The 57,186-nt window shown below is 66.8% G+C and carries 48 protein-coding genes, 1 tRNA gene and 1 pseudogene (2 of these 50 running past the window's edge); 30 read left to right on the forward strand and 20 right to left on the reverse strand.

Features of this window, described 5'->3' with window-relative positions; genetic code table 11:
* The 3 genes from V5G24_RS01425 to V5G24_RS01435 all read left to right on the forward strand — a co-directional run.
* Positions 1-708, forward strand: the 3' portion of a protein-coding gene (locus V5G24_RS01425) for a F0F1 ATP synthase subunit gamma (protein WP_394078844.1). The gene continues 162 nt to the left of window position 1, outside the view; only the last 708 of its 870 coding nucleotides appear in the window; its start codon lies beyond the left edge, outside the window; its stop codon occupies positions 706-708.
* 34 nt (positions 709-742) lie between these two features.
* Positions 743-2,179 carry a F0F1 ATP synthase subunit beta gene (atpD, locus tag V5G24_RS01430; protein WP_394078846.1) on the forward strand — a complete coding sequence of 479 codons (1,437 nt, stop codon included), beginning with the start codon at positions 743-745 and terminating at the stop codon, positions 2,177-2,179.
* A 118-nt stretch (positions 2,180-2,297) separates the two neighbouring features.
* Positions 2,298-2,717 (forward strand): F0F1 ATP synthase subunit epsilon, encoded by a 420-nt coding sequence (locus V5G24_RS01435; RefSeq protein WP_394078848.1) that lies wholly within the window; start codon positions 2,298-2,300, stop codon positions 2,715-2,717.
* A gap of 241 nt (positions 2,718-2,958) precedes the next feature.
* On the opposite strand, the gene V5G24_RS01440 is transcribed toward V5G24_RS01435, so the two are convergent.
* The 4 genes from V5G24_RS01440 to rplU all read right to left on the reverse strand — a co-directional run bounded on the left by V5G24_RS01440 (position 2,959) and on the right by rplU (position 5,035).
* Positions 2,959-3,465, reverse strand: coding sequence for an RNA pyrophosphohydrolase (locus tag V5G24_RS01440; protein WP_394078850.1), 507 nt, complete (start codon positions 3,463-3,465; stop codon positions 2,959-2,961).
* A gap of 131 nt (positions 3,466-3,596) precedes the next feature.
* On the reverse strand, positions 3,597-4,226 hold the full coding sequence (locus tag V5G24_RS01445; RefSeq protein WP_394078852.1) for a GNAT family N-acetyltransferase: 630 nt from the start codon (positions 4,224-4,226) through the stop codon (positions 3,597-3,599).
* A 138-nt stretch (positions 4,227-4,364) separates the two neighbouring features.
* Complete coding sequence (gene rpmA, locus V5G24_RS01450) at positions 4,365-4,640, reverse strand: 50S ribosomal protein L27 (RefSeq protein WP_394044032.1); 276 nt, start codon at positions 4,638-4,640, stop codon at positions 4,365-4,367.
* A 20-nt stretch (positions 4,641-4,660) separates the two neighbouring features.
* Complete coding sequence (gene rplU, locus V5G24_RS01455) at positions 4,661-5,035, reverse strand: 50S ribosomal protein L21 (RefSeq protein WP_394078854.1); 375 nt, start codon at positions 5,033-5,035, stop codon at positions 4,661-4,663.
* A gap of 270 nt (positions 5,036-5,305) precedes the next feature.
* On the opposite strand from rplU, the gene V5G24_RS01460 reads away from it, so the two are divergent.
* Both V5G24_RS01460 and V5G24_RS01465 read left to right on the forward strand, forming a co-directional pair.
* The gene (locus tag V5G24_RS01460) at positions 5,306-5,701 is read left to right on the forward strand and encodes an acyl-CoA thioesterase (protein ID WP_394078856.1); all 396 of its coding nucleotides are present in this window, start codon (positions 5,306-5,308) and stop codon (positions 5,699-5,701) included.
* A gap of 153 nt (positions 5,702-5,854) precedes the next feature.
* Positions 5,855-5,944: transfer RNA gene (locus V5G24_RS01465), tRNA-Ser, on the forward strand.
* Between the two features lie 131 nt (positions 5,945-6,075).
* Here V5G24_RS01465 and V5G24_RS01470 read toward each other — a convergent pair.
* A pseudogene (locus V5G24_RS01470) lies at positions 6,076-6,198 on the reverse strand (IS481 family transposase); the annotation flags it as partial.
* A gap of 89 nt (positions 6,199-6,287) precedes the next feature.
* On the opposite strand from V5G24_RS01470, the gene V5G24_RS01475 reads away from it, so the two are divergent.
* From V5G24_RS01475 to V5G24_RS01490, 4 genes are all read left to right on the forward strand, one after another.
* Complete coding sequence (locus V5G24_RS01475) at positions 6,288-6,488, forward strand: site-specific integrase (protein WP_394078858.1); 201 nt, start codon at positions 6,288-6,290, stop codon at positions 6,486-6,488.
* Positions 6,489-6,695: 207 nt separating this feature from the next.
* Positions 6,696-6,881 carry a hypothetical protein gene (locus V5G24_RS01480; RefSeq protein ID WP_394078860.1) on the forward strand — a complete coding sequence of 62 codons (186 nt, stop codon included), beginning with the start codon at positions 6,696-6,698 and terminating at the stop codon, positions 6,879-6,881.
* 135 nt (positions 6,882-7,016) lie between these two features.
* Positions 7,017-7,439, forward strand: a complete 423-nt coding sequence (locus V5G24_RS01485; RefSeq protein ID WP_394078862.1) for an SRPBCC family protein — start codon at positions 7,017-7,019, stop codon at positions 7,437-7,439.
* A 24-nt stretch (positions 7,440-7,463) separates the two neighbouring features.
* Complete coding sequence (locus V5G24_RS01490; protein ID WP_394078864.1) at positions 7,464-9,101, forward strand: UbiD family decarboxylase; 1,638 nt, start codon at positions 7,464-7,466, stop codon at positions 9,099-9,101.
* A gap of 161 nt (positions 9,102-9,262) precedes the next feature.
* On the opposite strand, the gene dapD is transcribed toward V5G24_RS01490, so the two are convergent.
* Positions 9,263-10,129: a 2,3,4,5-tetrahydropyridine-2,6-dicarboxylate N-succinyltransferase gene (gene dapD, locus V5G24_RS01495; RefSeq protein WP_394078866.1), complete on the reverse strand. Its 867-nt coding sequence runs from the start codon at positions 10,127-10,129 to the stop codon at positions 9,263-9,265.
* Between the two features lie 61 nt (positions 10,130-10,190).
* On the reverse strand, positions 10,191-11,801 hold the full coding sequence (locus tag V5G24_RS01500; protein WP_394078868.1) for a peptide chain release factor 3: 1,611 nt from the start codon (positions 11,799-11,801) through the stop codon (positions 10,191-10,193).
* Positions 11,802-12,324: 523 nt separating this feature from the next.
* Here V5G24_RS01500 and V5G24_RS01505 point away from each other — a divergent pair.
* Positions 12,325-12,447 carry a hypothetical protein gene (locus V5G24_RS01505; RefSeq protein ID WP_394078870.1) on the forward strand — a complete coding sequence of 41 codons (123 nt, stop codon included), beginning with the start codon at positions 12,325-12,327 and terminating at the stop codon, positions 12,445-12,447.
* A gap of 45 nt (positions 12,448-12,492) precedes the next feature.
* Here V5G24_RS01505 and fdxA read toward each other — a convergent pair whose 3' ends face one another.
* The 3 genes from fdxA to V5G24_RS01520 form a co-directional block, all read right to left on the reverse strand.
* Positions 12,493-12,828 (reverse strand): ferredoxin FdxA, encoded by a 336-nt coding sequence (gene fdxA, locus V5G24_RS01510; protein WP_394015662.1) that lies wholly within the window; start codon positions 12,826-12,828, stop codon positions 12,493-12,495.
* 85 nt (positions 12,829-12,913) lie between these two features.
* Positions 12,914-13,159, reverse strand: coding sequence for a S4 domain-containing protein (locus V5G24_RS01515; RefSeq protein WP_394080313.1), 246 nt, complete (start codon positions 13,157-13,159; stop codon positions 12,914-12,916).
* Between the two features lie 78 nt (positions 13,160-13,237).
* Positions 13,238-16,648: a helicase-related protein gene (locus tag V5G24_RS01520; RefSeq protein WP_394078872.1), complete on the reverse strand. Its 3,411-nt coding sequence runs from the start codon at positions 16,646-16,648 to the stop codon at positions 13,238-13,240.
* A 362-nt stretch (positions 16,649-17,010) separates the two neighbouring features.
* On the opposite strand from V5G24_RS01520, the gene V5G24_RS01525 reads away from it, so the two are divergent.
* The 3 genes from V5G24_RS01525 (at position 17,011) to metW (ending at position 19,329) form a co-directional block, all read left to right on the forward strand.
* Positions 17,011-17,337, forward strand: a complete 327-nt coding sequence (locus V5G24_RS01525; RefSeq protein ID WP_394078874.1) for a hypothetical protein — start codon at positions 17,011-17,013, stop codon at positions 17,335-17,337.
* 102 nt (positions 17,338-17,439) lie between these two features.
* Positions 17,440-18,651, forward strand: a complete 1,212-nt coding sequence (metX, locus tag V5G24_RS01530; RefSeq protein ID WP_394078876.1) for a homoserine O-acetyltransferase MetX — start codon at positions 17,440-17,442, stop codon at positions 18,649-18,651.
* Positions 18,652-18,675: 24 nt separating this feature from the next.
* Positions 18,676-19,329, forward strand: a complete 654-nt coding sequence (metW, locus tag V5G24_RS01535; protein ID WP_394078878.1) for a methionine biosynthesis protein MetW — start codon at positions 18,676-18,678, stop codon at positions 19,327-19,329.
* Here the strand turns inward: metW and V5G24_RS01540 are convergent.
* Entirely contained in the window at positions 19,259-20,065 is an 807-nt protein-coding gene (locus tag V5G24_RS01540) for a class I SAM-dependent methyltransferase (RefSeq protein WP_394078880.1), read from the reverse strand. The two genes, metW and V5G24_RS01540, sit on opposite strands and share 71 nt — an antisense overlap.
* Before the next feature lie 178 nt (positions 20,066-20,243).
* Between V5G24_RS01540 and gloB the strand changes: the two genes are divergently transcribed.
* Together gloB and V5G24_RS01550 are read left to right on the forward strand one after the other, a co-directional pair.
* Positions 20,244-21,017: a hydroxyacylglutathione hydrolase gene (gloB, locus tag V5G24_RS01545; protein ID WP_394078882.1), complete on the forward strand. Its 774-nt coding sequence runs from the start codon at positions 20,244-20,246 to the stop codon at positions 21,015-21,017.
* Complete coding sequence (locus V5G24_RS01550) at positions 21,014-21,451, forward strand: cupin domain-containing protein (protein WP_394078884.1); 438 nt, start codon at positions 21,014-21,016, stop codon at positions 21,449-21,451. Before gloB ends, V5G24_RS01550 begins: the two co-directional genes overlap by 4 nt.
* A gap of 128 nt (positions 21,452-21,579) precedes the next feature.
* On the opposite strand, the gene V5G24_RS01555 is transcribed toward V5G24_RS01550, so the two are convergent.
* Positions 21,580-21,834 (reverse strand): hypothetical protein, encoded by a 255-nt coding sequence (locus tag V5G24_RS01555; protein ID WP_394078886.1) that lies wholly within the window; start codon positions 21,832-21,834, stop codon positions 21,580-21,582.
* A gap of 273 nt (positions 21,835-22,107) precedes the next feature.
* On the opposite strand from V5G24_RS01555, the gene V5G24_RS01560 reads away from it, so the two are divergent.
* Entirely contained in the window at positions 22,108-23,028 is a 921-nt protein-coding gene (locus V5G24_RS01560; protein ID WP_394078888.1) for a sulfotransferase domain-containing protein, read from the forward strand.
* Between the two features lie 154 nt (positions 23,029-23,182).
* Here V5G24_RS01560 and V5G24_RS01565 read toward each other — a convergent pair whose 3' ends face one another.
* A complete protein-coding gene (locus V5G24_RS01565) occupies positions 23,183-28,018 on the reverse strand; it encodes an NAD-glutamate dehydrogenase (protein ID WP_394078890.1) in 4,836 nt (1,611 codons plus the stop codon).
* A 373-nt stretch (positions 28,019-28,391) separates the two neighbouring features.
* Here V5G24_RS01565 and V5G24_RS01570 point away from each other — a divergent pair, with 373 nt between their 5' ends.
* The 7 genes from V5G24_RS01570 (at position 28,392) to V5G24_RS01600 (ending at position 35,991) form a co-directional block, all read left to right on the forward strand.
* A complete protein-coding gene (locus V5G24_RS01570) occupies positions 28,392-28,925 on the forward strand; it encodes a peroxidase-related enzyme (RefSeq protein WP_394080315.1) in 534 nt (177 codons plus the stop codon).
* A 373-nt stretch (positions 28,926-29,298) separates the two neighbouring features.
* A complete protein-coding gene (locus V5G24_RS01575) occupies positions 29,299-30,075 on the forward strand; it encodes an ABC transporter ATP-binding protein (protein ID WP_394078892.1) in 777 nt (258 codons plus the stop codon).
* Positions 30,062-30,787, forward strand: coding sequence for an ABC transporter ATP-binding protein (locus V5G24_RS01580; RefSeq protein ID WP_394078894.1), 726 nt, complete (start codon positions 30,062-30,064; stop codon positions 30,785-30,787). Before V5G24_RS01575 ends, V5G24_RS01580 begins: the two co-directional genes overlap by 14 nt.
* A 54-nt stretch (positions 30,788-30,841) precedes the next feature.
* A complete protein-coding gene (locus V5G24_RS01585) occupies positions 30,842-32,056 on the forward strand; it encodes an ABC transporter substrate-binding protein (protein ID WP_394078896.1) in 1,215 nt (404 codons plus the stop codon).
* A gap of 58 nt (positions 32,057-32,114) precedes the next feature.
* Positions 32,115-32,996, forward strand: a complete 882-nt coding sequence (locus tag V5G24_RS01590) for a branched-chain amino acid ABC transporter permease (protein WP_394067691.1) — start codon at positions 32,115-32,117, stop codon at positions 32,994-32,996.
* Between the two features lie 7 nt (positions 32,997-33,003).
* Positions 33,004-33,996, forward strand: a complete 993-nt coding sequence (locus V5G24_RS01595) for a branched-chain amino acid ABC transporter permease (protein ID WP_394078898.1) — start codon at positions 33,004-33,006, stop codon at positions 33,994-33,996.
* Between the two features lie 213 nt (positions 33,997-34,209).
* Complete coding sequence (locus V5G24_RS01600; RefSeq protein ID WP_394078900.1) at positions 34,210-35,991, forward strand: gamma-glutamyltransferase family protein; 1,782 nt, start codon at positions 34,210-34,212, stop codon at positions 35,989-35,991.
* Positions 35,992-36,274: 283 nt separating this feature from the next.
* On the opposite strand, the gene V5G24_RS01605 is transcribed toward V5G24_RS01600, so the two are convergent.
* The 7 genes from V5G24_RS01605 to V5G24_RS01635 form a co-directional block, all read right to left on the reverse strand.
* Entirely contained in the window at positions 36,275-37,900 is a 1,626-nt protein-coding gene (locus tag V5G24_RS01605) for an ABC transporter substrate-binding protein (RefSeq protein WP_394078902.1), read from the reverse strand.
* Between the two features lie 133 nt (positions 37,901-38,033).
* The gene (locus V5G24_RS01610) at positions 38,034-38,939 is read right to left on the reverse strand and encodes an ABC transporter permease (RefSeq protein ID WP_394078904.1); all 906 of its coding nucleotides are present in this window, start codon (positions 38,937-38,939) and stop codon (positions 38,034-38,036) included.
* Positions 38,939-39,883, reverse strand: a complete 945-nt coding sequence (locus V5G24_RS01615; RefSeq protein WP_394078906.1) for an ABC transporter permease — start codon at positions 39,881-39,883, stop codon at positions 38,939-38,941. Before V5G24_RS01615 ends, V5G24_RS01610 begins: the two co-directional genes overlap by 1 nt.
* Entirely contained in the window at positions 39,880-40,926 is a 1,047-nt protein-coding gene (locus tag V5G24_RS01620) for an ABC transporter ATP-binding protein (RefSeq protein ID WP_394078908.1), read from the reverse strand. The genes V5G24_RS01615 and V5G24_RS01620 overlap by 4 nt, the downstream gene beginning before the upstream one ends.
* Before the next feature lies 1 nt (position 40,927).
* Positions 40,928-42,007 (reverse strand): ABC transporter ATP-binding protein, encoded by a 1,080-nt coding sequence (locus tag V5G24_RS01625; RefSeq protein WP_394080317.1) that lies wholly within the window; start codon positions 42,005-42,007, stop codon positions 40,928-40,930.
* A 468-nt stretch (positions 42,008-42,475) separates the two neighbouring features.
* A complete protein-coding gene (locus V5G24_RS01630) occupies positions 42,476-45,643 on the reverse strand; it encodes a multidrug efflux RND transporter permease subunit (RefSeq protein WP_394078910.1) in 3,168 nt (1,055 codons plus the stop codon).
* A complete protein-coding gene (locus tag V5G24_RS01635; RefSeq protein ID WP_394078912.1) occupies positions 45,640-46,818 on the reverse strand; it encodes an efflux RND transporter periplasmic adaptor subunit in 1,179 nt (392 codons plus the stop codon). The genes V5G24_RS01630 and V5G24_RS01635 overlap by 4 nt, the downstream gene beginning before the upstream one ends.
* Positions 46,819-47,074: 256 nt before the next feature.
* On the opposite strand from V5G24_RS01635, the gene V5G24_RS01640 reads away from it, so the two are divergent.
* The 7 genes from V5G24_RS01640 to V5G24_RS01670 all read left to right on the forward strand — a co-directional run.
* Positions 47,075-47,656, forward strand: coding sequence for an RNA polymerase sigma factor (locus V5G24_RS01640; RefSeq protein ID WP_394080319.1), 582 nt, complete (start codon positions 47,075-47,077; stop codon positions 47,654-47,656).
* 3 nt (positions 47,657-47,659) lie between these two features.
* Entirely contained in the window at positions 47,660-48,148 is a 489-nt protein-coding gene (locus tag V5G24_RS01645) for a hypothetical protein (protein ID WP_394078914.1), read from the forward strand.
* A complete protein-coding gene (locus tag V5G24_RS01650; protein WP_394078916.1) occupies positions 48,145-48,660 on the forward strand; it encodes a periplasmic heavy metal sensor in 516 nt (171 codons plus the stop codon). The genes V5G24_RS01645 and V5G24_RS01650 overlap by 4 nt, the downstream gene beginning before the upstream one ends.
* 48 nt (positions 48,661-48,708) lie before the next feature.
* Positions 48,709-50,277, forward strand: a complete 1,569-nt coding sequence (locus V5G24_RS01655; RefSeq protein ID WP_394078918.1) for an MdtA/MuxA family multidrug efflux RND transporter periplasmic adaptor subunit — start codon at positions 48,709-48,711, stop codon at positions 50,275-50,277.
* A 73-nt stretch (positions 50,278-50,350) separates the two neighbouring features.
* Entirely contained in the window at positions 50,351-53,434 is a 3,084-nt protein-coding gene (locus tag V5G24_RS01660) for an MdtB/MuxB family multidrug efflux RND transporter permease subunit (RefSeq protein WP_394078920.1), read from the forward strand.
* A complete protein-coding gene (locus V5G24_RS01665; protein WP_394078922.1) occupies positions 53,431-56,706 on the forward strand; it encodes an efflux RND transporter permease subunit in 3,276 nt (1,091 codons plus the stop codon). The genes V5G24_RS01660 and V5G24_RS01665 overlap by 4 nt, the downstream gene beginning before the upstream one ends.
* Before the next feature lie 447 nt (positions 56,707-57,153).
* Positions 57,154-57,186, forward strand: partial view of an O-linked N-acetylglucosamine transferase, SPINDLY family protein gene (locus V5G24_RS01670; RefSeq protein ID WP_394078924.1) — the 5' portion only. The gene runs 1,941 nt beyond the window's last position; the window shows 33 of its 1,974 coding nt (coding positions 1-33); the start codon lies at positions 57,154-57,156; its stop codon lies beyond the right edge, outside the window.

Raw genomic sequence — 57,186 nt, forward strand, 5'->3', positions numbered from 1 at the left:
AACCTCGCCTCCGGCGTCACGGTCAGCGCCGATACGCCCCTTCTTCTCGCGGGCACCGGCAAGGACGACAAGCATCTGCTGCTCGTCTGCACCTCCGAGCGCGGCCTGTGCGGCGCCTTCAACACCCAGATCGTGCGCTTTGCGCGCGAGCGGGCCTATGCCCTGATGGCCCAGGGGAAGGACGTGAAGTTCTTCTGCGTCGGCCGCAAGGGCTACGACCAGCTGCGCCGCACCTTCCCGAACCAGATCGTCGAACTGGTGGATTTGCGGGCGGTGCGCACGCTCGGCTTCGTGAATGCCCAGGACATCGCGGAAAAGATCATCGCCCGTTTCAATGCGGGCGAGTTCGATGTCTGCACCCTGTTCTTCTCGCACTTCAAGTCGGTGATCTCGCAGATCCCGACCGCGCAGCAGCTCATCCCCGCCACCTTCGAGGAGAAGGCCGGCGAGGCGAGCACCTATGATTACGAGCCGGACGAGGGCGAGATCCTCGCCGACCTGCTGCCGCGCAACCTCGCGGTTCAGGTGTTCCGCGCCCTGCTGGAAAATCAGGCGTCCTTCTATGGCTCGCAGATGAGCGCCATGGACAACGCCACCCGCAACGCGGGCGAGATGATCAAGAAGCAGACCCTCATCTACAACCGCACGCGCCAGGCCATGATCACGAAGGAACTCATCGAGATCATCTCCGGCGCAGAAGCGCTCTGACGGCAGCGCGGTCGAGACACAAGGACGACGAACTATGGCCAAACCCACCGGACGCATCTCTCAGGTCATCGGCGCCGTCGTCGACGTGCAGTTCGACGGCCACCTGCCGGCAATCCTCAACGCCCTGGAAACCACCAACCAGGGCAACCGCCTGGTGCTCGAAGTGGCCCAGCATCTCGGCGAGAGCACCGTGCGCACCATCGCCATGGACTCCACCGAAGGCCTGGTGCGCGGCCAGCCGGTGACCGATACCGGCGCCCCGATCCAGGTGCCGGTGGGCGAAGCCACCCTCGGCCGCATCATGAACGTCATCGGCGAGCCGGTGGACGAGCTGGGCCCGATCGTCGGCGAAATGGTCCGCGCCATCCACCAGGAAGCCCCGAGCTACGCCGAGCAATCCACGGAAGCTGAGATCCTGGTGACGGGCATCAAGGTGGTGGACCTGCTGGCACCTTACTCCAAGGGCGGCAAGATCGGCCTGTTCGGCGGCGCCGGCGTCGGCAAGACCGTGCTCATCATGGAACTGATCAACAATATCGCGAAGGCGCACGGCGGCTATTCCGTGTTCGCCGGCGTGGGCGAGCGCACCCGCGAGGGCAACGATCTCTATTACGAGATGATCGAATCCAAGGTGAACGTGGACCCGCACGAGCATGACGGCTCGGCCGCCGGCTCCAAGTGCGCCCTGGTCTATGGCCAGATGAACGAGCCCCCGGGCGCCCGCGCCCGCGTCGCGCTCACCGGCCTGACCGTCGCCGAGCATTTCCGCGACCAGGGCCAGGACGTGCTGTTCTTCGTGGACAACATCTTCCGCTTCACCCAGGCCGGCTCGGAAGTGTCGGCTCTGCTCGGCCGCATTCCCTCGGCGGTGGGCTATCAGCCGACGCTCGCCACCGACATGGGCGCGCTGCAGGAGCGCATCACCACCACCACCAAGGGCTCGATCACCTCGGTGCAGGCCATTTACGTGCCCGCCGACGATCTGACCGACCCGGCGCCGGCCGCCTCGTTCGCCCATCTGGACGCGACCACCGTTCTGTCGCGCTCGATCGCGGAAAAGGGCATCTATCCGGCGGTGGATCCGCTGGATAGCACCTCGCGCATTCTCTCCCCGCTGGTGATCGGCGACGAGCATTACAACGTCGCCCGTCAGGTTCAGCAGACCCTTCAGCGCTACAAGTCGCTCCAGGACATCATCGCCATTCTCGGCATGGACGAGCTGAGCGAAGAGGACAAGACGGTGGTGTCGCGCGCCCGCAAGATCGAGCGCTTCCTCAGCCAGCCGTTCCACGTGGCCGAAGTGTTCACCGGCTCGCCCGGCAAGCTGGTCGACCTCGCCGACACCATCAAGGGCTTCAAGGGCTTGGTGGAAGGCAAGTATGACCACCTGCCGGAAGGCGCCTTCTACATGGTGGGCACCATCGAGGAAGCCGTCGAGAAGGGTAAGAAGATGGCGGCCGCCGCCGCCTGATTTTAACTGCCGGAGCCTGCGGGCCTGAAGGTTGAGAGAGGCCGATCCCACCTCCGCACACGCGGATACGGGGTCGGCATCGCACGCATCAAAGGCCCGCGCGGTCGGAGACACACAGATGGCCACCTTCCCCTTTGAGCTTGTCTCGCCCGAGAAGCTGCTCTTTTCCGGCCAGGTGCAGGAAGTGGGCGTGCCCGGTAGCGAAGGCGATTTCGGCGTCATGGCCGGCCACGCGCCGTTCATCGCCACGTTGCGCCCCGGCATCCTTACCATTCACGCCGACGGCGGCGCCAAGCGCCTGTTCGTGCGCGGCGGCTTGGCCGAGGTGAACCCCACCGGCCTCACCGTGCTCGCCGAGCGCGCGGTTCCGGTGGAAGAGATCAAGCCGGAGATGCTGCGCCAGCTGATCAAGGACGCGCAGGAAGACATCGCCGACGCCCGCACCGACGAAGCGCGCCAGCGTGCCGAAGCGCAGGTCACCGATCTGAAGCAGGTGCTGGATATTTTGGTGCCCGGCGAAGCGCCGCTGCCGCACTGAGACACGGCGTCCGGTATCGTCAATTATGATCCGTAAAATAGACAAAGGCCGGGCAAATGCCCGGCCTTTTCTTTTTCAGCCAGCCCTTCTTGGATTTGCACGGTTCATCCTGGCGCCTTTGCCCCGGCGCGCAACGCGCGCGCTGGGGGCCATGTGGTGCGCGGGGCGGCGTGCGAGCGAAGCGCATCCCGTCGAACCGCGCCTGCGGAACCGCTTCAAGACACCCGCGCCTTGCCGTCGATCAGTGCGCCGCGAAACGGCGGAAATCGTGGATGACGCGCTCATAGACGGGGCGCTTGAAGGGAACCACCAGCTCGGCGGTGCGCTCCAGGCTTTCCCAGCGCCAATGGACGAACTCGGGTTTGTGCTGGCCGCCGCCGGGCTTGAGGATGTCAATCTCGCCGTCCACCCCGGTGAAGCGCAAGGCGAACCAGCGCTGCGTCTGCCCGCGATATTTGCCCCTCCAGGCCTGGCCGGCGATGCGGCCGGGAAGATCATAATTCAGCCAGTCCTCGACCTCGCCGAGCCGGACGACGGAGCGGATGGAGGTTTCCTCGTACAATTCCCGCAGCGCCGCGTCGAACGGCTCTTCGCCCGCATCGATGCCGCCCTGCGGCATCTGCCAGGAATGCTCCATGTCCACATGTTCGGGGCCACCGGAGCGCTGGCCCATGAATACCTGACCGGCCGCATTGAACACGGCGAGGCCCACGCATCGACGATAGGGCAGGTCTTCCTGGCGTTTCATGGTGCACCTCATGTGGCCGCTGTGTGGGCATGTTTGCGCCCTGCTTAGCAAATCCGCTCCCGGAAGGCGCGGTCGGCGGCTGCCCCGCGCGGAAAAACCGCGCAGGCCAAGGCCCGCAGCCGCGTGCGGGATCAGTGGGCGCGCATGCCGTGCGGCAGGGCGCTCGCGGCCCAGGCGCGCAGCGACACCCAGGTGCGGCGGTCGAGCAGGAAGCGATCCACCGGCACCGAGGCAGCCAGCGCCTTCACGCGGCACAGGCCGGCGCCGCACCATTGGAAGGCGCACTTCTCCAGCACCCGCCGCGAGGCCGGATTGACCACCCGGGCGGCACCGGCGATCTGCGCGATCGCGGTTTCGGAAAAGGCATAGTCGATCACGGCACGGGCCGCCTCGGTGGCGATGCCGCGGCTCCAGAAGGGTTCGCCGATCCAATAGCCGAGCTCGGGCGCGGGTTCGCCGGGACGCCGGGCGAAGCCGCACATGCCCACCAGGACGAGCGCGCCTTCCTGCTTCAGGAGCACGGCGAAGGTTGCGGCCTCCTCGCCCTGCGGCGCATTGGCGATGAAGCTTAAGGCGTCGGCGGCGCGATAGGGATGGGGCAGGTTCGCGGTCATTTCCGCGATACGGCGGCTGTTGGCCAGCGCCGCAATGGCGTCCACGTCCTCGATCTTGGGCGCGCGCAGCACCAGCCGCGCGGTCTCGAGGACGGGAATACAGCTTTCCTGTAAGGCAACTCCGGGTGGCGTCTCGATGATGGTCATGGCGGGCTCCAGGCCAAGGCAAAAGAAAACCGGGGAGACGTGCCCGTCTCCCCGGCTTATCGGAGCCCCAGCTTCCTGGTTCAGGCTCCCTCCGGTTCGACGAGACCGGCGGGATCCTGCATTTTCAGGTCTCGCCGGTTATTCAGCCGCCTCAAGGGCGGGGGTAGCGACTACGGATACAAACGTGCGGTCGTTGGCTTTGGTGCGGAACTCGACTCGGCCTTCAATAAGCGCGAACAAGGTATGGTCCTTGCCCATGCCGACGTTGAGGCCGGGATGCCATTTGGTGCCGCGTTGACGCACGATAATGTTGCCGGGAATGACTTCCTGGCCGCCGAAGCGCTTCACGCCAAGGCGACGGCCGTCGGAATCGCGGCCGTTGCGGGACGAACCGCCTGCTTTCTTATGAGCCATTTGCGCTCTCCGTTCTCAGATCAAGCTTCGGCCGAGGCCTGTTCGGCCGGCGCAGCTTGGGTTGCGGGGACGACGGACTTGCCGTCGGTGCCGAGAATCTCGGTGATGCGCACGACGGTGAGGTCGGCGCGGAAGCCGCGCTTGCGGCGCGAGTTCTGCCGGCGACGCTTCTTGAACGCGATCACCTTGTCGCCGCGGGTCTGTTCGACCACTTCCACGGTAACGGAGGCGCCGTCCACGAGCGGGGCACCGATCACGGTGGTCTCGCCTGCCAGCATGAGCACGGGGAGCGACAGGATCTGGCCGGCTTCGGCGTCGATGATCTTGTCGACGGTGATGACGTCGTGGGGGGCGACCCGGTACTGCTTGCCGCCCGTCTTGATGACCGCGAACATCTTTGTCTCGCTTTCGTGTTCCACCCGCCTCGAAGGGAGGGCTTCTTTCGGTCGATTGGGAATATGGGCGCAAGGGCCCACGCGAAGCGGCTCGTGTACCCTTTGCCGGGTCGGTTTGTCAATGCGCGGACCTGCGCAAAAACCCGGAGCGGTGCCGGTTTGCGTCCGGCGGCGTGGTGTCTTAACGCTGCGTTTGGAACATCTCCAGGCGGGCTGCAAGCGCAGGCCCGCCGCCCCGATCAGCTAGGTTCGATTCGCAAGGGTCCCATCATGCACGACAAGCAGGCCGACATTCCCGACGGAATGCCCGCCATCCGCACCATCGCAATGCCGGCGGATACCAATCCGAGCGGCGATATTTTCGGCGGCTGGCTGATGTCGCAGATGGATCTGGCAGCCGGCAACATCGCCGCGCGCCGCGCCCGCGGCCGCTGCGCCACAGTGGCGGTGGAGGCTATCACCTTTCTCGGCCCGGTGTTCGTGGGCGACGAGGTGAGCCTGTTCGCGAACGTCCTGTCGGTGGGCCGCACCTCCATGCGCATCGAGGTTGAAGCCTGGCGCCGCGCGCGAGAGGGCGAGGACACGCGCAAGGTGACGGAAGCAGTGTTCACTTTCGTCGCCATCGACGCCAATGGCAAGCCGCGGCCGATCGGCGACGCGGCCTGAGGTGCACACCGTATCTGGGTCGCAGCCTCCCGCGGCGTTCGGTGCGCGGCATCGGATGACGTGGAAAGGCTGCGCGGGGCGTCTTGTGCTTGTTTCCCGGCTCGGCTAGAAGCGCAGAACCACAAACGGGCGCGGCGCGCCCGTGCCCCGGCTGGAGAGGTGGCAGAGTGGTCGAATGCACCGCACTCGAAATGCGGCATACGGGCAACCGTATCGGGGGTTCAAATCCCTCCCTCTCCGCCATTTCGTAAGATAAGCCGTTGAAATTAAAGGCTTATCTCTTGACGTCGTAGTCTCTCCCCACATTTGCCGCCACATTCTGAATGTGCTGCTCTCGCGTGCGCGCGAGGCAATGATCTCACGTCGATGAGGCCGTTCGGCTCCTTTGCGCCGAGTGAGCGAGCTCGCTTCCCTTTGGCGACGATTTTCTGGTTGATCCCGTAGCGCCTCGAAAGCGCTCTCAGGCTCTCTTGACTATGTTGTATCGCTCGACGGATCGCCTCAGTCGTCGTGGCGCTTCCTTGCCTGCAGCGCGCTGCGCTTTTTCTGCGACATCACCCTCGGCCGACCCGGCTTCGGCGATCGCATGGCGCGCATCCCGACGGTGGAGCGCCCGCCCGTGGTGCTCAGCACCGAGGAGGTGGTGCTGCAGCTTGCCCATGCGCCGAACCTCAAGTACCGCGCCGCCCTCAGTATTGCCTATGGCTGCGGCCTGCGGGTGTGGGAGGTCGCCCTCTTGCTCCGCTCCAGAGCCCTGGCGGGCGCCGTGTCTGTGCGCGAGAGGTAAAACACGTTCCGCGCCACGAGACCGGTGGTCGGAAGGACAGCGTTTGTGGCTCAGCCCGTCGGGCTGTACTGTGGCTATGGTAGAGCTGTGCTGGAGAAAACGGGTAAACGGAACTGTCGGGACGACTTTTGTTAGCAGACGTAAAGTAACGTGAGTTGAACCGCGTCGGCCATTCGGCAGGCCACACCTGTCCGGTGGATGTTGGGGATGACCGAGGTGGCGGGCGCTATTTCCGCCGGCACCGGGCATCATGAAGCCGGCCTGCATGTCGAACACCAGATGCGCGGACCGTTTGAGGTTGATGGTTTCGAACAAACGGAGGCGGCTGCGCCTCCTCAGGGCAATTTGAACGATATCATCTTCAAGCTTAAGTTTATGTATCAGCTCCAATGAGCCGACTTAATTTCGCCGGTGTCATTGAATTCGGGAGATTAACTTCTTGTCATTAGCGCCTTTCTCATTGACAGCCTAACGGAAACCGCCTCTCTTCGCCTCCGCCTAATTTGATCGGTCCAGGGGGGCTTGGCCATGGTGAACCATTCTTTGCGTCATGAGATCAAAGTAAAGGCAGACCTGAATAAGGTCCGGGTTATGCTCATGACGTTGGATGGGCTCTCCCATTGGACACGAGCGAAGGTTTCAGACACAGGAATCGTGAATCAATGGGCGCTGTCCTACAAGGATGGCCCCAATTTTTCTTGGAAGGTGAGCGCGGACGATCCGAAACTCATCGTCTGGGAATGTGTCGAAGGCCCCGGTGATGCAGCGGGAACCACTGCCGAGTTCGCCCTGAGCACCTTGGACGATGGCCGCACCCTCGTCGGCTTCACGCACAGCGGCTGGCCCCATCAGGAAGGCAATTTCGCCAAGTGCAACGCCCTTTGGGGCATGCTGCTTCACCACCTCCGCGAGGCGGCTGAGGGCGACCACAAGGCACCTGCGCTTTCCTGATCTTCTCTTGCCCGCGAGCTCATCATGGCTTCCCAACAGTCACTTCCCGACTTCGTCGCGGCGATGGATGCCGCCGGCTTCCTGGCCCGGATCAAGGACCCGACCCGGGTCGATCAGATTCCAAAGATCATGGAGGCGAACCCCACCAAGGCGATCCTGATCGAGACCATCATCGACAGCGACTTCTCGGTTCTCGCCAACGCCTATTCCAATCAGGACATGTATGCCTGGGCCATGGAATGCGACAAGACCCAGACCGGTCTCAAGATGGTCGAGAAGGCCAAGGGCCGTGTGAAGTGGGAGTTGGTGGACACTGCCCCCTGCAAGGACGTGATCCTGAAGGGCGACGACGTGGACCTCACGCGCCTGCCCATGTTCCTGCACCATGACCGGGACGGCCACGCTTATACCAACGACAACCTCTTCATCAGCAAACACCCCGACACGGGGATCTACGACTGGGGCGTCTACCGCTCCATGTTCCGTTCGAAGAATGAGAAGTCGGTGGACATGACCTGCACCTCCCACCGCCAGCGCATCAACGCCATGGCGGCGGCAGCCAAGGGGCAGAACCTGGAGGTGGCCATCGTCATCGGCGGGCCGATCCTCGACAAGATCTCCTGCCTTGCAGGCGTACCCGGGGATACGGATGACTTCGAGGTGCTGGGCAGCTTCTATGGCGGCCCGGCAAAGATGGTGAAGTGCGAGAGCATCGATGTCGCGGTGCCGGCCAATGCCGAAATCGTGCTCGAGTGCGAGCTGATGGCCGTGGAAGGCCTATCCTTCGACGAAGGGCCCTATGGCGAGTTCACTGGCATGTACGGTGGCGGCCTCAAGCACAATTATCGCCTCAAGGTGAAGGCGATGACCTATCGCAAGGGGGCCATCTTCCAACACGGCTCCATCGGCGGGCTGCACCCTTGGTACACCGACAACATGCTTCAGTTGCCGGCCATCGAGGCGGACCTGTTCGGAGCGCTGAAGCAGGGGGGCATCGACGTGAAGGAGGTCCGCTCCCCCGCGGGCGGCCTTTCCAACATCGCCTATGCCAAGATCAACCCCCTCGGCGGCGGCGATTCCAAGCAGGCGTTGGGCATCATGCTGACCTGCTCCAAGCAGGGCCTGCCGAAGGTCGCGATGGTGTTCAACGAGGACGTGGACATCTGGGACGATCAGGCGGTGCTTGCCGCCATGGCGTTCCGCTTCATGCCCGATCGCGACACGGTCATGATCAATGGCTGCAACACCATGACGGTCGATCCCACCAGCGCGGTACCGGGCATCGCCTCCAAGATCGGCTTCGACTGCACGATCCCCATGGGCCCGAGCTGGAACCCCAACGAGTTCGCCCGGAGCACGGTGTGCGACCTTGGCGAGCCGCCGGCCGGCGTCGTCCCCATGACGGAGGAAGCCCTCACGGCGGACATGGAGGCCTTCATCAAGGCCGGCCCGAAATCCTGGCGGGAGATCCTGGCGCATTATCACGGCCAGCCCTATCCGGTGATCTACCGGTCCTTCGGCAACCTGCGTCATCGCCTTGGCCGGGCGGATGATGCGCCGTGGTACCGCTACACGTTCTCGGACGTGCCGTTCGCCTATGAAGCAACGCCCAAGCCGACGTCCAACTTCGACCCGAAGCACGTCGCGCCCACGCCAGCCTGAATAGCGACGTGGATCGGCGCGCGTCCCTGCCCGCCGTCGGCCATTGCCACCGCACCGGCGAATGGCCGGTGCGGTTATAGTCTCTCCCACCTGCTCCCATGCGCCACGGAAAGGCCTGGCTGGCGCTCGCCCCGGCGCCGGGGCGAGCGCCAGCATCCGGATCAGTCGCGCAGCAGATCGTTGATGGAGGTCTTGGCGCGGGTCTTTTCGTCCACGCGCTTCACGATCACCGCGCAATAGAGCGAGGGACCGGGCCGGCCGTCCGGCAGCGGCTTGCCGGGGAGAGCGCCGGGCACCACCACGGAATAGGGCGGAACCTCGCCCACGAACACTTCGCCGGTCTCCCGGTCGATGATCTTGGTGGAGGCGGAGATGAACACGCCCATGGAGAGCACGGAGCCGCGCCGCACCACCACGCCCTCCACCACTTCCGAGCGGGCGCCGATGAAGCAATCATCCTCGATGATCACGGGGCCGGCCTGGAGCGGCTCCAGCACGCCGCCGATGCCGACGCCGCCGGAGAGGTGCACATGCTTGCCGATCTGCGCGCAGGAGCCCACCGTGACCCAGGTGTCCACCATGGAGCCCTCGCCCACATGGGCGCCGAGGTTCACGAACGAGGGCATCAGCACCACGTTGGGCGCGATATAGGCGGAGCGGCGCACGATGGCGCCGGGCACGGCCCGGAAGCCGGCGGCGCGGAATTCGCTCTCGTCCCAGCCCTCGAACTTGGAGGGCACCTTGTCCCACCAATGGGCGCCGCCCGGACCGCCGGGAATGGTTTCCATGTCGTTGAGGCGGAAAGAGAGCAGCACCGCCTTCTTCAGCCATTGATTGACGTGCCAGCTGCCGTCGGCGAGCGGCTCGGCAACCCGCACCTTGCCGGCATCGAGCAAAGCGAGCGCCGCGTTCACCGCCTCGCGCACGGGGCCGGCGGTGTCGAAGCCGATCTCGGCCCGGGCCTCGAAGGCCGCGTCGATGATCAGTTCGAGGTCGGGATTGGCGGCGGCGACGGCAAGGTTCGGCATGGGTTCCTCTTGAGGCTGCGGCGCCTTTCTGGCGTGCCGCGTATTGGATGGGGCAGGGGGCTCAGCCGCGCTCTTTCACCGAGACGAATTTGAGCTTGGGCCATTCCTCGATGGCGCGATCGAGCACCCATTGGCTGCGGGCGAGATAGACCGTCGCCTCGTCGCGGTCGCGGGCGATGGAGGAGCGGCTGGTCTCGATGAAGCGCTCGATTTCCAGCCGGTCGCCGATGATCCAGCGGGCGGTCACGAAGGAGACGCTCTCATAGCGGATGGGAACGCCATATTCCTTTTCCAGCCGCGAGGAGAGTACGTCCAATTGCAGCGTGCCGACCACGCCGACGATGGGCGAGGGGTCGGAGATCGGCCGCAGCACCTGCACCACGCCTTCTTCCGCCATGTCCTGGAGCGCCTTGGACAGCTGCTTGGCCTTGATGGGGTCCGCCAACAGCACCCGGCGCAGGATTTCCGGGGCGAAATCGGGAATGCCCTCGAAGCGGATCACCTCGCCCTCGGACAAGGTGTCTCCGACCCGCAGCATGCCGTGGTTGGGAATGCCGATGATGTCGCCGGCCACCGCCTCGTCCACCGTCTCGCGCTCCTGGGCGAAGAAGAAGATGGGGTTGGCGATCGCCATGTGGCGCTTCTCGCGGGCGTTATAGAGCTTCATGCCGCGCTTGAAGGTGCCGGAGCACAGGCGCACGAAGGCCACGCGGTCGCGATGGTTCGGGTCCATATTGGCCTGCACCTTGAAGACGAAGCCGGAGACATTGTCCTCGGCCGGCTGCACGATGCGGCCGTTGGCGCTGCGCGGCAGGGGGCTCGGGCCAAAGGTGCCGAGGCCGGCGAGCAATTCGCCCACGCCCGCCTCCTTGATGGCGCTGCCGAAGAACACCGGCGAGAGATGGCCCTCGCGGAAGCTCTCCAGATCGAACGGCGGCAGCACGCCGAGCGCGAGGGTCAGCCCCTCCACCGATTCGGCGATGATGCGGGGGTCGATGCCCTCGACCTCCAGCAGGTCTTCGGGTTGCTCGAAAGGCACCAGGCGCGTCAGCAGGCCGCCGCGCTCCTCGGCGAAGCGGGCGCATTTGTTGGGCACGTCGATGAGGCCGCGGAAATCCGTGCCCATGCCCACCGGCCAGGTGAAGGGCGTGAGATCCAGCGCCAAGGTTGCGGCGATGTCGTCCATCAGGCCGAGCGGTTCGAGGCCCTCGCGGTCCACCTTGTTGATGAAGGTGAAGATGGGAATGTCGCGCAGGCGGCACACTTCGAACAATTTGCGGGTCTGGCTCTCGATGCCCTTGGCGGCGTCGATCACCATCACCGCCGCGTCCACGGCCGAGAGGGTGCGGTAGGTATCCTCGGAAAAGTCCGAGTGGCCCGGCGTGTCGAGCAGATTGTAGACGATGCCGTCGCGCTCGAAGGTCATCACCGAGGAGGTGACGGAAATACCGCGCTGCTGCTCGATTTCCATCCAGTCGGAGCGGGTGCGGCGGCGATCGCCGCGCGCGCGCACCTGGCCGGCCATGCGGATGGCGCCGGAGGCAAGCAGCAGCTTTTCCGTCAGCGTGGTCTTGCCCGCGTCGGGATGGGAGATGATGGCGAAGGTGCGCCGGTGCGCAAAATCGGGAGCGTCGGCGGAAGGCGCCGTGACATGGGCGGTGGGATCGAGCATGGGCGCCTTATAATCCGAAAAGCCGGCGCGAGAAACGGTCTCGCGTGCTCTCCTTCTCCTTGGGCGATGTGCGGCTGAAGGGGCGGCGAACCGGGCGCATTTGCGTTCCGCGCCGTCGATCCGCGCCATGCCATGGTCGCGCGGGGCGGCTATGATCGTGCCGGCGCCGGAAGAAACCTCGCAAAGGGGGACGCAGCATGGTGGGCGTGGGGAAGAAGCGGCACGGCGGCGTGGGGTTTTCAATAGCGGCAGGCTTTGCGAGGACGGGCCTCGTAGCGGCGATGATCGCTGGGCTCACAGCTCCGGCTCAAGCGCTGCTGGCGCCGCAATATTACGAGCTGGCCCGACGGGAAGCGGCGAGCGTCATCGTGATTGCCGTCAGCGCGGTGACGCCGCCTTCAGAGGGATATGGCGCCTGCCGCGTCACGGGGCAGGTGAAGGCGGTGGAGCGGGGCGCGGCCCATGCGGTGGGCAGGATATCACCCTCGCCGTTCCCTGCCGCAAGGCGGGGGCGCAGCCACCCTTGGGCGGCACGATCTATCAGGATGTGGATGCGCTGCGCGCGACGCCGTTCGGCCGCGCCTATCTCGATGCGCAGGGCACGCTCGCCCTGTCGCAGTACGAAATGCTGAAAACCTGGCCCTGAGCCGCGCCGGGACGCTTCACGAAGCTGCGTGCGCGCGAAAACCGCTCAGTCGCCTTGGCCGGGCTCGGGGGAGAACAATTCTTCCTTGCCGGGCTTGCCGTCCCATTCCTTGGCGTCCGGCGGGGCGTCGCGCTTCAAGGTGATGTTGGGCCAGCTCTTGGCGTAATCGGCGTTCAGCGACAGCCATTTCTCAAGACCCGGCTCGGTGTCGGGCTTGATCGCCTCGGCCGGGCATTCCGGCTCGCACACCCCGCAATCGATGCATTCATCGGGGTGGATCACCAGCATGTTCTCGCCCTCGTAGAAACAGTCCACCGGGCACACGGAGACGCAATCCATGTACTTACAGCGGATGCAGTTCTCGGTGACGACATAGGTCATGGCTTATCCCTTTCGCGCGCCGGACTACTCCAGCCCGGCGCAGCGCGCAAGCGAGGCGAACCCCGCACACACGCTTTTTACTTTGTCAGGATGTTATTTCGTCAAATAGCTCACGCGCGGATGTAGCATCTCCGCGCCGATCGATAAAGGCACGGACGCGCAGCACCCGCACGCCGTGATCGAGGGCGATGGTGACCACCTGCCCTTCGCGCACCGAATAGCCCGCGCTCAGCACGCGGGCGCTATCCACGCGGACATGGCCGGAGCGGATGAGGCCGGCCGCGTCGCTGCGCGCGCGCACCACCCTTGCGTTCCACAGCCAGCGGTCCAGCCGCTGGCGCTGGGGCGCGCCGGCTTCGGGAAACTCCCCGCGCGGCGCGTCCTCGTCGTGAAAATCGTCCTTGGCCACTCAGCCGCCTTTCTTGTCCGCCTCCATGCGCGCCTTCAAGGCGGCAAGCGCGGCGAACGGGCTGTCGGGATCGGCGGGCTTCTCGCGCCGCCGGTCCGAATGCACCTGCACCCGCTCCGGGCGCGGCCCACGCGGGGCCTCGCCTTCACGCGGCGGACCGCGGAACGGGCGGTCGTTGCGCGGCGGGCGCTGGCCCTGCCGTTCACCCTGGCGCTCGGTGTGCGGCTCGCCGGCAGTGCTCTCGGCGCCGGGCGCGGCGGCGGTCACTTCCGGGCCGCCTTCGCGCGGACGGTCGAAGCGGCGGTTCGGCGGACGGCCCTCACGACGCTCGCCCTCGCGGCGTTCGCCGCCGGAGCGCTGGCCTTCACGCTGACCATGTCCTTCCCGCTGACCATGTCCTTCGCGCTGGCCTTGGCCCTCGCGCTGGCCATGCTGGGGCCGCTCGCGGCGCGGCGCACCCGGCGGACGGCCGGGACGCCACACTTCGATCAGCTCTGGCTCGCCGGTGATCTCGGCAACCGCCGCTTCCACAGCTTCCCCGGTGATTTCGGCGGTGGCCTCGGCCCCGGTGGCCGCATCCTCGGCGACCGGAAGCTCGCTGGTGGCGAGCGCGTCGACGAGCGGCGCCGTCTCCACGGCGGGGCTCGCCTCGGCTTCGACGGCGTCTTCGGCAGGGGCGTCGACGATCTCGACTTCGGCCACCTCGGCGGCTTCGGCCTTGATCGCTTCGGCCTCAATGGCTTCGGCTTCGGGCGCCGCAGCCTCGACACCCTCGGCGGTCACCTCCACCGGCGCATCGGCCGGTTCGGCGGCTTCAGCCTCGGCGGCGGGCGCGCCGTCGTCGGGTCCGAACAGAAGATCGGCCTCGATGGCGCCTTCCGGTGCCGGCGCCAGCTCCTGGGCCGGCGCGGCGGCGGCGACCGGGACCTCGGCCTCGACCGGCGGGGCTTCGCGCTTTTCCATGCGATAGCCGAGCGAGCGCAGGATCGAGGCGAAATCCTCCCCCGAGCAGCCGGCCAGCGAGGTCATGCCGACGGTCACGGTGAAGCCGCGCCCGTCCACGGCGCCGGCGGGCTTGGGGCCGGGCGAATTGGGCCGCCAGGCGAGCGCCGGGCGAATCAGATCGGCGAGGCGTTCCAGAATATCCACGCGCACGGCCCGCTCGCCGCAGACGCGGAAGCCCACCGCGCGATACAGGCTCTTGTGGATCTCGTGATCCACGGGAATGGACGTGCGGCCCGAAGCGGCGAGATGGGGCAGCTCATCCAGCCCCTTCTGCGCAAGGCCGCCGTGCTTCAAGGCGAACAATTCCGCCGCCAGAGCGCGGGGCGCCGGCTTCAGCAGGCCGGGCAGATAGATGTGATGGGCGCCGAACCGCACGCCATAGCCGCGCAGCGTGGCGCGGGCGGCCTGGTCGAGGGTCTTCATCTCCTCGGCGACGCGGCTGCGCTCCAGCACGCCGAGCGCCTCGACGATCTGAAACGCGATGCCGCGCCCGATGCCGGTGATGTCCTCCGCCTCGCCGAGCTTCAGCAGCGGGCCGAGCAGCTTTTCCACATGGGCCTTCAGCCACAGCGTGAGGCGGGCTTCCACTTGCTCGCGGGCCGGGCCCGTCAGATGCTCGTCGGCGATGATCTTGAAGCGGGGTTTGAGCACCTCTTCGCCGGGGATCAGCTTGGCGATCGGCTCGCCGGTCCAGCGGATGGTGCCGTCGGCGGTGAGCACGAAGGCTTCATCCACCGCCTGACCGACCCGCGTCGCGCGTGCCTCGATCTCTCCCGCTAGCGCCTTCTGGGCGGCGGCGCGCAAGGCCTTCGCTTCCTCTCCCCCGGCGGCGGGGTCGGGCGCGAACTGGAATCCCTGGAGGTGGCCGATCACATGGCCCTCCACTTTAACATCGCCGGTCTTGCTGATCTCAGTCTCGAGCATCGTATTCTCTCGCAGGCGTCGCATGAGCACGCTGGTCCGCCGATCCACGAACCGCTGAGCCAGCCGTTCGTGCAGTGCGTCGGAAAGCTTGTCTTCGACCCCTCTTGTGACGCCTTGCCAGTGCTCCGGATCCGTGAGCCAGTCGGGGCGGTTGGCGACGAAGGTGAGTGTCCGCACCTGGGCGATCCGTCTCGACAGCGTGTCGATGTCTCCTTCCGCGCGATCGGTCAAGGCGATTTGACGCGCGAACCACTCATCAGGGAGTCGTCCCCCGTTTCCGACATGGCCGAAAATGGTCGAAACCAGCTCCGCATGGGCACCCGGAGAGATCTTGCGATAGTCCGGCACCTGGCATGCGTCCCAGAGCCGCGCGATGGCGGCAGCATTGGTTGCGCGTGCCGCTACGTCCGCGTCGCGGCTCATGATTTCGAGCACTTGCACATCGTCCGCCGTCGGCGCGCGGGTCAATCCCTCCTCGCGTGGCGGTACCGAAAGGCTCTCCATCAAGGATTTGAGAGAGGTGAAATCCGGCACCGCGTTGCGCCATTGCAACACTTTTGCCGTGTCAAAAACATGACTTTCCAGCCGCTCCACCAATTCCGGCTCGAAAGGATCGCAACGTCCGGTGGTGCCGAAGGTGCCGTCGCGGGTGGCCCGGCCGGCGCGGCCGGCGATCTGCGCCATCTCCGCCGGGTTGAGGCGGCGGAATTGCCAGCCGTCGAACTTGCGGTCGGAGGCGAAAGCGACGTGGTCCACGTCGAGATTGAGGCCCATGCCGATGGCGTCGGTCGCCACCAGATAATCCACGTCGCCGCTCTGGTAGAGCTCCACCTGGGCGTTGCGGGTGCGCGGAGAAAGCGCACCCATCACCACCGCCGCGCCACCCCGTTGGCGGCGGATCAATTCGGCGATGGCATAGACCTCCTCGGCCGAGAAGGCGACGATGGCCGAGCGCGGCGGCAGGCGGGTGATCTTCTTTTCGCCGGCAAAGGACAGCGTCGAGAGGCGCGGCCGCACTGACACCGTGACGCCCGGCAGCAGCTTTTCCACCAGCGGCCGCATCGTGGCCGAGCCCAGCAGCAGGGTTTCGAACCGCCCGCGCCGGTTGAGAATGCGGTTGGTGAAGACGTGCCCGCGATCGAGGTCGCAGGCGATCTGGATCTCGTCGATGGCGACGAAGGCCACGTCGAGATCGCGCGGCATGGCCTCGATGGTGGCCACCCAATAGCGCGGATGGGGCGGCTTGATCTTTTCCTCGCCGGTGACGAGGGCGACCTGTTCGGGGCCGACCCGCTCGACGATGCGCTGATAGACCTCGCGCGCCAGCAGGCGCAACGGCAGGCCGATGAGCCCGCTTTCATGGCCGAGCATGCGCTCGATGGCGAGATGGGTCTTTCCGGTATTGGTCGGCCCGAGCACCGCGGTCACGCCCCGCGCCCGGATCGAGCGCGGCAAGACGGCCAGCTTTGTCACATCGTCCATCAGCGCGTGGCGTCCGCAAATCTTGGAGGACTGTCTTGGGAAAGCCCTCTTGATGAAGGCTCTGTATCATATCGGGGCAGGAAGACCAGGATACTAGACCGCAGGGGAACATGGGCGGAACAAAGGCGGAGCGAATCGCTCTCCAGCCGCCGCCACCCCGATGTTCTCCTTTCAGCCCCTGTCCCAGGGCGGGACAGCGGCGCACGCCCAGGGGAACGGATGCGGCTCAAACCCGGTCCGAATCGGCAAAAGCCACGCAAGCGCCTTTTGTTCACGGGTAAGAAGGAACCGCCCCGCGCCCGCCTGTGTTATGGGGTTCGAGATGCCGCGCGGTCCTCCGCGCCGGGCGTGGGAGGGAAAATATGCGTAGGGCTCAGTCGAGATTCGCCGTCGTCCTTGCCTTCGGCCTGGCATGGGTCTCGGCCTTGGCGGGAGGCATCGCCCCGGCCGCCGCACAGACCAGCAACGCACCGCTCGACGTGCGTCCGGCCCCGCAGGCGACCCCGCCGGGCGCGGCCGATGACGCCACGGGCAGCGTGCGTCCCGCGCCCGAAACAGGCGCCATCGTGCCGCGCGGCGCGCCGCAGGGCATCAGCACCGTGCCGCCGGAGCCCAATCCCTCGGTCAATCCCGGCCGCAATGCGCTCGGCTGCCCGGACATGGACCCGCTCTGCCAGAACGGCCGCTGAGGCGGGGCGGAACCTTTCTCCGCGCAAGCCTCGGCACAGGTGCGCCTTCACGCCTGCGTGCGCGCGCTTGACACGGGGATTGGGGCGTCGCTTCTAGGCGAAATGGAAAATCTGGCCGAACCAACGGCTCCGACCACGGAAACAGAAGACGCAATCGCGCGGCGCGAAGCCGATCAGCCCCATTCCCCGGTGGTGCGGTTCGGGCCCGATCGCCCGTTGCGCCTGGATGCCGGGGTCGCGCTCGATCATGTGCAGATCGCCTATCAGACCTATGGCGAGCCCAATGCCGCGCGCACCAACGCCGTGCTGGTGTGCCATGCTTTGACCGGCGACCAGCATGCCGCCAATGCCAATCCCGTCACCGGCAAGCCGGGCTGGTGGGAGACCCTGGTGGGGCCGGGCAAGCCGATCGATACCGAGCGCTTCTACGTCATCTGCGCCAATGTGCTCGGCGGCTGCATGGGCACCACCGGCCCGGCCTCGCTGAACCCGGCGACCGGCCAGCCCTATGGCCTCGATTTGCCGGTGGTGACGATCCGCGACATGGTGAACGCCCAGGCCATGCTGCTCGACCATCTCGGCATCGAGCGCCTGTTCTGCGTCGCCGGCGGCTCCATGGGCGGCATGCAGGTGCTGCAATGGGCGGCGAGCTATCCCGAGCGGGTGTTCGCGGCCCTCCCAATCGCCACCGCCGCCCGCCATTCGGCGCAGAACATCGCCTTCCACGAGGTCGGCCGCCAAGCGGTGATGGCCGATCCGGAATGGGCCGGCGGCCATTATCTCAAGCAGGGGCACACCCCCCATCGCGGGCTCGCGGTGGCGCGCATGGCCGCGCACATCACCTATATGTCGGACCAGGCCCTGCATCGCAAATTCGGCCGCCGGCTCCAGAACCGGGCGCTGCCCACGTTCGGCTTCGACGCCGATTTCCAGGTGGAAAGCTATCTGCGCCACCAGGGGGAATCGTTCGTCCAGCGGTTCGATCCCAATTCCTATCTCTATGTCACGCGGGCCATGGATTATTTCGATCTCGCGGCGGATTATGACGGCGTGCTCGCCAATGCTTTCCGGGGTTCCAAGACACGCTTCTGCGTCGCCTCCTTCACCTCCGACTGGCTGTTTCCCACCGAGGACAGCCGGGCGATCGTGCATGCGCTGAATGCCTCGGGCGCGAGCGTGTCCTTCACCGAGATCGATAGCGACAAGGGCCATGACGCCTTCCTGCTGCATGAGCCGGAATTGTTCGCCATCGCCCACGGCTTCCTCGACAGCGCCGCCAAGGCCGCCGGCCTGCCGGCCGCGCGCGGCCGATGAACGCGCCATGGCGGTGAGAGAATCATGGTGGTGAAGGATTTGGCCCCGGACGACGCGATCGTCCGCTTCTCCTCGGTGCGTGTCGACCTGATGGTGATCGCCGACATGGTGGCGCCCCGCTCGCGGGTGCTGGATGTCGGCTCGGGCGACGGGGCGCTGCTGGATCTCTTGGCCACCACCCGCGGCTGCGACGCGCGCGGCATCGAATTGTCGCGCGAGGGGGTGAATGCGGGCGTGGCGCGCGGCCTCTCGGTGGTCCAGGGCGACGCCGATGTGGACCTCGCCCATTATCCCGACGATGCGTTCGACTATGTCATCCTGTCCCAGACGCTCCAGGCCACCCGCCGCCCGCGCTGGGTGATGGAGCAGATGTTGCGCATCGGCCGGCGCGCCATCGTTTCATTCCCGAATTTCGGCCATTGGCGCTCGCGCTTCGACCTGCTGATTTACGGCCGCATGCCGATCACCGACAACATGCCCTATTCCTGGTACGACACGCCCAACATCCATTTCTGCACCATCCGCGATTTCGTGGCGCTGGTGGAGGTGCTGGACGCGCGCATGGAAAAGGCGGTGGCGCTGGATTCCTCCGGCCATCCGGTGCGCTTTAACATGCCGTGGTGGGTGTGGAACCTGCTGGGCGAGCAGGCGGTGTTCCTGCTGAGCCGGAACGATTGAGGATCGCCCGGCCTGCCGGCACCCCCTGGCCGAACACGGGTTCGAGCATGGGCGCGAGGGCAGGGCGTTTAATCGCGGCCGGGCGATAGAGCTGCTTTGTCGCCTCCACCACGTGCACGCCCGCGAACGGCAGCGACAGGCGCCCGCCGGCCCGCTCCCACGCCACCGCCGTGCGCAGCAGCCAATTGTTCGAAACAGGCGGGAAATACAGCGCCTCGTCCCAGCCCGAGGGGGTGAACAGGGCTTCGCGCAGCAGCCGCACCACCTGCCCGCGCGAGAACGGGCGGCCGTTTCCGAACGGGGTGGTGTCGAGCCGCGCCCACACGCCGCGCCGGTTGGGCACCACCGCCAGCAGGCGTCCGCCCGGCGCCAGCACGCGCCAGACCTCGCGCAGCATCTCGGCCGCGTCCGGCGTCATCTCCAGCAGATGCACCGCCACCACGCGGTCGATGGAGGCATTGGGCAAGGGCAGGGCGGTCTCATCCGCGAGCGCTGCGAGGGTGGGCGCGGCGGAGGGCCAGCGCACCACGCCCTGGGCCGCCGGCATGACGGCGATGCACCGCTCCGCCTCGCCCCGGAACACCCCGAGATAGGGCGTCGCATAGCCGATGCCGAGCACCGAGAGCCCCTGCACATTGTTGAAGCGGGCGCGCACCGCCCGGCTGACCAGCCGGCGCGTCACGACGCCCAGGGGCTGGGCATAGAAACTGCGCAGGTCCACGACGTCGAGATACATGGCGCCCCTTTCGCGATGTTCCCCTTATAGCATGGCCGCAGGGCAGGGCCGCGCGGCGCCGAAGCGCTGCGACCATCCGGCCGGGTTGCCCTCGCCGGTGGGCGTGATACTCAAAAGCGGACAGGCGTGCGCGGAACTGGGCGCGCGCAGGACAATCCCCGCAGGGAGGGCGCCACCCATGTCGGTCGAAATCCGGATCATCCCCTGCCTCAGCGACAATTACGCGGTGCTGCTGCACGATCCCGCCACCGAGGCCACGGCGGTGATCGACGCGCCCGAGGCGACGCCGATCCTTGAGGCGCTGGACCGGGAGGGCTGGCACCTCACCCACATTCTCGTCACGCACCATCACGCGGACCATGTGGACGGCGTGATGGCGCTGAAGGGCCAATATGGCGCCACCGTCGTCGGCCCGAAGCGCGAAGCCGCCGGTATTCCCGGAATCGACGTGGAAGTGGTGGATGGCGATCCGGTGGCGATCGGCTCGCTCATCGGCCGCGTGATGGAAACGCCGGGCCATACCGCCGGGCATATCGTCTATCTGTTCGAGGGCGAGCGGCTGCTGTTCGCGGGCGATACGCTGTTCGTGATGGGCTGCGGCCGGCCGATCGAATGCGATGCGCCGGTGCTGTGGCACTCGCTGGTGCGCCTGCGCACCCTGCCGGACGATCTCGCGGTCTATTGCGGGCACGAATACACCGTCGCCAACGGCAGGTTCGCGCTCTCCGTGGATCCGGAGAATGGCGCGCTGCTCGGCCGCGTCGCGGAGGCGGAAGCCGCCCGCAAGGAGGGTCAGCCCACCATTCCCGCGCTGCTGGGGGACGAGAAGCTGACCAATCCGTTCCTGCGGGCGGACGATCCGGCCATGGCGGAGCGTCTCGGCCTTGGTGAATCCGACCCCTCGGCGGTGTTCACCGAACTGCGGGCGCGCAAGAACGTATTTCGCGCATGAGCGCCGGCAGGGCCGCGCTTTCGGCGGAAGAGGTGATCGCGCTGCTGGGGCTTGAGCCCCATCCCGAGGGCGGGCATTTTCGCGAGACGTTCCGCGAGATCGCGGGCGACGGCGGGCGCGGCGCCTCCACCGCCATCTATTTCCTGCTGAGAGCGGGCGAGCGCTCCCATTGGCACCGGGTCGATGCAAGCGAGGTCTGGCATTGGCATGCCGGCGCGGCGCTGATGCTGAGCATCGCCCCGCCCGGCGGCGGGGTGTGGCATCTGCGGCTCGGGGCGGATCTTGGCGCCGGTGAGCGGCCGCAGGGCGTGGTGCCGCCTAGCCATTGGCAAGCGGCGGAAAGCCTCGGCGCCTGGACCCTGGTGGGCTGCACGGTTGCGCCGGCCTTCGATTTCGCCGGCTTCGAACTGGCGCCGCCGGATTTCGAGCCCTGAGGGTTCGCGGCTCAGCCTCTCCTGCACTGGGCTCTAGAGCGCGATCCGCCCTCTAACTTATTGAACAGAGGCGGATTCACTGCCCATATTGAAACGCCCAAGGCGATTCAATATGCGCAGATCCGGCTCTAGTCGCGCTCGAAATGGCCGGGCGTGAACACCCAGACCACCAGGCCCTTGATCTCCCATTTTGGCGGCACCCAGCGCGGGTTCAAAGGCGCGGGCGCTTCTGCCTGCGCGACTTTCTGCGCCTGCGCGACCTTCTGAGGCTTCGTCTTGGCGGGCGCGGCATCGCCCGTCTGGCCCGCCAGGGCCGGACCTGCGGCGAGGGCGAGCAGCACCGGCAGCACCACCGGCAGCGGGTTTCGGATCCTGGTTTTCATGATCGTTACTCCACTCAAAGGTCTGGCTGGATAACCTTGCGTCAACGGCGCCGGCGTGTCGCGCCCCGCCTCCCGCAAGGCTCCGCTGAAGCTGGACCACAAGAAAGTTTTGTAACTCGCCACCCGACCCCCTCTCATACCTCCAAGACTTTACGTTAGGATGGTGCGCCATTCACCTACTCCGGCCGGAGAACACGGGGACGTGTGAACGACGATCTTCGATCTCATCCCGCCGGACGTTCGGCGGGGTATGGTGCAGCCTGGGGACGCTCGATGGGTACCTCTCTTGCGCAGAAAATGGATCGGGCCTGGGCCATCCTGCGCTGGCGCTATCTCCAGTCCAGCGCTTTTCCCTATCATGAGCGCAGTTTTCTCGGCCGGATCGGAAATTGGGACGACAAGGGCATGCGCCCGCTCATCCTGGTCCAGTCGCACCGCCGCTCCGGCACGCATTTTCTGATCGACGAGATCCGCGCGCGGTTTCCGGTGGCGCGTGAATGGATGCACCTCGACGGCGATTTCTTCGCGCGCCTCATGCAGATGCCGGTGGTGGTCAAGAGCCACGACGCCTATTTCGGCGAGAAGCTGAAGGAGCGGCGGCCCTGGCATTCCTACATGCACTGGGTGGCCGCCTCCTCGCTCTACACCAATGCCAAGCATGTCTACATCGTGCGCAACCCCCGCGACGTGCTGCGCTCGCAATTCTATTTCGACCTGAAGGGTCATGAGCCGGCTTATCGCATCGATCCCGATACCAGCTTCGCGGATTATGTGAAGGCGCCTTCCGCGCGCGATCCCACCGGCAAGCTGAGCCAGATCGGCTATTGGTGCGCCCATGTGAAGGCATGGCACAGCCGGCCCGAGCCCCACGTCCTGCGTTATGAGGACCTGCTGGCTCACCCGGAAGCGGAGATGGAACGGCTCTCGGCTTATCTCGGCCTGGATTTGCAGAAGCCGCGTCGGGTGAAAAGCTCGGCCATCGGCCGCAAGACCACCGAGCGCCGCTCCAAGGAAAAGCTGGCGGTCTGGGGCGCGGACCAGGAACATCTGCTCGAAATCGAACTGGCGCGCCATGATCTGCCGGACTTCGGCTATGGCATCGCCGCCCCGCCAGCCGGGCGCCGCATTCCAGAAATGAGCGAGCGGCCCGCACGCGCCTATTCGCCCCACATCGCGCACCGCGTCCATTCCTGAGCCGGCGGCCGGTGACCCGAAGGCCGGTACGGACCGGGCGGGAAAACGGGGGCATAAAAAAGACACCACGAAAATGGACGCGCAAAAAAGAAGGCGGCCCGTGGGCCGCCGTCTTTAGTCTCGCCGGGCCGCAGGCGTGCGCCGCCCGCAGGCCTCAGGCGCGGACCAGATCGCCCAGCAGATTGGCCGCCAGCGTCACCTTGGAGAGGCTGAGGCCGGAGGCGACGATGTCCTGCACCGTTGAGCGGGTGCGGTCGACCTCCTTGCGGCGGCGCTGGACGAACGCCTCCACCGCGGCTTCGCCGGCACCCTCGCCCGCCAGCATTCCCGCGCTCACCTGCCGCACGAAGGCTTCGATCTGCCCAAGCGCCCGGTCGAGGGCGAGGCGGTCGTAATAATCGGCCGCCGTGATGTTGCGCGCCGCGCCGGCGATCTCGTCCACCGCGAAATAGCGGCCGGCGGCGAAGAAGGTGGCGGCCACATCCTCGATCGACCGGCCGGTGGTCTGCGACAGAAGCGCGATGTCGGAGGCGGCGGCGAGGGCGCGCAGCAAGGTGATGCGGCGGGCGAGCTCCTCCGGCACGCGTTTTTCCACCAATGCGGCGGTCTGCCGCTCGCCACGCAGGCGCCACACCTCCGGCAGGCTGGTGTCGAGGTCGCCGGCGACATCCGCGATGGCGCCGCGATAGCGGTCCACCACCGTGCCGAGGCCGGTGCCGAGGTCCACATTGCGCAGGAACCACACGGTGCGGCCCACGGCGAGATCCTGCACCTCGGCATAGAGCTGCAATTGCACGGCGCCGTCGATCTTGGTGTCGAGCGCGTCGATGGCGGCGTTCAGCGCGCCGAGGTCGAAGCTGTCGCGCACCGCCGCATAGGCGCGCACCACGCTCGCCGCATCCATGCCGGTATGGTCGCTGATGCGCGCGATGCACGCCGGCCCGCCCTGGTTGATGATGGCATTGGCAAGCCCGGTGGCGATGATCTCCCGCCGCAGGCGATGGGCGGTGATGGCATTGGGGAAGCGCTGCTCGATGGCGTCCGGGAAATAGCGTTCCAGCTCGGCCGCGAGATAGGCATCGTCCGGCACGTCGGAGGTGAGCAGTTCAGAATAAAGCGAGATCTTGGCATAGGCGAGGAGCACCGCCAGTTCCGGCCGCGTCAGCGCCTCGCCCCGCGCGCGGCGCTCCTGGATTTCCGCGTCGGAGGGCAGATATTCCACGGAGCGGTCCAATTCGCCGCGCAGCTCCAGCATCTGCATCAGGCGCTGCTGGAAGGCGAGATCCTCCACCCCGCGCCGCTCGGCGAGCGAGATGGCGAGGGTCTGGAGATAATTGTTGCGCAACACCAGCAAGCCGACATCGTCGGTCATCTCGCCCAGCAGCGCCGCCCGGTCCGGGGGCGAGAGCAGACCCTCGGCCACCGGGAGGGACAGCGCGATCTTGATGTTCACCTCCACGTCGGAGGTGTTCACGCCGGCGGAATTATCGATGGCGTCGGTATTGAGCCGCACGCCGGCGCGGCCGGCTTCGATGCGGCCGCGCTGGGTCATGCCGAGATTGGCGCCTTCGCCCACCACTTTCACCCGCAATTCGCGGGCGGCGATGCGGATGGCGTCGTTGGCGCGGTCGCCGGCCTGGGCGTCGGTCTCGCTCGCGGCGCGCACATAGGTGCCGATGCCGCCGAACCAGAGCAGGTCCGCCTTGGCCTTCAGGATCGCGCTCATCACTTCGGTCGGGGTCGCCTCCAGCTTGTCCAGCCCGAGCACGGCGCGCGCCTGCTCCGACAAGGCGATGCTCTTGGCGGTGCGGGGATAGATGCCGCCGCCCGGAGAGATCAGGGCCGGATCATAATCCGCCCAACTGGAGCGCGTGAGATTGAACAGGCGCTGGCGCTCGGCGTGGGAGGCGGCGGGATCGGGATCGGGATCAAGGAAGATGTGGCGATGGTCGAACGCCGCCACCAGCTTCAGCGCGGTGGACAGCAGCATGCCGTTGCCGAACACGTCGCCCGACATGTCGCCCACGCCCACCACGGTGATCGGGGTGGTCTGGATGTCCACGTCGATCTCGCGGAAGTGGCGCTTCACCGCTTCCCAGGCGCCGCGCGCGGTGATGCCCATGGCCTTGTGGTCATAGCCCACCGAACCGCCCGACGCGAAGGCGTCGTCCAGCCAGAAGCCGTGGTCCTGTGAAAGGCCGTTGGCGATGTCGGAGAAAGTGGCGGTGCCCTTGTCCGCCGCGACCACGAGATAGGGGTCGTCCCCGTCCACCCGCACGGTCAGCGGCGGGTGAACCACTTCGCCGCCCTTGAGATTGTCGGTGATCTCCAGCAGCGCGGTGACGAAGATCTTGTAGGCGGCGATGCCTTCGGCCTGCACGGCGTCACGCGAGCCGCCGGCCGGCAGATGCTTGGGCACAAAGCCGCCCTTGGCGCCCACCGGCACAATCACGGCGTTCTTCACCTGCTGCGCCTTCACGAGGCCGAGCACTTCGGTGCGGAAATCCTGCGGCCGGTCGGACCAGCGCAGGCCGCCGCGCGCCACATGGCCGAAGCGCAGATGCACGCCTTCCACGCGGGGCGAATAGACGAACACCTCATACATGGGCCGGGGCAGGGGCAGCCCCTCCACCTTGGCGCTGTCATATTTGATCGCGATGGCGCCCTTGGGCCGGCCGTCCGCGTCCAGCTGGTAGAAGGTCGTGCGCAGCGCAGCGTCCACCAGATTGACGAAGCGGCGCAGGATGCGGTCTTCGTCGAGCGAGGATACGTCCGCGAGCGCGGTCTCGATCTCCTCGCGCAGCGGTGCGCCCCGGGCGGCGCGGGCCTCGGGGCTCGCATCCAGGCGCGGGTCGAAGGAGGTGTGGAACAGCTGGACGATGCGGGCGGCGACGTCCGCGTGGTTGACCAGCGTGGTCCACAGATAGTCCTGGGAATAGGGAATGCCGGCCTGTCGCAGATAGCGGGCGAGCGCGCGGGCGAGCGCCACGTCGCGCCAGGCCAGGCCGGTGTCGAGTACCAAGGCGTTGAAGCCGTCGTTCTCCGCTTCCCCGCGCAACACGGCGGTGAGCAGGTCTTCCAGGCGCGCGGCCGAGCCGGACACCTCGATGGTGCCGCTGTCCACCCGCTCGAGCGTCATCTCATGCAGCCAGGAGCGGCGGGTCTCGGTGTCGGCGCCGCAAACCGGCTCGATGTGATAGGTGCGTTCGTTGATCGCCTTCAGCCCCATATTCTCCAGCATGGGCACGCGCTCGGAGAGCGGCAGCGGGCGGCCGAAGGAGAGCAGGCGCAGCGAGATGCGGTTCGCCGGATCGCCGGGGCGGCGGTAAAAATCGAGGGCGATCGGCCGCTCGGGCGAGAGACGCTCCAGCCGCTCGATGTCGGCCACCGCCGTATCGATGCCATAGGCGGCGATATAGCCGGGATCGAAGGCCTTGCCGTAGCGCTCGAACAGCATGCCGGCATCGCCGGCGCTCGGGGTTTCACGCAGCGCCTGGCGCAGGCGGTCGCTCCAGGAGAGCACGTCCTCGGCCACCGCGGCTTCCAGCGCCGCGCGGTCCACCTCGGGGGTGCGACCCTCGCGCCGGCCGATGATGTAATGCACGCGGGTCAGCGGCACATCGGTGAGGTAGGACGGGGAGGCCGCCGAGACATGCCCGCCGAACGCGGTCGCGAGGCGGGCGCCGATCTTGTCGCGCAGCGCGGCATCGAAGCGCTCGCGCGGCAGATAGACCAGCACCGACACGAAGCGATCGAAGGCATCGACGCGCGGCAGCACCCGCACGCGCGGGCGGTCGTAGAGCGAGAGAATGTCGCGGGCGAACACCAGCAGCGTCGCCGGGTCGATCTGGAACAGGTCGTCGCGGGGATAGGTCTCGAGCACCGTCCCGAGGGCCTTGCCGGAATGGCTCTCCCGGTCGAGACCGGCGTCCTCGACGACCATTTCCACCTTGCGGCGCAGATAGGGGATCTGGCGCACGGAATCCGTATAGGCCGTGGAGGTGAACAGGCCGATGATGCGCAATTCGCCGAGCAAGCGGCCATCGTCGGCATGCAGCTTCACCCCGACATAATCGAGGAACGTGCGGCGGTGGACGCGCGAGCGCAGGGACGCCTTGGTCACGATGAGCGGCAGCGGCCCGGCCAGGAACTGGCGGATTTCCGGCGTCGTCACCACCGCTTCCTCGCCGAGGCGCAGCTCGTGCACGTCGCGGTCGCGCAGGATGCCGAGGCCCTCCTCGGCGACTTCGAGGCCACCGTCGGCGGCGAGCGCATAGCGCCGCACGCCGATGAAGATGAAGTCGTCATTGGCCAGCCAGTCGATGAAATCGGCGGCTTCCTTGCGATCGTCCTTGGAATAGGGCTGGGACTTGCGGCGGAACCCCTCGGCCGCTTGGCGCACCTCGGTGCGCATGGCGAGGAAATCGGCATTGGCAGCGCGCACGTCGGCGAGCGTCTTGTCGAGGGCGAGCTTGAGCGCCTCGCGCGCCTCGGCGGTTTCCAGCGCCTGGATGTGGATGTGGATCAGGCTCTCGCGGATGGAGCGCTTGCGGCCCTGGGACAGGTCGGTCTCGATGCCGGTCACCTGTCCCGCGCCATCGCGCTCGACCGCGAAGATGGGATGGGTGACGAACTTGGCCTCATAGCCCTGGTCCGCCAGCTCGCCGGCGATGGAATCGAACAGGAAGGCCATGTCTTCATTGACCGTCTCCACCACCGTGATGGCGGGGGCGCCGGCCCATTGCGGGTTGAATACCCGCACGTCGTGCAGGCCCGGCACGCGGCCGGCGAGATGGGCATGGGCCTCGCGGCACAATTGGGCGAGGGCCTCGGGCAGAAGCGCCGCCACGTCCTCCGGCGCGGCGCCGGCGAGCAGGGCGCGGGCGAAGAAGGCGGGCACGGGACCGTCCGCGAGCAGGCTCACCGCGTCCTCGATGCGGGCCTGGGCGCCAAATCCGAGTTCCGAACCTTGAAATCCTTGGACGTTCATGGCCTCTCCCCCTTGGCACCCGCGCGCAGCGCGGGGCCCCGCCGTCCCGATCGGACGTTCTGCACTGTGGGTTTCGCTCAGAGCCGCGACGGAACGATGACGGGGACCTATTCGAAGGGGGATCAAGATGAACGCGCCGAAGAGCACAGGCAAGCCCAGGAAAGCCAAGTCAAACGCTGCCGAAAATACAGGCGAGCCCAAGAAAGGGGCGGTTCAGGCCGCAGTGCAGGCGGTTGCGCGTGTGGCGACGAAGGCCGCCGCAAAGGCGACCGGCAGCGCCGCGGGCAAGTCGGCAGCCAAGTCGGCAGGCAAAAAAAACGCCGCCCCGGCGCCCCGGCCCACCGACGACACGCCCCGAATCGCGCTCGATCTGATGCCGGCGCCGCTCGATGAGGCGAACCAGGCTTATTTCGACAAGTGCATGGAGAAGCTTGGCTTCGTGCCGAATGTTCTGGCCGCGTACAGTTTCGATATTGCCAAGCTGAATGCCTTCGCCGGCATGTATAATAATCTAATGCTCGCGCCCTCCGGCTTATCGAAGCTTGAGCGCGAGATGATCGCGGTCGCGGTCTCCAGCGTGAACCGCTGCTATTATTGCCTCACTGCCCATGGCGCCGCGGTTCGCGCGCTTTCCGGCGATCCTCTCCTCGGCGAGCAATTGGTGATGAATTATCGCGCCGCCCGCCTGGAGCCGCGCCAGCGCGCCATGCTGGATTTCGCCGTGAAGCTCACCGAGCGGCCCCACGAGGTGGAGGAAGCGGACCGGGCGGCGCTGCGCGCGGTCGGTTTCTCCGAGCAGGACATCTGGGATGTGGCGGCCGTGACGGGTTTCTTCAACCTGTCCAACCGCATCGCCATCGCCACCGACATGCGTCCGAACCCCGAGTATCACGGGCAGGCGCGCTGACGGGAAAACCCAACGGCCTCACGCCGAAATCATAACTTCGCCGTCCCCTTCACTATTGTGAAGGGGACCCCGGAATGCGCAAGAGCGTGCGCTTCGAGGTGACGCAGCGCCCGCTTGTGCTTCAGGTCAGCGGCGTTTCTGTAGACCACCTGAAGGTGGCCGTCGCGCCGGTTCCCTGACATGTCAGCACCCGCCCAGAGGCCGCCTCATCCTGCTCAGACTTTAGGCGCAGACTGACCCTATTGACGGCAGCCAAGTTTACCGTGCTAGGTTGCGGCGCAAGATCAAAAGCATCAGCGAAGATGCGATCTCAGGGGGAGCCGGGCGAGCGCATCAGCGCCCCCGGCCGAAACAAGCGAGGGCACAGAGCACGATGACGGACACTGTCTCAGACGTGCCCTACATCGTTGAAGCGGAAGGTCTCACGAAAGAGTTCAAGGGTTTCGCGGCGGTCAAGAACGTCAACCTGCGGATTCGACGGCACACGATTCACGCCCTCATCGGGCCGAACGGTGCCGGTAAGACCACGTGCTTCAACCTGATCACGAAATTCCTGGAGCCGACCCGTGGCGTCATCCGCCTGAACGGGAAGGAGATCACCCGAACCAAGCCCGCCGACGTGGCGCGGCTGGGCATGGTGCGCTCGTTCCAGATCTCGGCGACATTCGGCCACTTGACGGTGCTGGAGAATGTGCGCGTCGCCCTGCAGCGCGCACTGGGCAATTCGTTCCATTTCTGGCGGTCCGAGCGTTCGCTCGACGCGCTGAACGAGCGCGCCATGCAATTGCTGGAGGAAGTGGACCTCACCTCCTACGCCAAGCATGAGGCGGTGGAACTGCCCTACGGCCGCAAGCGGGCGCTGGAAATTGCCACCACGCTCGCGCTCGAACCGGAAATGCTGCTGCTCGACGAGCCGACCTCCGGCATGGGGCGCGAGGATATCGCCCGCACCGCCGACCTCATCAAGCGCGTGTCGGCCAACCGCACCGTGCTGATGGTGGAGCACAATCTTTCCGTGGTCGCGGACCTGTCGGACGCCATCACCGTGCTGGCGCGCGGCGAGATCCTCACCGAGGGGCCGTATTCGGAAGTCTCCAAGAACCCGCAAGTGATCGAGGCATACATGGGAACGGGGCATGGCCATGGGTGAGGCGGCCTCTGCCGCGCCGCTGCTCGCGGTGCGCGACCTGCATGGGCATTATGGCGAAAGCCATGTGCTCCATGGCATGAGCTTCGACATCCACCCCGGCGAGGTGGTGACGCTGCTGGGCCGCAACGGCGCCGGCAAGACCACCACCATGCGCGCCATCATGGGCCTGCTGCGCAAGCGCACAGGCTCGATCCGCTACGACGGCAACGAGACCGTGAAGCTCGCGCCCAACCATATCGCGCGCCTCGGCATCGGCTATTGTCCCGAGGAACGGGGCATTTTCGCCAGCCTGAACGTGCGCGAAAATCTGCTGCTTCCCCCGGTGGTGCTGCCTGGCGGCCTCTCCGTGGACGAGATCCACGATCTGTTCCCCCGCCTGGAGGAACGGCGCAACAGCCAGGGCACCAAGCTGTCCGGCGGCGAACAGCAGATGCTGGCGATCGCCCGCATCCTGCGCACGGGGGCGAAGCTGCTGCTGCTCGACGAGCCGACCGAAGGGTTGGCGCCGGTGATCGTGCAGCATATCGGCGACATCATTCGTGCGCTGAAGACCAGGGGCTTCACCGTGCTGCTCGTGGAGCAGAACTTCCATTTCGCCTCGACCGTCGCGGACCGCCATTATGTGGTGGAGCACGGCAAGGTGGTGGACATGGTCCCCAACGACAAGATCGCGGAAAACGCGGCGCGTCTCGAAGCCTTTCTCGGCGTCTGACGCCGGGTTTTCGGAAAAAACGCAACCGGCTGCCTTGCCGGAGGAGGAAACAAGATGCGTCTTGCAACCATGTTCATGGCGGCCGCGAGTCTCTTCGCTGTCACCGCCGCCCAAGCCCAGACCACGCCGATTCCCGTCAAGATCGGCGTCCTCAACGACCAGTCGGGGCTCTATGCCGATCTCGGCGGACCCGGCTCGGTGTGGGCCGCCAAGAAGGCGGTCGAGGATTTCAATGCCGCCGCGAAGGGCCTGAAAGTGGAGGTCGTGTTCGCCGACCACCAGAACAAGGCCGACGTGGGCACCTCGATCGCCCGCCAATGGTATGATGTGGACGGCGTCGACGTGATCGTCGACGTGCCCAATTCCGGCGTCGCCCTGGCCGTGAACCAGGTGACCAAGGAAAAGAACAAGGTGTTCATCAATTCCGGCGCCGCCAGCTCCGACCTCACGGGCAAGGCCTGCACGCCCAACACCGTGCACTGGACCTATGACACCTGGGCGCTGGCCAACGGCACCGGCAAGGCGATCACCAAGAACGGCGGGGACACCTGGTTCTTCCTCACCGCCGACTATGCCTTCGGCCATGCGCTGGAGCGCGATACCTCGGAAGTCGTGAAAGCCAACGGCGGCAAGGTCGTCGGCAGCGTGCGCGTGCCGCTGAACAATTCCGACTTCTCCTCCTTCCTGCTCCAGGCCCAGGGTTCCAAGGCCAAGATCATTGGTCTCGCCAATGCCGGCGGCGACACCATCAACTCCATCAAGCAGGCGGCCGAATACGGCATCGTCGACGGTGGCCAGAAGCTCGCGGGCTTGCTGATCTTCCTCTCCGACGTGCATTCGCTCGGGCTGAAGACCGCGCAGGGCCTGAACCTGACCTCGGCCTGGTACTGGGACATGACGGACGCCAACCGCGCCTTCGCCAAGGAGTTCGCGGCGGCCAATCGCGGCGTGCACCCGACCATGGTGCAGGCCGGCGTCTATAGCGGCGTGACCCATTATCTGAAGGCCGTCGCAGCCCTGAAATCGGCCAAGGACGGCGCGGCCGTGGTGGCCGAGATGAAGAAGCTGCCCACCGACGACAAGCTGTTCGGCAAGGGTGAAGTGCGCGCCGACGGCCGCCAGATCCACCCCATGTTCCTGTTCGAGGTGAAGAAGCCGTCGGAATCCAAGTATCCGTACGATTATTACACCTTGAAGGCGACGATCCCCGCCAACGAGGCGTTCCGTCCGCTCGACCAGGGCGATTGCCCGCTGGTCAAGAAGACCTGATGGCGTCCGCGGGCCGGCGTCACGCCGGCCCGCTCTCTCCTGTTGCAGAGACCGATCCATGTTCGAGCTAATCGGCATCGCCCCTCAGGCCTTGTTCGGCCAGTTGCTGCTGGGCCTGATCAACGGCGCCTTCTATGCCATGCTGAGCCTCGGGCTCGCGGTGATCTTCGGGCTGTTGAACGTCATCAATTTCACCCACGGCGCCCAATATATGATGGGGGCCTTCGGGGCCTGGATGCTGCTGAATTATGCCGGCATTCCGTTCTGGGGCGCGTTGGTGCTCGCGCCCATCGTGGTGGCGGTGATCGGCATGATCATCGAGCGGCTGCTGTTGCGCCGGCTCTATCATCTGGACCACCTTTACGGCTTGCTGCTGACCTTCGGCCTGGCGCTGATCCTGGAAGGGCTGTTCCGCCGCCAATATGGCGCCTCCGGCCTGCCATATAACAATCCGCTGCCGGGCGGCACCAATCTCGGCTTCATGTTTCTGCCCAATTACCGGGCCTTCGTGGTGGTGGCCTCGCTGGTGGTGTGCATCGCCACCTGGTTCGTGATCGAGCGCACCAAGCTCGGTTCCTACCTGCGCGCGGCGACCGAGCGGCCGGACCTCGTCCAGGCGTTCGGCATCGACGTGCCGCGCATGATCACGCTGACCTATGGCTTCGGCGTCGGCCTTGCCGCGCTCGCCGGCGTGCTCGCGGCGCCCGCCTATCAGGTCAGCCCCACCATGGGCTCCAATCTCATCATCGTGGTGTTCGCGGTGGTGGTGATCGGCGGCATGGGATCGATCATGGGCGCCATCGTCACCGGCTTCGGCCTTGGCCTCGTGGAGGGACTGACCAAGGTCTTCTATCCCGAGGCCTCGTCCACGGTGATCTTCGTCATTATGGCCCTCGTGCTTCTGGTGAAGCCCGCCGGCCTGTTCGGCACGGTGAAGTGAGGCCATCATGACTTCCGCGTCCTCCCCCGCCGTCGCCCCCGTGCCCACCGCCGCCAACGGCTTCACCCCCGCCCGCATCGCGCTCGCGCTGGTGGCGCTGGGGCTGCTGCTGGCGGCGCCGTTCGCGGTCTATCCCGTGTTCCTCATGAAGGTGCTGTGCTTCTCGCTGTTCGCGTGCGCCTTCAACCTGATGCTCGGCTACACCGGGCTGCTGTCGTTCGGCCATGCCATGTTCTTCGGCGGTGCCGCCTATATCACCGCCTATCTGGTGAAGGTGAAGGGCTTCCCGCCCGAGTTCGGCATCCTCGCTGGCACCGTGTTCGCGGCGCTGCTCGGGCTGCTCACCGGCCTGCTGGCGATCCGCCGGGTCGGCATTTACTTCGCGATGGTGACCCTCGCGCTGTCGCAGATGTTCTTCTTCTTCTGTCTTCAGGCGCCGTTCACCGGCGGCGAGGATGGCTTGCAGGCGGTGCCCCGCTCGACCATGTTCGGCTTCCTGGACATCTCCAAGGACGTCAATCTCTATTATGTGGTGCTGGGCATCTTCCTGATCGGATTTGCCATCATCTACCGCACCATCCATTCGCCCTTCGGGCAGGTGCTGAAGGCGATCCGCGAGAATGAGCCGCGCGCCATCTCGCTCGGCTATCGGGTCAATCAGTACAAGGTGCTGGCCCTGGTCCTGTCCGCCGCCCTGGCGGGGCTGGCGGGTTCCACCAAGACCATCGTGTTCCAGCTCGCCTCGCTCACCGACGTCGCCTGGCAAATGTCCGGCGAGGTCATCCTGATGACGCTCGTCGGCGGCATGGGCACCGTGCTCGGTCCGGTGGTGGGGGCGACCATCATCGTCACCATGCAGAATTATCTGGCCACGTTCGGCGAGTGGGTGCTGGTGATCCAGGGCGTGATCTTCGTGGTCGTCGTCTCCTTGTTCCGCCGCGGCATCGTCGGCGAGGTTATCGCGCTGGTTCAGACGCTCCGCGAGCGCGCGGCGAAATAGTCGACCGTATCGCGCCGCCGCTTGAGGGGCCCCAGCCGGGGCCCCTTTTTCGTTGCGGGCAGGGATACGATCGCCTTGCCGGGTGGCTGCTCCGGCGACTGCTCCAGCGGCGGGCCGAGGGGCGGAGCCATGCGCGCTTTCGCATTGAAGCGAAAACATCTTTCCTTCATAGAAACATCACGCAAGGCGGGACGCCGAGGAAAGGGCATTGGAATGAACGTGGCCAGCGAACGCAGTTTCCGCACGGCGCCCACAGAGGCGACGACCTTTTATGCGCGCATCTTCGGGCGCCGCGGCGTGGTTGCCTCGCACCATTATTTCTCCTCCTCCGCCGGGATCGACGCGCTGAAGGCGGGCGGCAATGCCATCGACGCGGCGGTGGCGGCAACCCTGGTGGAGGGCCTGCTGAACCCGAACATGCACACCATCGGTGGGGAATGCCCGATCCTCATCGCGCCTGCGGGCACGGGCGCGGTGATCTGCATCAACGGCAATATGGTGGCGCCGGGCCGGGCGACGCCGGAAGCGTTCCGCGCGCGCGGCCATGAGGTGGTGCCGGCCGAGGGGATTCTCGCCGCTGGCGTGCCGGGTGCCTTCGGCGCGCTCATCGTCGCCGCCCAGCGCTATGGCCGCATGAACTTCGCCGATCTCTCTGCCCGTGCGCTGGATCTCGCCCGCACCGGCTTTCCGGTCCATGCCGGGCTGATCCGCCAGCACAAGTTCGGCATCGCCGACAATCGCGAGAAGTTCCTGGCCCAATGGCCCAGCAGCGCGGCGCTCTATCTGCGCGACGGCGCATTGCCCGCCGAGGGTTCGGCCATGACCAATCCCGCCTTTGCCGGCATGATCGACTATCTCATCTCCGCCGAGAAAGCTGCCGGCGGCACGCGCGAACAGGGCCTCCAGGCGGTGTTCGACGCCTTCTACAAGGGCGATGTCGCGGCGCAGATGGTGGCCTTTTCCGACGCCAATGACGGCCTGCTGACCCGCGCGGATTTCGATGCGTTCGAGGTGCCGGTGGAGGCGCCGGTGTCCATCGATTACGCCGGCGCCCGCATCCACAAGACCTCCGCCTGGACCCAGGGGCCGGCGCTCTTGCAGACCCTGTCCATCCTGAAATCTTTTGATCTTCAAGCGCTCGGCCACAACAGCGCGGAATATGTGCATCTGGTGGTGGAGGCGATGAAGCTCGCCTTCGCCGACCGCGAGCAATATTACGCCGATACCCGCCAGGTCTCCGTCCCGGTGGATGCGCTGCTGTCGGATACGTACGGCGCGCTGCGCGCAAAGCTCGTTGACATGGCCAAGGCCAGCGCCGAGATGCGGCCCGGCGATCCGGTGGAGGATGTGGCCCTGCTCGCGGCGTCGCAGCGGCGTCCGCTCACCAATTGGGGCGCGGGCACGGTGCATGTGGACACCATGGATGCTGAGGGCAACGCCTGCGCCTTCACGCCGTCGGGGGCCTGGATCAAGTCGGCCGAGGTGATGCCGGCGCTTGGCTTCCCGCTCGGCAACCGGCTATCGAATTTCCACATGGGCCCGTCCAACCACCCCAATGTGGTGGCGCCGGGCAAACGGCCGCGCACCACCATCAGCCCCACTTTGGTCACGGTGGACGGCCGTCCCACCATCGCCTGCGGCTCCATGGGCGGCGACCAGCAGGACCAGTGGCAATTGCAATTCCTGCTCAATCGTCTGGTGTTCGGCATGCCGGTGCAGGCGGCGATTGAGGCGCCGAAATTCTCCAGCGAGCATTTCCCCGGCTTCTTCGCCCCGCATGATTTTTTCCCGAGCCGGCTGCGCATCGAGGAGCGGTTCGGGGAACCGGTGTTCGAAAGCCTTGCCGCGCGCGGGCATGAATTGTCCGTGGGGCCGGACTGGACCGAAGGCTTCCTGCTGGCGGCGGAGCGTCATGCCGACGGCATGCTGGAAGCCGGCTGCGACCCGCGCGGCAGCAAATCCGAAGTCTTCCCGGCCTCCGCGCAGGCCTGGTGATCGCGCGGGTCTTCCTGGGCCGTCTCTTCGCCGCTCTGCGCATGCCCCCTCCCTAACCCTCCCCGCAAGCGGGAGAGGGGATGCGGGCGGTTTCGCGCGGGAACACATCTCTCCCCAAGTACCAGCGCGCCCCCTCTCCCGCTTGCGGGGGAGGGCTGGGGAGGGGGGCACCGAAGGCGGAAGCGCGCAGGCGTTCGCCCATAAAAAGGGGCGCTCGCAAAAAAGGGGCGCCCGCAGGCGCCCCTTCGCGATTTTCTGAAGATCGAGGCTCAGGAAAGCGTGGTCAGGAGAGCGTGGTCAGGTCCTGGAACCAGTGCTGCGCCTGGGTGTAGCTCTTCACCTTCGGCGAGAGCGCGTGCGGGTACACATCGTGGACCACCCACACCTGCACCGCGTCGTCCACCACCTTTTCGTGCACCTTGGCCAGCAGCTTGTCCTGCTCGGCCGGATCGAACGTGGCGGTGATCTGGTCGCAGAGCGCGTCAACCTCGGCATTCTTATAGTGGCTCCAGTTCACGCCGACCGGGGCGATCTGCTTGGAGCCGTAGAAGCGCACGATGGCATAGAACGGGTCGCTGGTGACATAGGCCACGTTGGAGCCGGTGATGCCGGCAAGGCTCGGATCGGCCGCGCCCTTGCGCCATGCGGTGTAGGCGACTTCCTGCTCCACCGGCTGAAGCTCCAGCGCGATGCCCACTTCCGCCCAGCTCTGCTGCACGAATTCGTTCATCGGCATGGACAGCATCTGCCCGGTGCCGCCGGTCGGCACGATGAACTTCACCTTGAGCGGCTTGTCCTTGGAATAGCCGGCCTCGCTCACGAGCTTGCGCGCCGCGTCCATGTCGTAGCGGATCTTGAAGCTCGGATTGCCGAACCAGGGGCTGGACTGGGGCACCTGCCCGACCGCCGGCACGGCGAGGCCGTTCATCAATTCCACCACCGCGTCGCGGTCGATGGCGAGGTTCGCCGCGCGGCGCAGGCGCACGTCACGCCAGGGCGAGCCCTCGATCATGGAGAGATGGTAGTTCCACACGTGCGGCACCACGTTGGTGGAAAGGCGCATGCCCGCCTGCTTGAGGCGCGAGACGCTGTCCGGCGCGGGGGATTCGATCAAATCCACCTGGTTGGACAGCAGGGCGCTGGCGCGCGAGAGGTCCTCGGGAATGCAGGTGAGGGTGAGCTTGTCCACCTTGGCGAGGCGCTTCTTGTCCCAATAATCGGGGTTCTTCAGCAGCTCCACGCGCACGCGCGGCACCAGTTCGCCCATCTTGAACGGGCCGGTGCCGGAGGGCGCCATGGCGAACTTCGCCCAATCGCCGCCGACCTTCTGGTACTGGGTGGGCGAGGAGATGAGGAACCACATCATCTGATAGGGGAACAGCGCGTCCACGCCCTTGGCGGTGATCTGCACCGTCATGTCGTCGAGCTTCTTGTAGGAGGCGAGCGAGGGCAGGCGGGGCTTCACCTGCGCGGCCTGGCGCGCATCGAACTGCGGCGCCTGGGTGTTCATGACCTTTTCGAGGTTCCAGATCACCGCGTCCGCGTTGAATGGCGAGCCGTCGTGGAATTTGACGCCCTCGCGCAGCTTGAAGATCCAGTTCTTGCGGTCGGCGGGGTCTGCCTCCCACGAGGTGGCAAGGCCGGGGATCATCTTGCCGGGGCGGTCGGCGACGTCGAGCTCCCACGCCACCAGCGGGTCATAAATGGTGAGGCCGGTGAACTGATAGGCGCCGGCGCCGCGATCCGGCTGGCCGGTGGTCAGCGGCACGTCCGTCATGGAGATGCCGTAGTTCAGGCTGGAGGCGGCCTGCGCGAACACCGGGCGCGGCAGGCCGCCGAGGGTGGCGGCCGCCGCCGTGACGGCGGTGCCGGTGAGCAGGGTGCGGCGCGTCAAATCGAAGGGTGGCATCGAGGACTCCTGGAAGGTTCGTGTGTTCTTGGTTCGCGTATTTTTTTGAAATCTTCGCTCGCCGGTCTGCGCCGGCCTCTGCATCCCGGAACGGCCCGCCGCCGCGCCGCGACAGGCGGGCGTCGCACAGGGGCTAGTTCTTCACCTCCATGGCGCCGCGCAGCCCGTCGCTGACCATGTTGAAGCAGATGGAGGTCACGAAGATGCAGATGCCCGGCAGCATGGCGAGCAGCGGCTTGTTGTAGAGCGAGGTGCGCAGCGTATTGAGCATCAGCCCCCATTCCGCTTCCGGCGGGCGGGTGCCGAGCCCGAGGAAGGAAAGGCCCGCGCCGAGGATCATGGCGACGCTGATCAGGCCGGTCGCATAGACGAAGATCGGCCCCATCACGTTGGGCAGCACATGCACGCGGATGATGGTGAACGGCCCCGCTCCGGTGGCGCGCGCCGCCTCCACATAATCGAGCGCGCGCACCCCCGCTGTTGTGCTTTCCGAAATGCGGATCAGCGGCGGGATGAACACCAGGGTCAGCGCGAGGATGGCGTTGAAGATGCCCGGCCCGAGCGCCCCGCTCACCGCCACAGCCAGCAGCACCGAGGGGAAGGCATAGAACACGTCGGTGGCGCGCATGATCAGCATGTTCAGCCAGCCGCCCGCGAACCCCGCGATGACGCCGAGCGAGGAGCCGATGACGAAGGCGATCGCCACCGGCATGATGCCGATGAACCAGGAGAGGCGCCCGCCATAAAGCAGGCGGGTGAGCATGTCGCGGCCGAGCTCGTCGGTGCCGAGCAAATGTCCCGGCGTACCCACCGGCCTCAGCCGCCGCGCCATGCTGCCCACATAGGGGTCATAGGGCGCGATCAGCGGCGCGAACACGATGGCGAGGAACATGAGCAGCAGCACCAGCAGGCAGAACATGGTGGCCTTGTCGCGCAGCACGCGCTTGGCGACGCCATGCCAATAGCCTTGCGGCCGCTCGGCTTTTTCGGGTGCGCGGGTGTCCGTTGCGGGGGTGTCCTTGGCGGCAATCAGGGTCATCACCGTTTGATCCGGGGGTCGAGGAGCGCCTGGCCGAGGTCGACCACGAGATTGAGCGCGACGAACAGCAGCGCCAGCACCAGGATGGTGCCCTGCAGAAGCGGGATGTCGCGCTGGAAGATGGCGCTGTTCAGAAGAAAGCCGGTGCCGGGCCAGGAAAAGACGGTCTCCACCAGGATCGAGCCGCCCATGAGATAGCCGAGTTGCAGCCCCATGACCGCGAGCACGCTCGGCGCCGCGTTCTTGGCGACATGAAGCAGGATGCCGCCGCTGCGCAGGCCCTTGCCGCGCAAGGTGGTGATGAATTCCTGGTGCAAAATCTCGATCACCGTGCCGCGCACCGTGCGGGCGACGAGGCCGAGCGGAATGGCGCTCAGCGTCACCATGGGCAGGATGAGGAAGGGCAAGTGCGCCCAATCCCACACGAAGGTGCCGCCCGGCCCCGCACCCATGGAGGGGGCAAGCGGATAGGTGACGGCGAACACCGCCACCAGCAGCATGCCGAGCCAATAATGCGGCACCGAGACGCCGGCGACCGCGAAGGTCATGGCGATGCGGTCGATCCAGGTGTCGCGGAACGCCGCCGCAAGCCCCCCGAGCAGCATGCCGACGGCGAATGCCAGGGTGCAGGCGGCGACCGCCAGCGAAACCGTGTTCTGAAGCGCGACCGAAACCTCGCTCCACACCGAACGGCCGGTGGCCAGCGAATGGCCGAGATCGCCCTGCACCACGCGGCCGAGCCAGATCAGGAATTGCTCGGGCAAGGGCTTGTCCAGCCCATAGTCGCGGCGCAGCTGGGTGATCATCTCCGCCGGCGCATCGGGCGGGGCGATGGCGCTGATGGGATCGCCGGGCGAGATATAGACCAGCAGGAAGCACACCAGCCCCACCGAGAGGGCGATGGGAATGGAATAGAGCACGCGGCGGACGATGTAGAAGATCATGGGGCTCGCTCCTCGGCCGCGAAGGCCATGGCGGGCAGCATCGGCGGGCGCAGGCCGGCCGGGTGGATGCAGCGCACGGTGCGGTCCGGCGCGAGGGCGCGCAGATCCGGCACGGCGGCGCGGCAGTTCGGCTCGGCGGAGGTGCAGCGCGGGGCGAAGGCGCAGCCCACCGGCAGGGTGCGCAGGTTGGGCGGCGATCCGGGAATGGCGGTGAGCCGCCGTCCGCGCGAGGCCGGGGTGACGGTGGCGCCCAGCAGGCCCTCCACATAGGGATGCTCGGGCGCTTCCAGCAGCGCCTCGGCGGGCGCCTCCTCGATGAAGCGGCCGGCATACATGACGGCGATGCGGTCGGCGATCTCGCCCGCGACCCCGAGATCGTGGGTGACGAAGATGACGCCCATGCCCAGCTCCGCCTGGATGCGCTTCAACAACAGCAGCACCTGGATCTGCACCGTGGCGTCGAGGGCGGTGGTGGGCTCGTCCGCCAAAAGAAGCTTGGGGCGCACCGAGAGCGCGACCGCGATCATGGCGCGCTGGCGCAGGCCGCCGGAGAGTTCGTGCGGATAGGCATCGAGCCGCTGGCGGGCGGAAGGAATCTGCACCAGCTCCAGCAAATCGAGCGCGCGGCGCTGTGCTTCCTGATGGCTCACGCCCTCATGCCGGCGGATGGTTTCGGTGATCTGCTTGCCGATGGTGAACACCGGGTCCAGCGCCGTCATGGGCTCCTGGAAGATCATGGAGACCAGGCGGCCGCGAATGGAGGACAGCTCGCGCTCGGAGGCGGCGACGATGTCGGTGCCGTCCACTTCTATGGTGCCGGTGATGCGGGTGCGCTTGGGCGGATGCAGGCGCATGAGCGAGCGCAGCGTGACCGACTTGCCGGAGCCGCTTTCGCCGAGGATGCAGAGCGTCTCTTTCGGCGCGAGGTCGAAATTCACCCCGTTCACCGCATGGAGGGTGGCTTCCTTCGAGACGAAGGCGACGTTCAGGTCGCGCACCTTCACCAGAGGCTGGGATTGGGGCTGGGACTGGAGGGCGCTCATGTCAGGCGGCCTTCGGCGCGCGGCTGTGGCCGCTGCCCGGCTGGTTGATGAGGCAGGCGGCCAGATGCTCCGCCTTGCGATCGGGAACGGCGACCGGCAGCAGCGCCGGCCGGGTGACGGCGCACACCGCTTCGGACAACGCGCAGCGCGGGTGGAAGGCGCATCCCGAAGGCGGGTTCACCGGGCTCGGCGGGTCGCCCACCAGAGGCGGCGCCTCGCGGCTGCGGCCGGCGACCGAGGGGCGGCTTGCCAGCAAAGCGGAGGTGTAGGGATGGGCGGCGCCGGCGAAAATGGCCTCGGCGGCGCCGAGTTCGACCACGCGGCCGAGATACATCACCAGGACCCGGTCGGAGATATACTGAACAACATTCAGATCATGGCTGATGAAGATGTAGGTGAGGCCGAATTCGGCTTTCAGGTCCATCAGCAGGTTCAGCACCTGCGCTTCCACCGATTTGTCGAGGGCGGAGACCGGCTCGTCCAGCACCACGAGCCGGGGCCGCAGGGCAAGGGCGCGCGCGATGTTCACCCTTTGGCGCTGGCCGCCGGACAGCTCATGCGGGAAGCGGGTGGCATATTGCGCCGGCTGGAGCCCCACGGCGGCGAGCATGTCGCGGGCAATCCCGATCGCCGCCTTGCGGGCCATGCCGTGCACCATGGGCGGAAAAGCGATGGATTCCTCGATGGTCAGGCGCGGGTTCAGGGACGAGAAACTGTCCTGGAACACCATCTGCACCTGCCGGCGATAGCGCCGCAGCCCCGCCGCGTCCCGCCCCAGCGCCTCGCCGTCGAACACGATGTCTCCGGCGGTGGGCTCCAGCAGGCCCATGATGAGCTTCGACAAGGTGGACTTGCCGCAGCCCGATTCGCCCACGATGCCGAGCGTCTCGCCCTTGCGCACATCGAACGACACGGCGCTCACCGCCTGCACCGCCCCCGCGCGCCCGCCGAACAGCTTGCCGCGCCCGGCAAAGGTCTTGGTGAGGCCGGACACGCTCAAAAGGGCCTGTGCCGGGCCGCCGACGTCGGGCAGCGGCTGCAACAGGCTCTCGGCAAGCGGTGCCGGCAGGGGTTCGGTCATCATCGGTCCCAAGCGAATGCTGCCCCGCAGCAATTCGCCGGGGGTGATTGTGCAGACGCTAACAACCCGTCTCCGTGGGAGGAAGAATGTTTTCTAGGCAGTAAATGCGCAAAATATCAGCGTTTCTGAATGCAAAATTAAATATGCACGGCGGCGGCGGTCACGCCGTCGCAGCCCGACGCGGGGGAATGGCGGCTTCATGCCGTTTTCCGCCCTGCGCGCGGCGGCGGGCGCCGCGGCAGCGGCGCGCGTTATGCATGCACATCACAGGCGCGTGACATTGGGTTCGTGCTGGCAGACGGCGGGGCTTCTCCCCCGCAAGAAGCCCCGCCTCCGCCAGACGCCCCAGGGGGTTCGCCCGCGACACATGGATCCCATCTGTCGCCTGCGAGACACCTCTCCCAACAGAAACGGAGTCACCAAGCCCATTGGAATCGCCCCCGCGATTCCATGGGCTCGGATCCGCCTCTAGGTTGCCGGGGCGTCGGCGCTGTGTTCTGGAACCGGGGAGGGGGCGGGGGCGTGAGCCTCCGCGCGCTTGGCGGCGGCGCGTTCCCGCCGCCCCTTCCCCAGCCAGAGCTGTAGGCGGTTCATATAGAGATAGACCACTGGGGTCGTGTAGAGGGTGAGGATCTGGCTCACCAGCAGCCCGCCGACGATGGCGAAACCGAGCGGCCGCCGCAATTCCGAGCCGGTGCCGGTGCCGAGCATCAGCGGCAGGCCGCCAAGCAGCGCGGCCATGGTGGTCATCATGATCGGGCGGAAGCGGGTGAGGCACGCCTGATAGATGGACTGTTCCGGCGCCATGCCCTCTTCGCGCTCCTTGGCGAGCGCGAAGTCGATCATCATGATGGCGTTCTTCTTCACGATGCCGATCAGCAGCAGGATGCCGATGAGCGCGATCACGCTCAGGTCGAACCCCGAGACATACAGGATCAGCAAGGCCCCAAGGCCCGCCGAAGGCAAAGTGGAGAGGATCGTCAGCGGGTGGATGTAGCTCTCATAGAGCACGCCGAGGATGATGTAGACCGCGATCACGGCGGCGAGGATCAGATAGGGCTGGGTGCGCAGCGAATCCTGGAACGCCTGCGCCGTGCCCTGGAACGTGCCGATCAGGGTCAGCGGCTTGTTGATCTTCAGCTCCGCCTGCTTGATCGCGTCCACCGCCTGGCCGAGCGCGGTGCCGGGGCTGAGGTTGAAGCTCAAGGTGACGGCCGGGAACTGGCCCTGGTGCGAGATCGAGAGCGACGCGCTTTTTGAGGTATCCACCTTCACGAAGGCGGAGAGCGGGATCTCGTCGCCGGTGCGCGGGGACTTCACATAGAGCTTGTCGAGCGCGCCGGTATCCACCTGGAGCTTGGGGTCGATCTCCAGAATGACGTGATATTGCGAGAGCTGGGTGAAATATTGCGCCACCTGCCGCTGGCCGAAGGCGTCGTAGAGCGTGTCGTCGATCACCTGCGGCTGGATGCCGAAGCGGGCGGCGGTGTCGCGGTCGATCTTCAGCGAGACGGTGGGCGCATTGGTCTGCTGGTCGGTGGCGACATCCTGGAGTTCCGGCAGGCCGCGCAGGGTCGCCAGCATCTTCGGCGCCCATGCGTTCAGCTCGGCGAGGTTCGCGTCCTGCAAGGTGTATTGATATTGGGTGCGGGACGGGCGCCCGCCCACATTGATGTCCTGCGAGGCCTGGAGGAACAAGGCGATGCCCTCGACCTTGGCCAGTTGCGGACGCAGCCGCGCGATCACCTCGCTGGCGCTGGCGTCGCGCTGGTCGCGCGGCTTCAGGGTGATCCAGACGCGGCCGGTATTCACAGTCTGCGATCCCCCCGTCGCGCCCACCGAGCCGGCCACGCTTTGGACGGCGGGGTCGCGGCCCACCACGGCGAGAAGCGCCATCTGCTTCTGCGACATGGCGGAGAAGGAGATGTCCTGCGCCGCCTCCGAGAAGCCCTGGATGAAGCCCGTGTCCTGCTGGGGGAAGAAGCCCTTGGGGATCACCACATAGAGATAGGCGGTGGCGGCCATGGTGCAGAACAGGGTCATCAGGGTCAGGAATTGGTGGCGCAGCACCCATTTCAGGCCATGATCATAGGCGGCGAGCAGGCCGTCGAAGAAGCGTTCGAAGGCCATGTACACGCGCCCGTGCTTCACATCGTGATCATTCTTCAGGAACAGCGAGCACATCATGGGCGTCAGCGTCAGCGAGACCACCACCGACACCAGGATGGTGATGGTCACCGTCACCGCGAATTCCCGCAGCAGCCGGCCGACGATGCCGCCCATCAGCAGCACCGGGATGAACACCGCCACCAGCGACAGCGAGATCGAGATGATGGTGAAGCCGATTTCCGCCGAGCCCTTCAGCGCCGCCTCGAACGGCGCCATGCCCTCCTCGATATGGCGATAGATGTTCTCCAGCATCACGATGGCGTCGTCCACCACGAAGCCGACCGCGATGGTGAGGCCCATGAGCGAGAGATTGTCGATGGAATAGCCGAGCGCGTACATCACGGCGAAGGTGCCGATCAGCGCCATGGGCACGGTCACGCTCGGGATGATGGTGGCCCACACATTGCGCAGGAACGCGAAGATCACCGCCACCACCAGGCCGATGGTCAGCAGCATGGTGAATTGCACGTCATCCACCGAGGCGCGGATGGTCTGGGTGCGATCGGAGATCACCAGCACGTCGATGCCGGGGGGCAGGGCGGCTTCGAGGCGCGGGATCATGGCGTGCACGCGGTCCACGGTCTGGATCACGTTGGCGCCGGGCTGCTTGAACACGATCAACTGGATGCCGCGCTTGCCGTTCTGCCAGGAGGCGAGGCGCACGTTCTCCGGCCCGTCCACCGCGCGGCCGATGTCGCGGATGCGCACCGGGGCGCCGTTCTTATAGGCGAGGACCACATCGTTCCACGGCGAGGAGGCGAGCAATTGGTCGTCGGCATAGATGGTGAAGCTCTGGGCCGTGCCGTCGAACGAACCCTTGGGGGAATCCACCGTGGCGGCGGCGAGGATCGCGCGCACGTCCTCCAGGCTCATGCCCAGCGAGGCGATCTTCGCCGGGTCCACCTGCACCCGCACCGCCGGCTTCTGCTCGCCGGTGATGGCGACCTGGGCGATGCCGGGAATCTGGCTGATCTGCTGGGCGAGGATGGTGTCGGCGTAATCGTCCAGTTTTGTGAGCGGATAAAGGTCCGACTGGACGGCGAGGATCAGGATCGGCGCATCCGCCGGGTTCACCTTGCGATAGGTGGGCGGGGTGGGCAGGTTCTTGGGCAATTGGCCGCTGGCGGCGGTAATGGCGGCCTGCACGTCCTGCGCGGCGGCGTCGATGGCGCGGTTGAGATCGAACTGAATGGTGATCGAGGCGACGCCGAGCGCACTGGTCGAGGTCATCTGGGTGACGCCGGCGATCTGCGCGAACTGGCGCTCCAGCGGCGTCGAGACTGATGAGGCCATGGTCTCGGGGCTGGCGCCGGGCAGGCTGGCGGAGACCTGGATGGTGGGAAAGTCCACCTGCGGCAGCGGCGCCACCGGCAGCAGGGGATAAGCGACGGCGCCGATCAGCACCAGCGCCAGCATCAGCAGCGAGGTGGCGATGGGGCGCCGGACGAAGGGGGCGGAAATACTCATGCCCGCTTCTCGGCGCTGGCGGTGGCGAGCGGGGCGGCCTGCGGCTTGGCGTCGGGCGCCGCGCTCACGCTGACATGGGCGCCGGGCGTGAGCTTGTATTGGCCGTCCACCACCACGCGCTCGCTGGCGCTGAGCCCGGTTTCGACCACCATCTGCCCCGCACGGCTCGGCCCGACGGTGACGGCGCGCTTTTCCACGGTGTCGTCGTCGCGCACCACATAGACATAGAAGCCGTCCGGCCCGCGCTGCACCACCTGCGCGGGCACGAGGATGGCGTCTTTCCGGGTGTTCACCAGTACCTGCGCGTTCACGAACGCACCAGGCCAGAGCTTGAGATCCGCGTTCGGGAAGGTGGCCTTGATGCGGATGGTGCCGGTGCTCTGGTCGATCTGGTTGTCGATCAGCGCCACGGTGCCGGCGCCGAGCTGGGTCACGCCGTCGCGCTGGAAGGCGAGGACCGAGACCGGGCCGCGCCCCATGGCGGCCACGACATCGTCGAACCGGTCTTGCGGCAGGGAGATGATCACCGAGATCGGCTTCAGCTGGGTGATCACCACCAGCCCGGTGGTGTCGGCCGCGTGGACGATATTGCCCTCGTCCACCAGCCGGACGCCGGTGCGGCCGGAAATCGGCGCGCGCACTGTGGTATAGCCGAGCTGCACATTGGCGCTGTCGATGGCGGCATCATCGCCCTGGATCGCCGCTTCAAATTGGGCGACGAGGGCATTCTGGGTGTCGAGCTGCTGCTGGGAGACCGCATTCTTGCTCACCAGTTGCTTGAAGCGATCCTGGTCGAGCTTGGCATTGGTGAGCTGGGCCTGGTCCTTGGCCTTGGCGGCCTGGGCCTGGGCGAGGGTGGCCTGGAACGGGCGGGGGTCGATCTGCGCCAGCACGTCGCCGGCCTTCACATCCTGCCCCTCGCTGAAGGTGACCTTATCCAGCTCGCCGTCGACGCGCACCTTCACGGTCACCGAATTGAACGCCTGAACGGTGCCGAGGCCGGTGGCATAGACCGGAAAGTTCGCCTCGCGAACCGTCGCCGCGAGTACGGGAATGGGCGGCGGGGCCTTCTTGGCATGGGCCTCAGGCGAGGCGGGCGCGGCGAAACCATAGTGCCAAGCAAGCGCGCCGGCGACCAGAACGGCCGGCGTTACGACCCACACGAGACGCGGCATCAGCCCAATTCCCTTCGTCCGTTACGGCCTTTGAACACGCCATGCCGGCGAACCCTGCGCGGGCGCGCCGCACCTCGCGCAGCCGTGAACATCGCGCAAGGCGGGGTGCGGCATGTCGGTGCAGGGCGCGCGGCCCGCGCAGGGTTTGGGCCCGCCCCGTGTTGAAACTGACAGGTCCCGCGCCCGGACGGGCCGCAAGGCCACGGGGGCTGCCGCTTTTTGGCCGTCGGATTGAGGAGACATGCATCATGGTGGCATGCTGCGGCGAGCGGGGGCAGGTTCGAGTACCCGGATGGGCGAAGCGAGCGACGAAGACCTCATGGCGCGCGTCGCCCAAGGGGATGCGGCCGCGTTCCGCACGCTCACCGAGCGCTATGCGGTGCGCGCGGTCGCCCTCGCACGCCGGTTCCTCGGCAATTCCGCCGATGCCGAGGATATCGCCCAGGATGCCTTTCTGCGGGTCTGGCGGGCGGCGCCGCGCTGGCAGCCGACCGCCGCGTTCGGCACCTGGTTCTATCGCATCGTTGTCAATCTGTGTCTCAACCACCGCCGCCGCCGGGACTTCGCGCCGCTGGAGGATGCGGCGGACATCGCCGATCCGGCGCCCGACGCCCTCGCCCGCCTCGCCCGTGGGCACGAGGACCGCGCGCTCGCCCGTGCCATCGCCGATCTGCCGCAGCGGCAAAGGGCGGCGGTGCTGCTTACATATTGGGAAGGGCTATCCAATGCCCGTACCGCGGAAGTTCTCGATGCCTCGGTTTCCGGCGTCGAGACGTTGCTGGTCCGTGCCCGGCGCGCGCTGCGCGCCCGTCTCGGTCCGCAGCCTGGGGAGGAATGAAAAATGACCCATGACGAATTCGAGCATCTGCTCGTCGCACACGGGGCCGATGTTTCGCTCTGGCCCGAGCCCGCACGCCGGCGCGCGCGGGACTTGATGGCGCGCGATCCATCGCTCGCGCGCCTGCTGACCACCCATGCGGCTCTCGACGCCCGCTTTGCTCGCGCGCTCTCGGGCGGGCCGGTGGCGCAGGATCTCGCGGCCGGTCGGCGGGTCGTGGCGCGCCTCGCCGCCCTGCCGCTGCCAAAGCAGGACGCGCGGGCGCCGGTGCGATGGCTGCCCTCCTGGCTGCTGGCGCTGGATCTGCGGCCCGCCTGGCCGAGCATCGCCGCGCTGGCGGGCATGGCGGCCCTGGGCTTCCTCGCCGGATTGAACGTGGTCGATCCCGGCCCACTCGACGCGGCGATGGGGGGCGGCGCCCGTCCGCAGGTCATCGCCGACCTGAGCACGATCGTGTTCGAGCCCGGCCCGCCGGAGGAAAGCGCGTTATGACCGGGGGCGCGATCCGCATGGGCACGTCCCAGCCGAGGCGGCTGCTGCTGGTGGCCTCCCTCGCCCTGAACCTGTTCTTCGTCGGCCTTGCGGTCGCCGTGGCGATCCAGGAGACGCGCGAACGCACGGCGGCGCCCGCGCCGGTGGCGCTCGACCGCAGCCCGGCCGCGCGCATCGACCGGCTGGCGGCGGCTTTGCCGGCGGCGGATGCGCAGGCGCTCAGGACCCGGTTCCAGGGCGCCCTTGGCGTGATCGATGCCGCGCAGACGGCCTCGCGGGTGGCGCAGGACAAGGTGCGCGCCGCCTTGGCGGCGGAGCCGTTCGACAGCGCCGCCGCCGACACCGCCTTGACGCAACTGCGGGAGGCGCGGCGCGCCCTGTGGCGCGCGCTGCATGGTGTGATCATCGCTGCCGCCGGCGAGATGTCGGCGGAAGGCCGCGCGCGGCTCGCGAGCTGGGTACCTCCCGACGAGGGCGAGCGCGGCGCCTCGCCCCAACCACAATCACGGTGATGATGCCGGGCGCGAGCGCGCGGCCTTCCCAAGCGAATTGGTGTTCCGATGAACGACCCACGCCCGTTGCGCGATTTGCGCGGCGAACCCATCTCTCTCGCATCCGAGGCGGCGCCGAAGCGCCGGCGCCGGTTTCCCTGGTCGTTCCTCATCTTCCTGGCCCTGCTGGCGCTGGTGGGGGCGGGGTTCCTGATCCGGCCGCAGGAGACGCCGCATCCCGGCGGGCGCGGCGGCATCGCCGGTCTGCCGGTGCCGGTCGCGACCGCGCTGGCGCAGACCGGCAGCATGCCGGTGACGCTCACCGCGCTCGGCACGGTCACGCCGCTCACCACCGTCACGGTGAAGACCCAGATCAGCGGCCGGCTGATCAATCTGTTCTTCACGGAAGGCCAGGAGATCGAGGCCGGCGCCCCGCTCGCCGAGGTCGATCCGCGCCCCTATGAGGCGGCGCTGAAACAGGCCAAGGGCCAGCTGGCCCGCGACCAGGCGCAATTGAAGAATGCCCAGCTGGACCTCAATCGCTACACCCAGCTGGTGGCCAAGAATGCCGCCTCCCAGCAGCAGGTCGATACCCAGCAGGCACTGGTGCAGCAGTTTCAGGGCACGGTGGAGATGGACGAGGCGCAGGTGCGCACCGCCGAGCTGAACCTCGAATATTGCCACATCACCGCGCCGGTCACCGGCCGCGTGGGCCTGCGGCTGGTGGATCGCGGGAATTACGTCCAGGCGGGCGATTCCACCGGCATCGCCGTGATCACCCAGATCAAGCCCATCACCGTGCTGTTCTCCCTGCCCGAGGACAAGGTCCCCCAGGTGCTCAAGCGGCTGAATTCCGGCGCCGACCTGCCGGTGGTGGTCTATGACCGCAACCGCCGCGCCGCCCTCGCCACGGGCAAGCTCGTGACCATCGACAACCAGGTGGACGTGACCACCGGCACGGTGAAGCTGAAGGCGCAGTTCGACAATGCGGACGAGGCGCTGTTTCCGAGCCAGTTCGTGAACGTGGACCTGCTGGTGGATACGCTCACCGGCGTCACCGTCATTCCCTCGGCGGCGGTGCAGCGCGGCGCGCCGGGCACTTATGTCTATCTGGTCCATCCCGACAATACGGTGAGCGTGCGCAAGATCGCGCTCGGCGCCTCCGACAGCAGCCGGATCGTCGTGACGCAGGGCCTTGTGGCGGGCGACAAGGTGGTGGTGGACGGCGCGGACAAATTGCGCGAGGGCGCCAAGATCAGCGAGCCCGACGCGGCGGCCGGCGGCAAGCCGGCTCCGGTCGCGGGCGAGGGATCGGAGCGCCGCCCGCGCCGCACTCAGGAAAATAGCACTCAGGAGAACCGCGACCACGGCACGGGCGCGGTCGCGATCCCCGCCACGCCGGGGCCTGCATCGTCGAAGACCGCGCCCGCCGTCCCGGCTTCCGGGTCCGCAGACACCGGACCCGCAAATTCCGCGCCCGCAACCCCGACACCCGCAACCCCGACACCCGGAACGACGCCGCCCGCCGGCACGGTCCCCGCCGTGGGGCCGAGCATCGTTCCGGATTCAGGTCCCGGCGCGGCCCCAGCGGCGGCGCAGGGCGGTGGCGCGCCGCCGACCGCGGGCGGTGTGAAATGAGGCCGGTGCGGCCCGCGCCGTCCGCGTGCGCGGCGAAGGCGATTGTGACGACGACGGCGCGGGAGGGCGCGGCGTGAATCCCTCCCAGCCCTTCATCGTGCGGCCGGTCGCCACCTCCCTGCTGATGGCGGCGCTGCTGCTGGTCGGCATGGTGGCGTTCCGCTTCCTGCCGCTCTCCGCCTTGCCGGAGGTGGATTATCCCACCATTGCCGTGCGCACCTTCTATCCTGGCGCCAGCCCGGAGGTCATGACCTCCTCGATCACGGCGCCGCTGGAGCGCCAGCTCGGGCAGATGCCGAACCTGAAGCAGATGTCCTCGTCCAGCTCTGCCGGGGCTTCGGTCATCACGCTGCAATTCGGCCTGGAACTCTCGCTCGATGTGGCGGAACAGGAAGTGCAGGCGGCGATCAATGCCGCCGGCAACCTGCTGCCGTCCGATCTTCCGGCCCCGCCGATCTATGCCAAGGTGAACCCCGCCGACGCACCCATCCTCACCCTGGCGGTGACCTCGAAGACGCTCGCGCCGACCGAGCTTCAGGACCTCGCCGACACCCGCGTGGCGCAGAAGCTCTCGCAGGTGGCCGGTGTCGGACTCGTCAGTCTATCTGGCGGCCAGCGGCCGGCGGTGCGCATCCGCGCCAATCTCTCCGCGCTTGCCGCCTATGGCCTCAATATCGACGATCTGCGCACCAGCGTCGCCAATGCCAATGTGAACACGCCCAAGGGCAGTTTCGACGGCCCCATGCGGGCCTATTCGGTGAATGCCAACGACCAGATCCGCGACCCGGCGATCTATAGCGATCTCATCATCGCCTATCGCAAGGGCGCGCCGGTGCGCCTTTCCCAGGTGGCGGAGGTGATCGCGGGGGCGGAGAACGACAAGCTCGCCGCCTGGATGAACACCACGCCGGCCATCATCCTCAACATCCAGCGCCAGCCGGGCGCGAACGTGATCGCCGTGGTGGACGAGATCAAGGCGCTGCTGCCGGAACTCACCGCCACTCTGCCGACCAGCGTGGACGTCGCCGTGCTCACCGACCGCACCACCACCATCCGCGCTTCGGTGCGCGACGTGGAGCTGGAACTGCTGCTCGCCCTGGTGCTGGTGGTGCTGGTGATCTTCGTGTTCCTGCGCGATATCCCCGCGACCGTGATCCCGAGCCTGTCGGTGCCGCTCTCCATCGTCGGCACGTTTGCGGTGATGTATCTGGCGGGCTTCTCGCTCAACAATCTCTCGCTCATGGCCCTGACCATCGCCACCGGCTTCGTGGTGGACGATGCCATCGTCATGATCGAGAACATCGCCCGCCATATCGAGATGGGGCTGAAGCCGTTCGACGCGGCGCTGAAGGGCTCGGCGCAGATCGGCTTCACCATCGTCTCGCTGACGGTCTCGCTGATCGCGGTGCTGATCCCGCTGCTGTTCATGGCGGACGTGGTGGGCCGCCTGTTCCGCGAATTCGCCATCACGCTGGCGGTGACGATCCTGATCTCGGCCGTGGTCTCGCTCACCCTCGTGCCGATGCTGTGCGCGCGCCTGCTCAAGGCGCGCCCGGAGGGAGGGGAGCGCAAGCGCACCTGGTTCGACGGCGTGATCTCCGGCTATGGCGCCATGCTGCGCGTGGTGCTGCGCCACCAGGGTGCGACCCTGCTGGTGGCGGTGGCGACGCTCGGCCTGACGGTGGCGCTTTATGTGGCGATCCCAAAGGGCTTCTTTCCGGTGCAGGATACGGGGCTGATTTCGGGCGTTTCGGAAGGCCCGCAATCCATCTCCTATGCCGCCATGGCGGAGCGCCAGCAGGCGCTGGCGGCGGCGATCCTGAAGGATCCCGACGTCTCCGCGCTCTCCTCCTTCATCGGCGCCGACGGCACCAACGCGACGCTCAACACCGGCCGCTTCCTCATCGAGCTGAAGCCAAAGGGCGAGCGCACGGCCACCGTCTCCCAGGTGATCCGTCGCATCACGGCGGACGTGGCGCACCTGCCCGGCATCGCGCTCTATCTCCAGCCGGTGCAGGACTTGACCATCGACGCGACCTCGGGCCGGGGCCAATATACCTTCGTGCTCCAGGATACCGACCCGGCGGAGCTATCGCTTTGGGTGCCGCGCCTGCTGGATCGGCTGTCCCGCAGCCCGGAACTCGCTGATGTCACCAGCAATCTGCAGGACCGGGGCCTCGCCGTGGACATCACGGTGGATCGCGACACCGCCGCCCGGTTCGGCATCACCATGGCGACGGTGGACAATGCGCTCTACGATTCCTTCGGCCAGCGCATCATCTCCACCATCTTCACCCAGACCAGCCAGTATCGCGTGATCCTGGAGGCCGATCCCAAGCTGCAGGCCACGCTGAAATCCCTCGATACGGTCTATCTGCCGGGTTCCAACGGCGCGCAGGTGCCGCTCTCCGCCATCGCCACCATCACCGAGCGGCCGGCGCCGTTGCAGATCAGCCATCTCAGCCAGTTTCCGGCGGTGACGGTCTCGTTCAATCTTGCGCCCGGCGTGTCGTTGGATGCGGCGGTGGCGGCGGTGCAGCAGGCGGAGCGCGACATCGCCCTGCCGGCGAGCGTCATCACTTCGTTCCAGGGCGCCGCGCTCGCGTTCCAGGCGGCGCTTGGCAATGAATTGCTGCTCATCCTCGCCGCCATCGTCACGGTCTATATCGTGCTGGGCGTGCTCTATGAGAGCTATATCCATCCCATCACCATTCTCTCTACCTTGCCCTCGGCCAGCGTCGGCGCGCTGCTGGGCCTGATGGCCATGGGCGGGGAACTCGACATCATCGGCATCATCGGCATCATCCTGCTGATCGGCATCGTGAAGAAGAATGCCATCATGATGATCGACTTCGCGCTCGATGCGGAACGCAACCAGGGGCTTCCGCCCGCCGAAGCGATCTATCAGGCCTGCCTGCTGCGCTTCCGACCGATCCTGATGACCACGCTCGCGGCGCTCCTCGGCGCGCTGCCGCTGATGCTCGGCTCGGGCGCCGGGGCGGAGCTGCGCCAGCCGCTCGGGGTTGCCATCGTCGGCGGGCTGGTGGTGAGCCAGGTGCTCACCTTGTTCACCACGCCGGTGATCTATCTCGCGTTCGAAAATCTGGCACGGCGGCTCAGTGGGCGGCCCCGCATGGCGGCGGAGCCGGCGGAATGAACATTTCCGCGCCCTTCATCCGGCGGTCCATCGCGACCACACTGCTGACGCTGGGGTTTGCCGCCGCGGGGGCGCTCGCCTTCTTCTTCCTGCCGGTCTCCCCGCTGCCGCAGGTGGATCTGCCGACCATCCAGGTGAGCGCCTCCATGCCGGGCGCCAATCCCGAGACCATGGCCTCCACCGTCGCGACGCCGCTGGAACGCCATCTCGGCCAGATTGCCGACGTGTCCGAGATCACCTCCACCAGCACGCTCGGTTCCACCCGCATCACCCTGCAATTCGGCCTCGACCGCGACATCGACGGCGCCGCGCGCGACGTGCAGGCTGCCATCAATGCGGCGCGGGCGGATTTGCCGGCGGCGCTGCGCAGCAATCCCACCTATCGCAAGGTCAATCCCGCCGACGCGCCGATCCTGATCATGGCGCTGACCTCCAAGACGCTCAGCCGCGGCCAGCTCTATGATTCCGCCGCCACGGTGCTGCAGCAGAAGCTCTCCCAGGTGAAGGGCGTGGGGCTGGTGACGGTCGGCGGCTCCTCGTTGCCGGCGGTGCGGGTGGAGATCAATCCCCACGCTTTGTTCCAATACGGCATCGGGCTGGAGGACATCCGCGCCGCGCTCGCCTCAGCCAATGCCAATGCGCCGAAGGGCGCGATCGAGCAGGGCGACAAGCGCTATCAGATCTACACCAACGACCAGGCGCACGAGGCCGCCGCCTATCGCAATCTGGTGGTCGCCTATCGCAACGGCGCGCCGGTGCACCTGTCCGAGGTGGCGGAGGTGGTGGATTCGGTCGAGAACGTGCGCAATGAGGGGCTCGCCAACGGCAGCCCCTCGGTGCTGCTGATCCTCTCGCGCGAGCCCGGCGCCAACATCATCGAGGCGGTGGAGCGCGTGAAGGCGGTGCTGCCGGAACTGCGCGCCTCGATCCCCGCCGACATCGACCTGTCCATCGCCATGGACCGCACCGGCTCGATCCGCGCGTCGCTGCACGATGTGGAACTGGGCCTCGTGCTGGCGGTGGTGCTGGTGGTGGCGGTGGTGCTGCTGTTCCTGCACGATTGGCGCACCGCGCTCATTCCAAGCATCGCGGTGCCGGTGTCGCTGATCGTCACGTTCGGCTTCATGTATCTGCTGGGCTACAGCCTGAATAATTTCTCCCTCATGGCGCTCACCATCGCCACCGGCTTCGTGGTGGACGATGCCATCGTGGTTCTGGAGAATGTGACGCGCCACGTGGAAGCGGGCATGTCGCGCATGGAGGCGGCGCTGCTCGGGGCGAAGGAGGTGGGCTTCACCGTCCTCTCCATGAGCCTGTCGCTGATCGCGGTGTTCATTCCGATCCTGCTCATGGGCGGCATCGTCGGGCGGTTCTTCCGGGAATTCGCGGTCACCTTGTCGGTGACCATCCTGGTGTCGCTGGTGGTGTCGCTCACCCTGACGCCGATGATGTGCGCGCGCCTCATCTCCCCGCCGTCGAAGAAGCCGCCGGGCCGCATCGGGCGGTTCGGCGCCCGGGCGTTCGGCGCGGTGCTGTCGGGCTATGATGTGACGCTCGGCTGGGCGCTGCGCCATCGCCTGTTCGTGCTGGCGATCCTCGCATTGACCGTGGCGCTCAACGTGCACCTGTTCACCGTGGTGCCGAAGGGCTTCTTTCCCCAGCAGGATATCGGCCAGATCATGGGCGGCATCCAGGCCGACCAGAGCATCTCGTTCCAGCTGATGCGCGAGAAGCTCGGCCGCTTCGTCGCTATCGTCAAGGACGACCCGGCGGTGGATACGGTGGTGGGCTATACCGGCGGGTCGCAGACCAATTCGGGCTTTCTGTTCATCGCCCTGAAGCCGCTGGAGCAGCGCGACGCCAGCGCCGACCAGGTGATCGCGCGCCTGCGCCCGCGCCTCGCCAAGGTGCCGGGCGCGACCTTGTTCCTGCAGGCGATGCAGGACGTGCGCGCCGGCGGGCGGCAGAGCAACGCGCAATATCAATACACGCTGCAAAGCGACGATCTCGACCTGCTGCGGGAATGGACCCCCAAGATCACCGAAGCTTTGCGCAGCGTGCCGGACATCGCCGACGTGAATTCCGACACCCAGGAAAAGGGGCTGGAAATCGATCTCAAGATCGATCGCGACACCGCCGCCCGGCTGGGGCTCTCCATGGCGCAGATCTCGAACACGCTCTATGACGCGTTCGGCCAGCGGCAGGTATCCACCATCTATGCGCCGCTGAACCAGTATCACGTGGTGATGGAGGTGGCGCCGGCCTATTGGCAGGACCCGCGCACCCTCGACGATATCCGCATCTCCACCTCCGGCGGCGCGCTGGCGGGCAGCGCCTCCACGGCGGCGGTGGCGGCGGTCTCCACCCAGCTCACCGGCTCGGCCGATGCGCTGTCGGCGGACGCGGTGCGCAACGCCAATACCAACCGCATCGCCAACACCACCAAGTCGGGCGCCTCCACCGGGGCCGCGGTGAGCACCAGGTTCAATCTGTCGGTGCCGCTCTCCGCCTTCGCCACCTTCGGCCCCGGAACCACGCCGCTGGCGGTGAACCACCAGGGTCTGTTCGCGGCCAGCACGCTGTCATTCAATCTCAAGCCCGGCGTGACGCTCGGCGAGGGACTGGCGGCGATCAACCGGGCCATGGTGCAGCTCGGCGTTCCCGCGAGCATCCACGGCACCTCGCAGGGCACGGCGAAGCTGTTCCAGCAATCGCTGGGCACCCAGCCGCTGCTGATCCTGGTGGCGCTGCTGAGCGTCTATGTGGTGCTCGGGATTCTCTATGAAAGCTTCGTCCACCCGCTCACCATCCTGTCCACCTTGCCGTCGGCGGGGGTGGGGGCGGTGCTGGCGCTGATCGTGTGCAAGAGCGAGTTCAGCCTGATCGCGCTGATCGGCGTGATCCTGCTGATCGGCATCGTGAAGAAGAACGCCATCATGATGGTGGATTTCGCTTTGGAGGCGGAGCGCGCGCGCGGCCTCTCGCCGGAGGCGGCGATCCACGAAGCCTGCCTGCAACGCTTCCGGCCGATCCTCATGACCACGCTCGCGGCGATCTTCGGCGCGGTGCCGCTGGCGCTCGCCTCGGGCACGGGCGCGGAACTGCGCCAGCCGCTGGGCATCACCATCATCGGCGGGCTCATGGTGAGCCAGCTCCTGACGCTCTACACGACGCCCGTGGTCTATCTGCTGCTCGACCGCCTGCGGCGCCGGCCGGCGCGCGCATCGCGCGAGGAGACAGGCGGCGCCGCCCCGCTGGCGCCGGCGGAATAAGCATCGTGACCTAGAGGAAAAACTTCGCGGGTCGCGTAGATAACAAAAAAGCCCCGCTCACGCGGGGCTTCCTGTCTCGAGCTATGCTTTAGGGCCGGAGTACATCCGTCCGTTCCCTAAGTCGCCGTTTCCGGCGCCACCGCTGAGGACTGCAGGTGTAGAGGCTTATTGCGGCGAGAGGAAGGCATCTCGTACGGCAGATGCATCCAATATGGAGGAATGGGCGGAAAAATCTTGTGCGCGCTTGGGTTTAAGCGGTCGCCGGCGCGGGTGCTCCAAGCCCTTCGCACGCCCCTCCGCACCCGCTGCGAGCGCTCCTCCAGGAGCCTTTCCGTGCGCTCAGCCCCGTGCAAGGTCGCGGAGGGAAGGTGGCAGGCGGAGCGTCTCGCGACGGATCGGCGCATGCGCGTCCGGTCGGCGAGGCGGGCACGAACACGGGTGTCGCATATGGGCAGGCAGCAAAGAGCACGGGCCGCGCAG

The organism is Roseixanthobacter finlandensis, from assembly GCF_043195105.2.
Taxonomy (GTDB): Bacteria; Pseudomonadota; Alphaproteobacteria; order Rhizobiales; family Xanthobacteraceae; genus NCEH01.

Coding starts and splice junctions, on each gene's coding strand:
- atpD (WP_394078846.1), top strand. CDS start 743: ATGGCCAAACCCACCGGACGCATCTCTCAGGTCATCGGCGCCGTCGTC.
- V5G24_RS01435 (WP_394078848.1), top strand. CDS start 2,298: ATGGCCACCTTCCCCTTTGAGCTTGTCTCGCCCGAGAAGCTGCTCTTT.
- V5G24_RS01440 (WP_394078850.1), bottom strand. CDS start 3,465: ATGAAACGCCAGGAAGACCTGCCCTATCGTCGATGCGTGGGCCTCGCC.
- V5G24_RS01445 (WP_394078852.1), bottom strand. CDS start 4,226: ATGACCATCATCGAGACGCCACCCGGAGTTGCCTTACAGGAAAGCTGT.
- rpmA (WP_394044032.1), bottom strand. CDS start 4,640: ATGGCTCATAAGAAAGCAGGCGGTTCGTCCCGCAACGGCCGCGATTCC.
- rplU (WP_394078854.1), bottom strand. CDS start 5,035: ATGTTCGCGGTCATCAAGACGGGCGGCAAGCAGTACCGGGTCGCCCCC.
- V5G24_RS01460 (WP_394078856.1), top strand. CDS start 5,306: ATGCACGACAAGCAGGCCGACATTCCCGACGGAATGCCCGCCATCCGC.
- V5G24_RS01475 (WP_394078858.1), top strand. CDS start 6,288: ATGGCGCGCATCCCGACGGTGGAGCGCCCGCCCGTGGTGCTCAGCACC.
- V5G24_RS01480 (WP_394078860.1), top strand. CDS start 6,696: ATGACCGAGGTGGCGGGCGCTATTTCCGCCGGCACCGGGCATCATGAA.
- V5G24_RS01485 (WP_394078862.1), top strand. CDS start 7,017: ATGGTGAACCATTCTTTGCGTCATGAGATCAAAGTAAAGGCAGACCTG.
- V5G24_RS01490 (WP_394078864.1), top strand. CDS start 7,464: ATGGCTTCCCAACAGTCACTTCCCGACTTCGTCGCGGCGATGGATGCC.
- dapD (WP_394078866.1), bottom strand. CDS start 10,129: ATGCCGAACCTTGCCGTCGCCGCCGCCAATCCCGACCTCGAACTGATC.
- V5G24_RS01500 (WP_394078868.1), bottom strand. CDS start 11,801: ATGCTCGATCCCACCGCCCATGTCACGGCGCCTTCCGCCGACGCTCCC.
- fdxA (WP_394015662.1), bottom strand. CDS start 12,828: ATGACCTATGTCGTCACCGAGAACTGCATCCGCTGTAAGTACATGGAT.
- V5G24_RS01520 (WP_394078872.1), bottom strand. CDS start 16,648: ATGGACGATGTGACAAAGCTGGCCGTCTTGCCGCGCTCGATCCGGGCG.
- V5G24_RS01525 (WP_394078874.1), top strand. CDS start 17,011: ATGCGTAGGGCTCAGTCGAGATTCGCCGTCGTCCTTGCCTTCGGCCTG.
- metX (WP_394078876.1), top strand. CDS start 17,440: ATGGAAAATCTGGCCGAACCAACGGCTCCGACCACGGAAACAGAAGAC.
- metW (WP_394078878.1), top strand. CDS start 18,676: ATGGTGGTGAAGGATTTGGCCCCGGACGACGCGATCGTCCGCTTCTCC.
- V5G24_RS01540 (WP_394078880.1), bottom strand. CDS start 20,065: ATGTATCTCGACGTCGTGGACCTGCGCAGTTTCTATGCCCAGCCCCTG.
- gloB (WP_394078882.1), top strand. CDS start 20,244: ATGTCGGTCGAAATCCGGATCATCCCCTGCCTCAGCGACAATTACGCG.
- V5G24_RS01550 (WP_394078884.1), top strand. CDS start 21,014: ATGAGCGCCGGCAGGGCCGCGCTTTCGGCGGAAGAGGTGATCGCGCTG.
- V5G24_RS01555 (WP_394078886.1), bottom strand. CDS start 21,834: ATGAAAACCAGGATCCGAAACCCGCTGCCGGTGGTGCTGCCGGTGCTG.
- V5G24_RS01560 (WP_394078888.1), top strand. CDS start 22,108: ATGGGTACCTCTCTTGCGCAGAAAATGGATCGGGCCTGGGCCATCCTG.
- V5G24_RS01565 (WP_394078890.1), bottom strand. CDS start 28,018: ATGAACGTCCAAGGATTTCAAGGTTCGGAACTCGGATTTGGCGCCCAG.
- V5G24_RS01570 (WP_394080315.1), top strand. CDS start 28,392: ATGCCGGCGCCGCTCGATGAGGCGAACCAGGCTTATTTCGACAAGTGC.
- V5G24_RS01575 (WP_394078892.1), top strand. CDS start 29,299: ATGACGGACACTGTCTCAGACGTGCCCTACATCGTTGAAGCGGAAGGT.
- V5G24_RS01580 (WP_394078894.1), top strand. CDS start 30,062: ATGGCCATGGGTGAGGCGGCCTCTGCCGCGCCGCTGCTCGCGGTGCGC.
- V5G24_RS01585 (WP_394078896.1), top strand. CDS start 30,842: ATGCGTCTTGCAACCATGTTCATGGCGGCCGCGAGTCTCTTCGCTGTC.
- V5G24_RS01590 (WP_394067691.1), top strand. CDS start 32,115: ATGTTCGAGCTAATCGGCATCGCCCCTCAGGCCTTGTTCGGCCAGTTG.
- V5G24_RS01595 (WP_394078898.1), top strand. CDS start 33,004: ATGACTTCCGCGTCCTCCCCCGCCGTCGCCCCCGTGCCCACCGCCGCC.
- V5G24_RS01600 (WP_394078900.1), top strand. CDS start 34,210: ATGAACGTGGCCAGCGAACGCAGTTTCCGCACGGCGCCCACAGAGGCG.
- V5G24_RS01605 (WP_394078902.1), bottom strand. CDS start 37,900: ATGCCACCCTTCGATTTGACGCGCCGCACCCTGCTCACCGGCACCGCC.
- V5G24_RS01610 (WP_394078904.1), bottom strand. CDS start 38,939: ATGACCCTGATTGCCGCCAAGGACACCCCCGCAACGGACACCCGCGCA.
- V5G24_RS01615 (WP_394078906.1), bottom strand. CDS start 39,883: ATGATCTTCTACATCGTCCGCCGCGTGCTCTATTCCATTCCCATCGCC.
- V5G24_RS01620 (WP_394078908.1), bottom strand. CDS start 40,926: ATGAGCGCCCTCCAGTCCCAGCCCCAATCCCAGCCTCTGGTGAAGGTG.
- V5G24_RS01625 (WP_394080317.1), bottom strand. CDS start 42,007: ATGACCGAACCCCTGCCGGCACCGCTTGCCGAGAGCCTGTTGCAGCCG.
- V5G24_RS01630 (WP_394078910.1), bottom strand. CDS start 45,643: ATGAGTATTTCCGCCCCCTTCGTCCGGCGCCCCATCGCCACCTCGCTG.
- V5G24_RS01635 (WP_394078912.1), bottom strand. CDS start 46,818: ATGCCGCGTCTCGTGTGGGTCGTAACGCCGGCCGTTCTGGTCGCCGGC.
- V5G24_RS01640 (WP_394080319.1), top strand. CDS start 47,075: ATGCTGCGGCGAGCGGGGGCAGGTTCGAGTACCCGGATGGGCGAAGCG.
- V5G24_RS01645 (WP_394078914.1), top strand. CDS start 47,660: ATGACCCATGACGAATTCGAGCATCTGCTCGTCGCACACGGGGCCGAT.
- V5G24_RS01650 (WP_394078916.1), top strand. CDS start 48,145: ATGACCGGGGGCGCGATCCGCATGGGCACGTCCCAGCCGAGGCGGCTG.
- V5G24_RS01655 (WP_394078918.1), top strand. CDS start 48,709: ATGAACGACCCACGCCCGTTGCGCGATTTGCGCGGCGAACCCATCTCT.
- V5G24_RS01665 (WP_394078922.1), top strand. CDS start 53,431: ATGAACATTTCCGCGCCCTTCATCCGGCGGTCCATCGCGACCACACTG.